This is a genomic window from Bacillus sp. RO2 (genome assembly GCF_012911845.1).
Taxonomy (GTDB): Bacteria; Bacillota; Bacilli; order Bacillales; family Bacillaceae_I; genus Sutcliffiella_A.
In genome coordinates, this window is record NZ_JAAXCU010000043.1 from 57,672 (window position 1) to 115,342 (window position 57,671).

The 57,671-nt window shown below is 45.0% G+C and carries 55 protein-coding genes (2 of these 55 cut by a window edge); 50 read left to right on the top strand and 5 right to left on the bottom strand.

Features of this window, described 5'->3' with window-relative positions; all coding sequences use genetic code 11:
- Positions 1-9, bottom strand: partial view of a transglycosylase domain-containing protein gene (locus HF078_RS12005; RefSeq protein ID WP_169291381.1) — the beginning only. The gene continues 2,061 nt to the left of window position 1, outside the view; 9 of the gene's 2,070 nt are visible here — the first part of the coding sequence; its start codon is at positions 7-9; its stop codon lies beyond the left edge, outside the window.
- 505 nt (positions 10-514) lie between these two features.
- Here HF078_RS12005 and speE point away from each other — a divergent pair.
- The 5 genes from speE to HF078_RS12030 all read left to right on the top strand — a co-directional run bounded on the left by speE (position 515) and on the right by HF078_RS12030 (position 5,639).
- The gene (gene speE / locus HF078_RS12010) at positions 515-1,342 is read left to right on the top strand and encodes a spermidine synthase (protein WP_010197498.1); all 828 of its coding nucleotides are present in this window, start codon (positions 515-517) and stop codon (positions 1,340-1,342) included.
- Positions 1,343-1,775: 433 nt separating this feature from the next.
- Complete coding sequence (speB, locus tag HF078_RS12015) at positions 1,776-2,648, top strand: agmatinase (RefSeq protein WP_060664663.1); 873 nt, start codon at positions 1,776-1,778, stop codon at positions 2,646-2,648.
- Between the two features lie 591 nt (positions 2,649-3,239).
- Positions 3,240-3,695: a YwiB family protein gene (locus HF078_RS12020; protein ID WP_168864800.1), complete on the top strand. Its 456-nt coding sequence runs from the start codon at positions 3,240-3,242 to the stop codon at positions 3,693-3,695.
- Complete coding sequence (argS, locus tag HF078_RS12025) at positions 3,692-5,362, top strand: arginine--tRNA ligase (RefSeq protein WP_169291382.1); 1,671 nt, start codon at positions 3,692-3,694, stop codon at positions 5,360-5,362. The genes HF078_RS12020 and argS overlap by 4 nt, the downstream gene beginning before the upstream one ends.
- 100 nt (positions 5,363-5,462) lie before the next feature.
- Positions 5,463-5,639, top strand: coding sequence for a XapX domain-containing protein (locus HF078_RS12030; RefSeq protein ID WP_148987182.1), 177 nt, complete (start codon positions 5,463-5,465; stop codon positions 5,637-5,639).
- A gap of 80 nt (positions 5,640-5,719) precedes the next feature.
- On the opposite strand, the gene uvsE is transcribed toward HF078_RS12030, so the two are convergent.
- Both uvsE and cls read right to left on the bottom strand, forming a co-directional pair.
- Positions 5,720-6,673 carry a UV DNA damage repair endonuclease UvsE gene (gene uvsE, locus HF078_RS12035; RefSeq protein WP_169291383.1) on the bottom strand — a complete coding sequence of 318 codons (954 nt, stop codon included), beginning with the start codon at positions 6,671-6,673 and terminating at the stop codon, positions 5,720-5,722.
- A 39-nt stretch (positions 6,674-6,712) separates the two neighbouring features.
- Positions 6,713-7,918, bottom strand: a complete 1,206-nt coding sequence (gene cls / locus HF078_RS12040; RefSeq protein WP_169291384.1) for a cardiolipin synthase — start codon at positions 7,916-7,918, stop codon at positions 6,713-6,715.
- 265 nt (positions 7,919-8,183) lie between these two features.
- Between cls and HF078_RS12045 the strand changes: the two genes are divergently transcribed.
- From HF078_RS12045 to HF078_RS12085, 9 genes are all read left to right on the top strand, one after another.
- Positions 8,184-10,301 carry a heterodisulfide reductase-related iron-sulfur binding cluster gene (locus HF078_RS12045; RefSeq protein ID WP_169291385.1) on the top strand — a complete coding sequence of 706 codons (2,118 nt, stop codon included), beginning with the start codon at positions 8,184-8,186 and terminating at the stop codon, positions 10,299-10,301.
- A gap of 471 nt (positions 10,302-10,772) precedes the next feature.
- Positions 10,773-11,951, top strand: coding sequence for an acetyl-CoA C-acetyltransferase (locus HF078_RS12050; RefSeq protein ID WP_169291386.1), 1,179 nt, complete (start codon positions 10,773-10,775; stop codon positions 11,949-11,951).
- 27 nt (positions 11,952-11,978) lie between these two features.
- Positions 11,979-12,833, top strand: a complete 855-nt coding sequence (locus HF078_RS12055) for a 3-hydroxybutyryl-CoA dehydrogenase (RefSeq protein ID WP_169291387.1) — start codon at positions 11,979-11,981, stop codon at positions 12,831-12,833.
- A 51-nt stretch (positions 12,834-12,884) separates the two neighbouring features.
- The gene (locus tag HF078_RS12060; RefSeq protein ID WP_169291388.1) at positions 12,885-14,021 is read left to right on the top strand and encodes an acyl-CoA dehydrogenase; all 1,137 of its coding nucleotides are present in this window, start codon (positions 12,885-12,887) and stop codon (positions 14,019-14,021) included.
- Positions 14,022-14,468: 447 nt separating this feature from the next.
- Complete coding sequence (locus tag HF078_RS12065) at positions 14,469-15,608, top strand: acyl-CoA dehydrogenase (protein ID WP_060664643.1); 1,140 nt, start codon at positions 14,469-14,471, stop codon at positions 15,606-15,608.
- Positions 15,609-15,627: 19 nt separating this feature from the next.
- Positions 15,628-16,284, top strand: a complete 657-nt coding sequence (locus HF078_RS12070) for a TetR/AcrR family transcriptional regulator (RefSeq protein WP_169291478.1) — start codon at positions 15,628-15,630, stop codon at positions 16,282-16,284.
- A complete protein-coding gene (icmF, locus tag HF078_RS12075; protein WP_169291389.1) occupies positions 16,262-19,525 on the top strand; it encodes a fused isobutyryl-CoA mutase/GTPase IcmF in 3,264 nt (1,087 codons plus the stop codon). Before HF078_RS12070 ends, icmF begins: the two co-directional genes overlap by 23 nt.
- 274 nt (positions 19,526-19,799) lie before the next feature.
- Positions 19,800-20,372, top strand: coding sequence for a DNA-directed RNA polymerase subunit delta (gene rpoE / locus HF078_RS12080; RefSeq protein WP_346775340.1), 573 nt, complete (start codon positions 19,800-19,802; stop codon positions 20,370-20,372).
- Between the two features lie 393 nt (positions 20,373-20,765).
- Entirely contained in the window at positions 20,766-22,379 is a 1,614-nt protein-coding gene (locus tag HF078_RS12085) for a CTP synthase (RefSeq protein ID WP_169291390.1), read from the top strand.
- A gap of 53 nt (positions 22,380-22,432) precedes the next feature.
- Here HF078_RS12085 and HF078_RS12090 read toward each other — a convergent pair whose 3' ends face one another.
- Complete coding sequence (locus HF078_RS12090) at positions 22,433-22,981, bottom strand: DUF2529 domain-containing protein (RefSeq protein WP_169291391.1); 549 nt, start codon at positions 22,979-22,981, stop codon at positions 22,433-22,435.
- A gap of 351 nt (positions 22,982-23,332) precedes the next feature.
- Between HF078_RS12090 and HF078_RS12095 the strand changes: the two genes are divergently transcribed.
- From HF078_RS12095 to prmC, 11 genes are all read left to right on the top strand, one after another.
- Entirely contained in the window at positions 23,333-23,704 is a 372-nt protein-coding gene (locus HF078_RS12095; protein WP_029326551.1) for a response regulator, read from the top strand.
- A 309-nt stretch (positions 23,705-24,013) separates the two neighbouring features.
- The gene (locus HF078_RS12100; RefSeq protein WP_169291392.1) at positions 24,014-24,871 is read left to right on the top strand and encodes a class II fructose-bisphosphate aldolase; all 858 of its coding nucleotides are present in this window, start codon (positions 24,014-24,016) and stop codon (positions 24,869-24,871) included.
- 142 nt (positions 24,872-25,013) lie between these two features.
- Positions 25,014-25,658: a fructose-6-phosphate aldolase gene (gene fsa / locus HF078_RS12105; RefSeq protein ID WP_169291393.1), complete on the top strand. Its 645-nt coding sequence runs from the start codon at positions 25,014-25,016 to the stop codon at positions 25,656-25,658.
- A gap of 401 nt (positions 25,659-26,059) precedes the next feature.
- Positions 26,060-27,352, top strand: a complete 1,293-nt coding sequence (locus HF078_RS12110; protein ID WP_169291394.1) for a UDP-N-acetylglucosamine 1-carboxyvinyltransferase — start codon at positions 26,060-26,062, stop codon at positions 27,350-27,352.
- A gap of 187 nt (positions 27,353-27,539) precedes the next feature.
- Entirely contained in the window at positions 27,540-28,508 is a 969-nt protein-coding gene (gene glpX, locus HF078_RS12115) for a class II fructose-bisphosphatase (RefSeq protein ID WP_169291395.1), read from the top strand.
- Positions 28,509-29,272: 764 nt separating this feature from the next.
- Positions 29,273-30,544 carry a transcription termination factor Rho gene (gene rho, locus HF078_RS12120; protein ID WP_060664634.1) on the top strand — a complete coding sequence of 424 codons (1,272 nt, stop codon included), beginning with the start codon at positions 29,273-29,275 and terminating at the stop codon, positions 30,542-30,544.
- Positions 30,545-30,939: 395 nt separating this feature from the next.
- Positions 30,940-31,185 (top strand): type B 50S ribosomal protein L31, encoded by a 246-nt coding sequence (locus HF078_RS12125; protein WP_010200435.1) that lies wholly within the window; start codon positions 30,940-30,942, stop codon positions 31,183-31,185.
- A 141-nt stretch (positions 31,186-31,326) separates the two neighbouring features.
- Positions 31,327-31,932: a thymidine kinase gene (locus HF078_RS12130; protein WP_060664633.1), complete on the top strand. Its 606-nt coding sequence runs from the start codon at positions 31,327-31,329 to the stop codon at positions 31,930-31,932.
- A gap of 68 nt (positions 31,933-32,000) precedes the next feature.
- Positions 32,001-32,438 (top strand): hypothetical protein, encoded by a 438-nt coding sequence (locus tag HF078_RS12135; protein ID WP_169291396.1) that lies wholly within the window; start codon positions 32,001-32,003, stop codon positions 32,436-32,438.
- A 156-nt stretch (positions 32,439-32,594) separates the two neighbouring features.
- Positions 32,595-33,665 (top strand): peptide chain release factor 1, encoded by a 1,071-nt coding sequence (gene prfA / locus HF078_RS12140; protein WP_169291397.1) that lies wholly within the window; start codon positions 32,595-32,597, stop codon positions 33,663-33,665.
- 8 nt (positions 33,666-33,673) lie between these two features.
- Complete coding sequence (gene prmC / locus HF078_RS12145; protein ID WP_169291480.1) at positions 33,674-34,543, top strand: peptide chain release factor N(5)-glutamine methyltransferase; 870 nt, start codon at positions 33,674-33,676, stop codon at positions 34,541-34,543.
- Positions 34,544-34,669: 126 nt separating this feature from the next.
- Here the strand turns inward: prmC and HF078_RS12150 are convergent, their stop codons facing one another.
- Positions 34,670-34,981: a hypothetical protein gene (locus tag HF078_RS12150; protein ID WP_148987205.1), complete on the bottom strand. Its 312-nt coding sequence runs from the start codon at positions 34,979-34,981 to the stop codon at positions 34,670-34,672.
- A 340-nt stretch (positions 34,982-35,321) separates the two neighbouring features.
- Here HF078_RS12150 and spoIIR point away from each other — a divergent pair, with 340 nt between their 5' ends.
- The 25 genes from spoIIR to HF078_RS12275 form a co-directional block, all read left to right on the top strand.
- Positions 35,322-36,026, top strand: a complete 705-nt coding sequence (gene spoIIR / locus HF078_RS12155; RefSeq protein WP_169291398.1) for a stage II sporulation protein R — start codon at positions 35,322-35,324, stop codon at positions 36,024-36,026.
- A 64-nt stretch (positions 36,027-36,090) separates the two neighbouring features.
- Entirely contained in the window at positions 36,091-36,546 is a 456-nt protein-coding gene (locus HF078_RS12160; RefSeq protein ID WP_169291399.1) for a GNAT family N-acetyltransferase, read from the top strand.
- 300 nt (positions 36,547-36,846) lie between these two features.
- Positions 36,847-37,899 (top strand): L-threonylcarbamoyladenylate synthase, encoded by a 1,053-nt coding sequence (locus HF078_RS12165; protein ID WP_169291400.1) that lies wholly within the window; start codon positions 36,847-36,849, stop codon positions 37,897-37,899.
- A gap of 108 nt (positions 37,900-38,007) precedes the next feature.
- Positions 38,008-38,562, top strand: coding sequence for a manganese efflux pump MntP (locus tag HF078_RS12170; protein WP_148987209.1), 555 nt, complete (start codon positions 38,008-38,010; stop codon positions 38,560-38,562).
- A gap of 144 nt (positions 38,563-38,706) precedes the next feature.
- Positions 38,707-39,135 carry a low molecular weight protein arginine phosphatase gene (locus HF078_RS12175; protein ID WP_169291401.1) on the top strand — a complete coding sequence of 143 codons (429 nt, stop codon included), beginning with the start codon at positions 38,707-38,709 and terminating at the stop codon, positions 39,133-39,135.
- A 66-nt stretch (positions 39,136-39,201) separates the two neighbouring features.
- Positions 39,202-40,491, top strand: coding sequence for a methyl-accepting chemotaxis protein (locus HF078_RS12180; RefSeq protein WP_169291402.1), 1,290 nt, complete (start codon positions 39,202-39,204; stop codon positions 40,489-40,491).
- Positions 40,492-40,626: 135 nt separating this feature from the next.
- Positions 40,627-41,064 carry a ribose 5-phosphate isomerase B gene (gene rpiB / locus HF078_RS12185; RefSeq protein WP_168864825.1) on the top strand — a complete coding sequence of 146 codons (438 nt, stop codon included), beginning with the start codon at positions 40,627-40,629 and terminating at the stop codon, positions 41,062-41,064.
- A 1-nt stretch (position 41,065) separates the two neighbouring features.
- A complete protein-coding gene (locus HF078_RS12190) occupies positions 41,066-41,629 on the top strand; it encodes a TIGR01440 family protein (protein WP_169291403.1) in 564 nt (187 codons plus the stop codon).
- 239 nt (positions 41,630-41,868) lie between these two features.
- Positions 41,869-43,110, top strand: a complete 1,242-nt coding sequence (locus tag HF078_RS12195) for a serine hydroxymethyltransferase (RefSeq protein WP_169291404.1) — start codon at positions 41,869-41,871, stop codon at positions 43,108-43,110.
- 163 nt (positions 43,111-43,273) lie between these two features.
- Positions 43,274-43,903: a uracil phosphoribosyltransferase gene (upp, locus tag HF078_RS12200; RefSeq protein ID WP_148987215.1), complete on the top strand. Its 630-nt coding sequence runs from the start codon at positions 43,274-43,276 to the stop codon at positions 43,901-43,903.
- Between the two features lie 275 nt (positions 43,904-44,178).
- A complete protein-coding gene (locus HF078_RS21065) occupies positions 44,179-46,491 on the top strand; it encodes a S8 family serine peptidase (protein ID WP_169291405.1) in 2,313 nt (770 codons plus the stop codon).
- Positions 46,492-46,921: 430 nt separating this feature from the next.
- The gene (locus tag HF078_RS12210; protein WP_060664618.1) at positions 46,922-47,143 is read left to right on the top strand and encodes an AtpZ/AtpI family protein; all 222 of its coding nucleotides are present in this window, start codon (positions 46,922-46,924) and stop codon (positions 47,141-47,143) included.
- 2 nt (positions 47,144-47,145) lie between these two features.
- Positions 47,146-47,532 (top strand): ATP synthase subunit I, encoded by a 387-nt coding sequence (locus HF078_RS12215; RefSeq protein WP_169291406.1) that lies wholly within the window; start codon positions 47,146-47,148, stop codon positions 47,530-47,532.
- Positions 47,533-47,534: 2 nt separating this feature from the next.
- Positions 47,535-48,287, top strand: coding sequence for a F0F1 ATP synthase subunit A (atpB, locus tag HF078_RS12220; protein WP_060664616.1), 753 nt, complete (start codon positions 47,535-47,537; stop codon positions 48,285-48,287).
- Between the two features lie 57 nt (positions 48,288-48,344).
- The gene (gene atpE / locus HF078_RS12225) at positions 48,345-48,557 is read left to right on the top strand and encodes a F0F1 ATP synthase subunit C (RefSeq protein ID WP_060664615.1); all 213 of its coding nucleotides are present in this window, start codon (positions 48,345-48,347) and stop codon (positions 48,555-48,557) included.
- 134 nt (positions 48,558-48,691) lie between these two features.
- Complete coding sequence (atpF, locus tag HF078_RS12230) at positions 48,692-49,237, top strand: F0F1 ATP synthase subunit B (protein WP_205831603.1); 546 nt, start codon at positions 48,692-48,694, stop codon at positions 49,235-49,237.
- Complete coding sequence (locus HF078_RS12235) at positions 49,234-49,776, top strand: F0F1 ATP synthase subunit delta (RefSeq protein ID WP_169291407.1); 543 nt, start codon at positions 49,234-49,236, stop codon at positions 49,774-49,776. The genes atpF and HF078_RS12235 overlap by 4 nt, the downstream gene beginning before the upstream one ends.
- An 18-nt stretch (positions 49,777-49,794) precedes the next feature.
- The gene (gene atpA / locus HF078_RS12240) at positions 49,795-51,306 is read left to right on the top strand and encodes a F0F1 ATP synthase subunit alpha (RefSeq protein WP_169291408.1); all 1,512 of its coding nucleotides are present in this window, start codon (positions 49,795-49,797) and stop codon (positions 51,304-51,306) included.
- Positions 51,307-51,419: 113 nt separating this feature from the next.
- Positions 51,420-52,280, top strand: a complete 861-nt coding sequence (locus HF078_RS12245; protein WP_060664611.1) for a F0F1 ATP synthase subunit gamma — start codon at positions 51,420-51,422, stop codon at positions 52,278-52,280.
- Between the two features lie 174 nt (positions 52,281-52,454).
- Positions 52,455-53,873: a F0F1 ATP synthase subunit beta gene (atpD, locus tag HF078_RS12250; RefSeq protein ID WP_060664610.1), complete on the top strand. Its 1,419-nt coding sequence runs from the start codon at positions 52,455-52,457 to the stop codon at positions 53,871-53,873.
- Between the two features lie 25 nt (positions 53,874-53,898).
- Positions 53,899-54,300 (top strand): F0F1 ATP synthase subunit epsilon, encoded by a 402-nt coding sequence (locus HF078_RS12255; protein WP_148987221.1) that lies wholly within the window; start codon positions 53,899-53,901, stop codon positions 54,298-54,300.
- Positions 54,301-55,109: 809 nt separating this feature from the next.
- Positions 55,110-55,484 (top strand): NADH-quinone oxidoreductase subunit A, encoded by a 375-nt coding sequence (locus HF078_RS12260; protein ID WP_010200369.1) that lies wholly within the window; start codon positions 55,110-55,112, stop codon positions 55,482-55,484.
- The gene (locus HF078_RS12265) at positions 55,475-55,987 is read left to right on the top strand and encodes a NuoB/complex I 20 kDa subunit family protein (protein WP_010200368.1); all 513 of its coding nucleotides are present in this window, start codon (positions 55,475-55,477) and stop codon (positions 55,985-55,987) included. Before HF078_RS12260 ends, HF078_RS12265 begins: the two co-directional genes overlap by 10 nt.
- Before the next feature lie 2 nt (positions 55,988-55,989).
- Positions 55,990-57,300, top strand: a complete 1,311-nt coding sequence (locus HF078_RS12270; protein ID WP_169291409.1) for an NADH-quinone oxidoreductase subunit C — start codon at positions 55,990-55,992, stop codon at positions 57,298-57,300.
- A gap of 3 nt (positions 57,301-57,303) precedes the next feature.
- Positions 57,304-57,671: the 5' portion of an NADH-quinone oxidoreductase subunit D gene (locus tag HF078_RS12275; protein ID WP_169291410.1), read on the top strand. 733 nt of this gene lie beyond the right edge of the window; the window shows 368 of its 1,101 coding nt (coding positions 1-368); the start codon lies at positions 57,304-57,306; its stop codon lies beyond the right edge, outside the window.

The window sequence follows — 57,671 nt, forward strand, 5'->3', positions numbered from 1 at the left end:
TAATTCCATCTTTCTCAAACCCCCTTTATCTATGACCTCTATCTAATGAAATTTTTATAGTGAAATACCTAAGTTGATTGCAGTGGAAGGCGCGTAGACTTCCGCGGGAGGAAGGGACAGGGGAGACCTCGCACGCTTGTCGAGGAGGCTCCCGGGCCGCCCGCAGAAAAGCGAAGCGCCTGGAATGGAAATCAGCTGTTTAAACGAACATATATCTTCATTCATAAAAAATAGTTTTATTTCCTAGTATGAAATTCTTTGAACCTTTTTAAACATTTGCAGAAAAATAAATTTTTTACTTGAATTTTTGCTAGATTCATCTATACTTTTTTCTTGGTGATTAGAAAAGTGGAGGCGGATGATTTTTGGCCGCAGAAGCAAGAAATCCCGAGAAATCAATGTTTCATTTTTTATCGATAGGGAACGATAAAAACGAGCATTTAACGATAGAAACGAACGCTTATGGCCGCAAGATAGATAGTACATTTAATGTTGGAAGGGAATGTTGTACAAAATGGAATTATGGTACACAGAATATCAAACAAAAAACTTCGGAATCACAGCCAAAATTAAACGCACTTTACATACAGAGCAGACGGAATTCCAAAAGCTTGATATGGTAGAAACAGAAGAGTTCGGCAACATGCTTATCTTGGATGGCATGGTTATGACAACACAAAAGGACGAGTTCGTTTATCACGAAATGGTGGCACACGTGCCATTGTTCACACACCCTAACCCTGAAAATGTGTTGGTAGTAGGCGGAGGAGACGGCGGCGTTATCCGTGAAGTCCTGAAGCACCCAAGCGTGAAAAAAGCGACACTTGTTGAAATCGACGGAAAAGTAATTGAGTACTCTAAAAAATACCTTCCTGAAATTGCAGGAGAGCTTGAAAACGAGCGTGTTGAAGTGAAAGTAGGCGACGGCTTCATGCATATCGCAGAAAGCGAAAACGTTTATGATGTAATCATGGTTGACTCCACGGAGCCTGTTGGACCAGCTGTAAACCTTTTCACAAAAGGCTTCTACGCGGGAATTTCTAAAGCATTAAAAGAAGATGGCGTATTCGTAGCCCAAACAGACAACCCATGGTTCACACCGGAATTGATCACAAACGTTCAACGCGACGTACGTGAAATCTTCCCGATTACACGCCTATACATCGCAAACATCCCAACATACCCAAGCGGCATGTGGACATTCACAATCGGTTCCAAAAAACACGACCCACTGGAAGTAAGCGAAGACCGCTTCCACGAAATCGACACAAAATACTACACAAAAGACCTGCACAAAGCAGCATTCGCCCTACCTAAATTCGTTGCTGATTTAGTGAAGTAATAAGGTAGAGAGATAAAGAAGTGAAGAGGGGTCTGACCCTCGCCACGGTACAGCTTTGAAGTTATAGAGAACTAAAGAGGGGTCTGACCCTCAGCGCGTTAAAGCGCTAAGGGTCAGACCCCTTAAAATAAATATAAATCACACAATGAGGGACGAAAGTGAGATACGTCATATTTTAACTGTTTCACCTGTTGATTGAAGTGCAGGGTGTGAGACTCCTCGAAAATGCTACGCATTTTCTTCGTGCGATACGTCGCTGTCGAAGCCTTCCATGTCCTACGGGAGGAAGGGACAGGGGAGACACCGCAACGAAGTGAGGAGGCTCCCGGACCGCCCGTGGAAAGCGAACACCAGGAACGAAAATCAACAGGAAGTTGACTAATTCACACCATTTTCTTGAAACTACCCCCTCACTCCAAGGAGGAAACCACCCATGCGTTTTGATGAAGCATATTCAGGCAACGTATTTATTAAAAGCCACCCAAGCTTTGAAGATAGCCAAGCAGTAATCTACGGCATGCCGATGGACTGGACAGTAAGCTACCGCCCAGGATCCCGCTTCGGCCCTTCCCGTATCCGCGAAGTATCCATCGGACTAGAAGAGTACAGCCCGTACCTGGACCGCGAATTAGAAGAAGTAAAATACTTTGATGCCGGCGACATCCCATTGCCATTCGGTAACCCGCAAAAAAGCATTGAAATGATAGAAGAATACATCGACAGCCTTTTAGAAAAAGATAAGTTCCCACTAGGTATGGGAGGAGAGCATCTTGTATCATGGCCTGTTATTAAGGCAATGTACAAAAAGTATCCGGACCTTGCTATCATCCACATGGACGCACACACTGATCTTCGTGACGACTATGAAGGTGAGCCGCTTTCCCACTCCACACCAATTAAGAAAGCAGCAAACCTAATCGGCCCGACGAATGTGTATTCATTCGGAATCCGTTCTGGTATGAAGGAAGAGTTCAAATGGGCGAAAGAAGTGGGCATGCACATCTCCAAGTTCGAGGTACTTGAGCCATTAAAAGAAATTCTTCCGACACTTGCTGGCCGTCCGGTTTATGTAACGATCGACATCGACGTTCTTGACCCTGCGCACGCACCAGGTACAGGAACGGTGGATTGTGGCGGCATTACATCCCGTGAGTTGCTTGCATCTATCCATGCGATTGCAGGTTCCGATGTGAACGTGGTTGGAGCGGATTTGGTTGAAGTTGCACCTATATATGACGCTTCCGAGCAAACTGCCAACACAGCAAGCAAGCTGATCCGTGAAATGATTTTAGGTTGGGTAAAATAAGCATTTTATATGTGGCTCTGTTTTTTAAGTACTTGCGAGAGTGCTTGGGGGACAGGGCTTTTTATGTGTTGGCAGGTTCTATATGACCGAAGAAGGTGGGATTATAGAGAACAGTCGGAGAGTACCTATTTGCCCGAAGCTTGAGGAGATTAAGGTGAACTGTCAAATAGAACGCTTCTATACGCCCGAAGCATAAGGAAATCAAAGGAAACTGTCTAATAGAACGCTTCTATACGCCCGAAGCATGAGAAAATCGAGGGAAACTGTCTAATAGAACGCTTCTATACGCCCGACGTCCAAGGAAATCAAGGGAAACTGTCCAATAGAATGCTCCTATAAGCCCGAAGTCCAAAGAAACTCAAGCAAACTGTCCAATAGAATACCTCTATTCACCCGAGTTGTGCTTAAAATCCACCCAAGTGTCCAATAGAAGTCTCAATCCCATCTCCACCCCACAAGAAAATCCTCCAATTTTTCACCCCCACCAACATCCTCTATTGAACTCCACACCCTACTTGTTTTATACTATGAAGGTTATAGAAAAATCGACGCGAACCAGTAAGCGTTAAAGATAAAAGGATGTGGGGCCAGATGGCAGACAATCAAAATCACTTAAAGATGCCGATAAAGGTGACGTTCCAATCGGAAATAATTAATGCGGATAATGACAGGGAATTTGTTGTGTTTGGAGCAGATGGTCAATACTACATAAAAGGTGAGTCAGAATACATCGTCTTCTCAGAAGAGCTTGAAGGCAAAGAGAAGGTCGATTGTTTTTATAAAATTACAGACAAAGAAGTACGTCTGAAGCGCTCAGGGGATATCAATATGTTGCAATCCTTCCGTGCCGGTGAAACGACTGACGGAAGTTACCAGGGTGCTGGCGCAAGGTTTCAGTTTGAAACGGAGACCGAAAAAGTGGTCATGATGAAAGATCCCGATAAGAAACGAGGCTGTTTGCAGCTTGACTATAAATTGAAGGTTCAAGATCAAATAACCGGTCAATACTTGATAACAATCAACTACGAGGAGGAACAGGCAAGATGAATATAGTAGAACAAGTACAAGAACGCCTGAAAGAAGAGATTAAGGCTTCCGTTCTTAAAGCAGGCTTGGCAACAGAGGAGCAAATTCCAGCTGTTGTGCTCGAAACACCGAAGGACAAAGCAAACGGAGATTACTCCACAAATATGGCGATGCAGCTTGCACGCGTAGCGAAAAAAGCACCTCGCATGATTGCGGAAGAAATCGTGAAAAATTTTGATCAATCAAAGGCATCTATTAAAAAAATAGATATCGCCGGCCCTGGATTCATCAACTTTTACATGGACAATACTTATCTTACGGACTTAATTCCGACAATCCTCAAAGCAGGCTCTGAGTATGGTCGCTCTAACGTCGGCAACGGCGAAAAAATCAATGTAGAGTTCGTATCAGCAAACCCTACAGGCGACCTTCACCTTGGACATGCCCGTGGTGCAGCAGTAGGGGATTCTCTATGTAATGTACTCGACAAGGCAGGCTACGATGTAACACGCGAATATTACATCAATGACGCTGGTAACCAAATCAACAACTTGGCACTTTCTGTTGAGGCACGCTATTTCCAAGCACTTGGCCAAGACAAAGAAATGCCGGAAGACGGCTATCATGGAAAAGACATCATTGGAATCGGCCAGGCAATCGCAGATGAGTTCGGCGACCGTTTTGTCCAAGAATCTGAAGAAGACCGCCGCAGCTTTTTCCGTGAGTACGGCTTAAAATACGAAATGAAAAAATTGCAACAGGACTTAGAAGAGTTCCGTGTCCGCTTTGACGTTTGGTACTCCGAGACTTCCCTTTATAATAACGGGAAAATCGACGATGCAATGGCAACCCTTCGTGAACAGGGTCACATCTACGAAGAAGAAGGAGCAACTTGGTTCCGTTCAACAGAATTCGGCGATGACAAAAACCGTGTACTAATTAAAAATGACGGATCTTACACGTATTTAACTCCCGACATCGCGTACCATCAAGATAAACTAAAACGCGGCCATGACAAGCTTATTAACATCTGGGGAGCAGACCACCACGGCTATATCCCTCGTATGAAGGCAGCCATTGAAGCGCTTGGTTACGGAAAAAACGCACTGGAAGTGGAAATCATCCAGCTTGTCCACCTTTTCCAAAACGGGGAAAAGATGAAAATGAGTAAGCGTACCGGTAAAGCTGTAACCATGCGCGACTTGATGGAAGAAGTGGGCTTGGATGCCGTACGTTATTTCTTTGCGATGCGTTCAGGCGATACGCATTTAGATTTTGATATGGACTTAGCAGTATCCCAGTCTAACGAAAACCCGGTGTTCTATGCTCAATACGCGCACGCTCGTATTTGCAGCATGCTTCGTCAAGGGGAAGAGCAAGGTCTAAGCCTAGAAGGGGACTTTGCGCTAGAACACATCTCTTCTGAGAAAGAGATTGACCTTTTGAAAAAGCTTGGGGAATACCCACTTGCAGTAGCGGAAGCGGCAGAAAAACGCATCCCTCACCGAATTACGAATTATACATTTGAACTTGCTTCCGCACTTCACAGTTTCTATAATGCGGAAAAAGTATTAGACCCTGACAACCAAGAAAAATCAAGAGCACGTCTAGGTTTGATGAAAGCTGTTCAAATCACGCTCCAAGATGCACTTAAGTTGATCGGAGTTTCAGCACCAGAGAAAATGTAAGACAAAGACCAAAAAGCTCTCTACTAGAAATTAGAGTAGAGAGCTTTCTTTTGGCCAAAATAACAACATAAGATAAAAACAACAAGGGAGTTTTTCAACAATGAAAGAAAGTTTATTAGCCCTAGCAACAGGCATGGTCGTAGGATTTCTCTTCGCCCTGTTTCGCCTGCCAATCCCAGCACCGCCCGTATTCTCCGGCATCGTAGGAATCGTCGGTATCTACCTCGGCTACCGCCTATTCACCTGGATAGCACCAATTTTTCAATCAAGCAACTAAAAAAGAGAGGGGTCTGACTCTTCACCGCTTTAGAGCGGTGAGGGTCAGACCCCTCTTTACCTCTTTACCTCTTTATCCCTTCACCACTCTACCGCGCCGCCACCCAGACGTTTGACGCCACGAATTTTCGCGATTTCTTCGCATAGTTGCAGTGCGGCTTCATCTTTCCGTTTTGCTTCTATCATAAAGTCCACATCCTGCCCCAAGTCGACTGCCACTTTCAAAAATTCCATGATAAATTGCAGATCCACAAAGTCCGCATGGTGTCTCAATTTCTTTTCCGAAATAGGGGAGGAGATATGTATCTTTGGAATGATGCCAATATCTTTCCACGTTCCATACACACGTGGCAACAATTCCTCCCATGACACAGAACTTGGATTGGCGTATTCATGATGGTAATCAAAAGCAAGCGGGAAACCAAGCTCCTCGCACAACACTAACGTTTCCTCCGTTGTGTAAGTCTTATCATCGTTCTCCAACGTCATGCGTGCCCGGACCTCATCTGGTAACGACAAAATATTCTCACGGAACCTCTCCACCGCAAGCTCCTTGTTCCCATAAGCACCACCAACATGGATATTGATCGTACCCTCATCCTCTAGCCCCATCGCTTTCAACATCTCATAATGGTACACCATATCAATCACTGCATTCTCAGTAATATGCGGTTTATCACTCGTAAACAACGTGAATTGGTTTGGGTGGAAACTTGACCGCATGCCATACCGTTTTACCAAATCGCCAATCTCCTTGAATTCATCACCAAACTCTCGAACAAAGTCCCACTTCACATCAGGGTGGGTGGCAAGCGGAACGATGGAGGAGGAGAAGCGGAAGACTTGAATTTCATGTGCGATGCAAAAATAGATCGTTCGCAAAGTGTTCCGTAAATTTTCACGTGTGACGGCCAATAATTTGTCCTTCTTTTCAGCATCACCCAGCTGCTTGTACCGAGTATAGGTCAACGCGCGGGCAGGGGATGCCTCCCACAACGTCCAAGATTGTGAAACAAATCCAAAGCGAATACGCATCTTACCAGACTCCTTTTCAACAGCTTACCATGCCTCATCTTACAACAATGGCGCAATAATCTTGGAAAGCTTTTCTTTTCCTTTATCCATCCAAGTTCTGTTTCGGATAAACGCAAGCGTCAACTTTTCCGAATTGTGAATGTCCTTATGGATTTCTTGAACAGTCTTGTGCACAAACTCTTTATCAAAAATTAAGCAATTGATTTCATTGTTCAAAAAGAGGCTGCGCTTATCAAAATTGGCAGTCCCAATATCACAAGTATGGTCGTCAATCACGACAACTTTCGCATGATAAAATCCAAGATAGAAACGATACACATCGGCACCTGCTTCTATCAGCGTTGCGAAATAAGGGAACGCTGCATCCATCACCAGCGCATGGTCCGCTTTGGCAGGAACAAGAATCGTCACCTTCACGCCGCGGCTGATAGCGTCTAATAATTCATCCAACAAGGATTCACTCGGAATAAAGTAAGGAGTACAAATGATGATGGAAGTTTCCGCTTTTTGAATTAATTTATAGAATGTTTCCGTCAAATGGCCGCCATTCGTTGGTACCAGTTTGTGCGTAATGGGTCCTTTCGGAAGTTCTGGATAATACCTTTCGCCCCACTCGCTGGTTGGAAAATCACCGGCTTGCTCCCAGTTTTGGATAAACTGTGACTGAAGGTCCTGAACACCTTCCCCCTCAAGTTTAAGATGGTAGTCGCGCCAAACGCCAAACTCCGGATCTTGACCCAAATATTCTTTTCCAATATTGAAGCCACCGACATATCCTATTTTTCCGTCAATCACCGTAATCTTTCGGTGATTTCGCTGATTAATACTGAAAAAAAAGAATGGGAATGCGGGCTTGTGATAAACCTCTACTTCGATACCGTGCTTTTCGAGGTCTTTAATGGTTTCTTTTTTTATATCAAAGGATCCAAAATAATCAAGAAGGAGACGAACCTCCAAACCCTGATCTGCCTTATCTTTTAAAATGGACAAAAATTCTTTGCTCGCATGATCGTTTCGTACCATGTAAAAGAGGGAATGAATGTGATTGGTGGCATGACGCATATCGTGAAATAAATCCTTATACAGCAAGTTGCCATCGGCATAGAGCAAAATCTCACTCTGCCTTTTCGGAAACTTCAACCTTTTGATTTCTTTTAAATGCTTTTTTCTCCCCAGATGTAAATCAAGTGCCAACCAAGCAAACACAAGTACAATCGCGCCGATAATGTAAAATGCAATTTCCATCCTTTTCCCTCCCGAAAACACGTCCATATAGTTTTTACTTATTCCAGCGTTCTTATCCTACAACTAATTACCCATACCCTAATTCGTCGAAAAATAAAGCCGATATTTAAGTTAAATGTGTTGACTGAATGCTCATTCAGTTATAAGATATAGGTAAATTACTAAAGTTCTGAAAATTATATTCTTTCCAAACATTGAGGCTCTTTCGTAGAAAAAAACACGTAAACGGCCGACAGTAAAAGGGGACACGAAAGGAGTGGGAGATGTGAGTAACGGTTTGTTAATTGCCAATTGGATTTTAACGATAATTGTAACCGCTTACGCATTATCGCTATTTGTTTACTTGATCAGAACAAGAATTCAATTCATCAAACTTGGGAAAAAAGTTGAATTCGACAACAAAGTGAAAGAACGATTAGACAAAGTTTGGGTCAATGTTTTTGGCCAGAAAAAATTATTGAAGGATAAGAAAAGTGGGATAATCCACGTCATGTTCTTCTATGGATTTCTTATGGTTCAGCTTGGGGCGCTGGACTTGATCATCAAAGGGCTTGTTCCAAACGCGCATTTGCCGCTTGGACCATTATATCCGGCCTTTACGTTTTTCCAAGAGCTAGTAACGCTAATGATTCTAGTTGCGGTTGTTTGGGCCTTCCACCGCCGCTATGTAGAAAAGTTAGTTCGTTTAAAAAGAGGCTTTAAATCAGGCCTAGTATTATTATTCATTGGCGGATTAATGCTTTCTGTTTTATTTTCAAACGGAATGGGACTTATCTGGCATGACCACGGCTTAACATGGAGTGAGCCGGTTGCATCCTTATTCGCACTCATGTTCAGCTGGATCAATGAAACGGCTGCCATTGCATTATTCTACGTCGGCTGGTGGATCCATCTTTTATTCTTATTAACATTCTTGGTGTACGTACCGCAATCCAAGCACGCGCATTTGATTGCAGGGCCTGCAAACGTATTTTTCCACCGTACAACGAACCCAGGAAAGCTTGAGAAAATTAATTTTGAAGACGAAACACAAGAAACATTTGGTGTTGGAAAAGTGGAAGATTTCACCCAATACCAATTAATCGATATGTACGCCTGTGTGGAATGTGGACGCTGTACCAACATGTGTCCGGCAACAGGCACAGGAAAAATGCTCTCACCGATGGATTTGATCGTGAAAATTCGTGATCACTTAACAGACAAGGGAGCGGCCATCACGTCTAAATCCCCTTGGGTACCAACATATGCGTTCAATAACACGCATGGAAACCAGCTTGCCATGATGTCGGCTGCCGGAAAAGGTGCACAAGAAAGTGCAGCAACAATCGAATACAGCCCGAGCCTGATTGGCGATGTCATCACAGAAGAAGAGATCTGGGCATGTACGACCTGTCGTAACTGTGAGGACCAATGTCCAGTAATGAACGAGCATGTAGATAAAATCATCGACCTTCGCCGTTACCTGGTTCTTACAGAAGGGAAAATGGATGCAGATGCACAGCGAGCTATGACCAACATCGAACGCCAAGGAAATCCTTGGGGTCTAAACCGTAAAGAACGTGAAAACTGGCGAGATGCAGCACCGGAAGTAAGCATTCCAACGGTAAAAGAAATGAAGAAAGCAGGCGAAGAGTTTGAGTATCTGTTCTGGGTAGGATCCATGGGATCTTTCGACAATCGTTCTCAGAAAATCGCCATCTCCTTTGCAAAATTAATGAACGAAGCTGGCGTGAAATTCGCGATTCTCGGCAACAAGGAGAAAAACTCCGGAGATACGCCGCGCCGCCTAGGAAACGAATTCCTATTCCAAGAGCTTGCAACAAGCAATATTGCGGAATTTGAGAAAAACGAAGTCAAGAAAATCGTCACAATCGACCCGCATGCTTATAACATTTTTAAAAACGAGTACCCTGATTTCGGTCTAGAAGCCGAAGTCTACCACCATACAGAAGTCTTAGCCGAACTTGTAAAAGAAGGTAAGCTGACACCAGTACACGAGGTAAAAGAAACCATCACGTATCACGATTCCTGCTACCTCGGAAGATACAACGAAGTCTACGAGCCGCCTCGTGACATCCTAAAAGCCATCCCAGGCGTCAAAGTGGTCGAAATGAACCGCAGCCGCGAAACGGGAATGTGCTGTGGAGCCGGTGGAGGACTCATGTGGATGGAAGAAGACACAGGCACGCGCGTCAACGTCGCCCGTACCGAACAAGCACTTGAAGTCGCACCAAGCGTCATCAGCTCCGGCTGTCCTTACTGCTTAACGATGCTATCTGACGGCACGAAAGCAAAAGAAGTAGAAGAAAACGTCGGCACATACGACGTAGCAGAACTACTAGAACGCTCCGTCATCGGTGAAAAACAAGAATTAGTATCCTAATAGAATAATAGAACCCAGCATACAAGGTGTACGTAGTTCTCTACGTGCACCATATGCTTTTCACCAAAACTGAGCGCTCGTTCAGTTTTAAAAGAATAATAATTGTAAGCGGTAACAAATTGTTTGTTGAATATCCCCTTATTGATTGTAGTGGAGGGGATGAGACTCCTACGGGAGGAAGGGACAGGGAAGACCCCGCAACGAAGTGAGGAGGCTTCCGGACCGCCCGTGGAAAGCGAACCCCCGCAACGGAAATCAATGAGGGTGTGAAAAGGTCATATAAGTTATTAAAAACTTACCCAGTTGCTTGGAGTGCAAGGTGTGAGACTCCAGCGGGGAGAAACGGTTGGTTGAGACCCCGCAACGAAGTGAGGAGGCTCAAACACCGTCCCGCGGAAAGCGAACACCTGGAACGCAAAGCAACTGGGAGTAAGTGCAAATTTTTTAAAAATAAAAAGGAGGAAATCAACCATGGGAAAAACAGTAATCGTTAGTGGAGTCCGTACACCAATCGGCCGTTTCGCAGGAGGATTAAGCGCACTATCAGCCTCAGACCTAGGAGCAGTTGCCATCAAAGAAGCACTAAACAGAGCAAACCTATCCGGCGACCAAGTAGGCGAAGTCATCATGGGCACCGTCCTTCAAGGTGGCCAAGGTCAACTTCCATCCCGCCAAGCCTCCCAAAAAGCAGGCCTGCCATGGGAAGTACGCACCGAAACCATCAACAAAGTATGCGCATCGGGCATGCGCAGCGTCACACTAGGCGATATCCTTATTCGTTCCGGTGAAGAAGAAGTCATCGTCGCAGGTGGAATGGAATCCATGAGCAACGCTCCATACATGCTTCCAAAAGCAAGATGGGGACTTCGCATGGGCGACAGCACCGTACAAGACATGATGGTGCATGACGGACTTACTTGTACCTTCACAGGCGTTCACATGGGTACCTACGGAAACAGTGTCGCAAACGAAATGGAGATCAGCCGTGAAGACCAAGATGCATGGGCATTCAGAAGTCACCAACGCGCCATTGAAGCAACGGAGAAGGGATATTTTACAGATGAAATCGTCCCAGTGTCTGTACCACAGCGAAAAGGTGATCCGATTGTTGTTAGCAAGGATGAGTCTCCTCGAAAAGATACATCCATTGAGAAACTTGCGTCATTAAGACCGGCGTTCGACCATGACGGAACAATTACAGCAGGAAACGCGCCCGGTGTGAATGACGGAGCCAGTGCACTTGTGTTAATGAGTGAGGATCGTGCGGCAAAAGAAGGGAAAGAAGTACTCGCCACTATCCTTGGGCATGCCTCCATTGCAGTGGAAGCAAAGGATTTCCCGAAAACTCCAGGACTTGTCATCACCGAACTATTAAAGAAAACAGGAACGAAGCTTGAAGAGATTGACCTCTTTGAAATAAACGAAGCATTCGCAGCGGTAGCACTAGCTTCTGCAAATCTAGCAGGACTGGATCTGGAAAAGGTGAATGTAAACGGCGGAGCGGTAGCACTTGGACATCCGATTGGGGCAAGTGGAGCACGCATCATCGTTTCATTGATCCATGAGCTGAAGCGCCGCGGCGGCGGTCTTGGAATTGCTTCTATCTGCTCAGGCGGCGGACAGGGCGATGCAATTTTGATTCAAGTATAAGCGAAAACTTTTAGGAGGAATCAGAACATGACAATTCAAAAAGTAATGGTAATTGGAGCAGGACAGATGGGCTCAGGCATCGCGCAGGTTTGTGCGATGGCCGGGTATGACGTATATATGAATGATTTGAAGCAGGAATTCTTGGAGCGCGGGATTGCGGGTATTACGAAAAATTTGAGCAGGTCTGTGGAAAAAGGGCGTATGACAGAGGATGAGAAAGCAGCTGTACTTGGTCGCCTGCAAACAACCACTACCCTTGAAGATGCCAAGCATGTCGACATCGTCATCGAAGCGGCAGTGGAAAATATGGACATCAAAAAGAAGATTTTCTCAGAGCTTGATCAGCACGCTTTGGCTCATACCATTTTAGCGACAAATACATCTTCGCTTCCAATCACGGAGATTGCTGCAGCGACTGGCAGACCGGAAAAGGTAATCGGGATGCACTTTATGAACCCTGTTCCTGTCATGAAACTGGTAGAAATTATTCGCGGCTTGCAGACAGCAGACGAAGTGTATGGCGCAATTGAAGATATGACGAAAAAGCTATCCAAGGTACCGGTGGAAGTGAACGATTTTCCTGGATTCGTTTCTAACCGTGTGTTGATGCCGATGATCAATGAGGCAATTTTCACAGTTTACGAGGGCGTGGCAACACCGGAAGCAATTGATGAAGTCATGAAACTTGGCATGAACCATCCGATGGGGCCGTTGACGCTTGCGGATTTTATCGGACTTGATACGTGCCTGTATATCATGGAAACGTTGCATGAAGGCTTTGGCGATGACAAATATCGTCCATGTCCGTTGTTAAGAAAATATGTGAAAGCTGGTTGGCTGGGCCGCAAGACTGGCCGTGGGTTTTATACGTACGAGACATAAGAGGGTAATGAGGGGTATTTTTACTAGACAGCAGGAGAGGGGACGAATAGCATGAATTTACGTTTTACAGAAGAGCAGGAAATGGTTCGGAAAATGGTACGCGATTTCGCGGAAACCGAAATTGCACCTTTCGTGGAAAAAATGGAAGAGGGCGAGTTCCCTCGTGAGATATTGCGGAAAATGGCGGACCTTGGCTTGATGGGAATGACCATTCCGGAAGAGTACGGCGGAGCGGGCATGGACTTTCCTTCCTACATCATCGCCATCAATGAGCTTTCCCGTGTGAGCGCAACGGTCGGGGTGATCCTGTCCGTACACACCTCCGTTGGCACGAACCCAATTCTTTATTTTGGCACAGAAGAGCAGAAGCAAAAATACGTGACAAAGCTTGCATCAGGCGAGTATCTCGGAGCATTCTGTTTAACCGAGCCGAGTGCAGGGTCGGATGCAGGGAGTTTGAAAACACGTGCCGTTAAGCAAGGGGACCACTATGTGTTGAATGGAGCGAAGGTGTTCATCACAAACGGCGGGGAAGCGGACACGTACATTGTGTTTGCTTCGACTAATCCGGAGCTTGGATCCAAAGGGGTTTCCGCATTCATCGTGGAAAAGGATACTCCAGGATTTGTGATTGGAAAAGATGAGCACAAAATGGGCTTACACGGCTCCAAAACGGTCCAACTGACGTTTGAAGACGCGAAGGTTCCTGTGGAAAACCTGCTAGGTGCAGAAGGGGAAGGCTTTAAAATAGCAATGGCAAACCTTGACGTCGGTCGAATCGGTATTGCGGCGCAGTCCCTTGGTATCGCAGAGGCGGCAGTACAGGCAGCAACGGCCTATGCGAAAGAGCGCGTCCAGTTCGGCAAGCCAATCGCGGCACAGCAGGGTGTTTCTTTTAAACTGGCAGACATGGCGACCGCTGTGGAAGGTGCGAGGTTGTTGACGTACCGCGCGGCCAACTTGCGTGCTTTGGGCAAACCTTGCGGCAAGGAAGCATCGATGGCGAAGCTTTTTGCGTCTCAGACAGCGATGAACGTGGCGATAGAGGCCGTTCAGGTATTCGGCGGATATGGCTATACGAAGGACTATCCAGTTGAGCGTTACTTCCGTGACGCGAAGGTTTGTGAGATTTACGAGGGAACAAGCGAGATTCAGAGATTGGTGATTGGGAAGCATTTGATGAACTGATGGGGGACAGCGTTGAAAGATCAGTGGGCTAACGAATGTTAGAGAGTGATTTTTGCTTATTCCCGAGCTGTTCGCGGCCAAATGTCCGAAGATTTTCGAAAGTTGTCCGAAGTTTTCAGGGAATTGACCGAAGATTTGGCAAAGTTGACCGAAGTTTCAACGAAAGTGTCCGAATCAATTTTTCAAATGGCTTAACCCCTCAACAAAGTTGTCCAAAGGTGCATGTAAAATGACCGAACCACCGGTAAAAAAGCACAAAAAGTGTCCGAAAGCCCTTTTTAAATGACCGAACGGTTTTTTAAGGCACTAAAAATAGCACAAAAACGATAAATATTCGTGAAATTTTCAATAAAACCAGACCACCGCGCCCCGCAACAAGCGGAGCAAGTATGGTGCCTAGAGTCTGGGACGGCGCTAAAAAAACTAACTCATCGGGGGATGAAAAATATGAACTTTTTACTATCTGAAGAACATGAAATGATTCGCAAAATGGTACGCGATTTTGCCAAGAACGAAGTGGAACCGACTGCAGCAGAGCGTGACGAGGAAGAACGCTTTGATATGGATATTTTCAAAAAGATGGCGGACCTTGGGTTAACGGGAATCCCGTTTCCGGAAGAGTACGGCGGGATCGGCAGTGACTACCTCGCTTATTGCATCGCGGTAGAGGAATTATCCCGTGTATGTGCGTCCACAGGGGTAACCTTATCCGCACACACGTCGCTTGCGAGCTGGCCTATCTACAAGTACGGAACAGAAGAGCAGAAGCAGAAATATTTGGTGCCACTAGCGCAAGGAACAAGCATCGGTGGATATGGTCTTACTGAGCCAGGATCCGGATCTGATGCAGGCGGCATGAGAACAACGGCGAAGTTAGACGGCGACCATTATGTCTTGAACGGATCGAAAATTTTCATCACAAACGGTGGAATTGCGGATATCTATGTGGTGTTTGCGGTGACAGATCCGTCCAGCAAACATAAAGGCACGAGCGCGTTCATCGTGGAAGCAGACTTCCCTGGATTCAGTGTTGGGAAAAAAGAACAAAAGCTTGGCATTCGTTCTTCACCAACGACGGAAATCATGTTTGAAGATTGCCGCGTGCCGGTAGAAAACATGCTTGGCGCAGAAGGGGAAGGCTTCAAAGTTGCGATGACAACGCTTGATGGCGGGCGTAACGGTATTGCTGCACAGGCTGTTGGGATTGCACAAGGTGCACTTGACGCGGCCGTTGCTTATGCAAAAGAGCGCGTTCAGTTCGGGAAGCCAATCGCGGCACAGCAAGGTGTTTCTTTTAAACTGGCAGACATGGCGACAACGGTGGAAGCTTCAAGACTATTAACGTACCAGGCGGCTTGGAGAGAGTCGGAGGGCTTAAGCTATGGTTTGGAGTCTGCGATGTCCAAACTATTCGCTGGTGACACGGCGATGAAGGTGACAACCGAAGCGGTTCAGGTGTTCGGCGGCTACGGCTACACGAAGGACTATCCGGTGGAGCGTTATATGAGGGATGCGAAAATTACTCAAATTTATGAAGGAACACAAGAAATCCAACGTCTCGTTATCTCAAGAATGCTTACTAAGTAAGTAGGTGACGGCCAGGATGATGAAAAAACGTCAAGTACATGCATCCGTAAAAGATGAGCGGCTGATCGAGAAGCGCCGCGACCAAATGATCAAAGGGGCGGTGAGCCTTTTCAAAGAGAAGGGCTTTCACCGCACGACAACAAGGGAAATTGCGAAAGAGGCCGGTTTCAGCATCGGCACGCTCTATGAATATATCAGAACGAAGGAAGATGTCCTCTACCTCGTCTGTGACCGGATTTATGACCAAGTAGGTGAGCGTTTGCAGGAGGAACTCGACATGAAGCGGGGGAACCTGGAGAGCTTGAAATCCGCAATTCGGTACTACTTCAGAGTGATGGATGAAATGCAGGATGAGGTCCTTGTTATGTATCAGGAGGCGAAGTCATTATCAAAAGATGCGCTTCCTTACGTGTTGAACAAGGAGCTTGCGATGGTGGCCATGTTTGAGCAGGTCATCCGTAACTGCATGACCGCAGAGGACATCTCGATGAAAGAACAGCAGATTCAATTGGTTGCCCATAATATATTCGTACAGGGTCAGATGTGGGGATTCCGGCGCTGGGTGCTGCACAGGCACTTTGAGCTGGATGCCTATATCGAGGGCCAAATTGAACTTTTAGTGCACGGACTTACAAAGGGGGAGAATGTGAAACATGGAAGTTTATCGTCCAATTAACCATATTCGTTTTGTAACAGCTTCAAGTCTTTTTGACGGGCATGACGCCTCGATTAACATCATGCGCCGCATCATTCAGGCGAGCGGTGCCGAGGTCATTCACCTTGGCCACAACCGCTCCGTTGAGGAAATTGTGAACGCGGCGATCCAGGAGGATGTGCAGGGGATTGCGATTTCCTCGTATCAGGGCGGACATGTTGAATATTTTAAATATATGTATGACTTGTTGAAGGAGAAGGGTGCGTCTCATATCCGCATTTACGGCGGTGGCGGCGGGGTCATCATTCCTTCTGAGATAAAAGAACTGCATGCATACGGGATTGCTCGTATCTTTTCGCCGGAAGACGGCAGGGAGCATGGACTGCAAGGAATGATCAACTCAATGCTGAAGGAATGTGACTTTGTGACGGTCAAATCCCTTGGCGATGAGGTGGAGCGTCTGGATGCCGATAACCATCAGGCGATTGCCAAACTTATTACGTTGTCCGAACTGCAGGTGACTTCTGATGAAGAGGTGGCGGCAACTGCTCAAACGGCCTTGGCTAAGGTAAAAGAAAAGCAGAAAACCGTGCCGGTCCTTGGGATAACAGGTACGGGTGGAGCGGGGAAAAGCTCGCTGACTGATGAGTTGATTCGCCGATTTATCAACGAAGTACCAGATAAAAAAGTGGCGATTTTGTCTATCGATCCGACGAAGCAGAAGACAGGTGGGGCATTGCTTGGGGACCGGATCCGCATGAATGCGATTTTCAACCCGCGTGTTTATATGCGTTCGCTTGCAACGCGTGGATCACGTTCTGAGCTTTCCTTGGCGATCCAAGATGCGATTGCTGTCACGAAGGCTGCCGGTTTTGACTTAATTATTGTTGAAACGAGCGGTATTGGGCAGGGAGATGCAGGAATTACAGAGATCTGTGATATCTCTATGTACGTGATGACGAGTGAATTCGGTGCGCCTTCTCAGTTGGAAAAAATCGATATGATTGATTACGCGGATCTGATTGTCATTAATAAATATGAGCGAAAAGGTTCGGAGGACGCGAAACGCCAGGTGCAAAAGCAGTACCAACGCAGCCGTCTTTTATGGGATCAAGAATTGGATGAAATGCCGGTGTACGGGACGATTGCGAGCCAGTTCAATGACTTAGGGACGAACACACTTTTTGCGGCGTTGCTTGAGTTAATGAATGAGAAGACTGGTTCCTCTTATTCTTCTAGTTTGCCGACGTCCAAAGATGTGGAAAAACAGAATGTGATCATTCCGAATGACCGCCGTTATTATTTGCGCGAGATCAGTGAGACGGTTCGCAATTATCATAAGATGGCGGCTGAGCAGGTCGAATTGGCGCGGAAGTTGTTCCAATTGGATGGGGCGATGGAGGCTGCTGGTACTTCTGCTGGAGGTTCTTCAAGCGAGGAGCTTGTGGCGGCACTTGCCGAGCTGCGCCGTGAATACGAGGAAAAACTGACAAGCGACTCCCGCAAAATTTTAGCTGGTTGGGAAGAGAAGAAAGAGAAATATTCCGGTGATCAGTTTGTTACAAAAATTCGCGACAAGGAAATCATCACGAAACTTACGACAAAAACATTATCCGGCTTGAAAATCCCAAAAGTGGTTCTGCCGAAATATGTGGATTATGGGGAGATTTTGAAGTGGGTGTACCGTGAGAACGTGCCTGGCGAATTCCCTTATACGGCAGGTGTGTTCCCTTTCAAACGTGAGGGTGAGGATCCGAAGCGTCAGTTCGCAGGGGAAGGGACACCTGAGCGTACAAACCGCCGCTTCCACTATTTAAGTAAGGATGACGATGCAAAGCGCTTAAGTACGGCATTTGACTCGGTTACGTTGTACGGGGAAGATCCGGCTGAGCGTCCGGACATCTACGGAAAAGTCGGGAACAGCGGCGTGAGCATTTGTACATTGGATGACATGAAAAAGTTATATGCAGGCTTTGACCTGTGTGCGCCAAGCACGTCCGTATCCATGACAATAAACGGTCCGGCGCCTGTTATTTTGGCGATGTTTATGAACACGGCGATCGATCAGCAAGTGCAGAAGCGTGAAGAAGAACTTGGTCGTGTGTTAACGGTAGAAGAGTTTGCGGAAGTTCGTGCAATTACGATGCAAACTGTTCGTGGAACGGTGCAGGCGGATATCTTAAAAGAAGATCAAGGACAGAATACGTGCATTTTCTCAACGGAGTTTGCTTTGAGAGTGATGGGGGATATCCAGCAATACTTTATTGATAAAAAGGTGCGCAATTATTATTCTGTTTCTATTTCTGGGTACCATATTGCCGAGGCGGGCGCGAACCCGATTACACAGTTGGCGTTTACGCTTGCAAATGGCTTCACATATGTGGAGTACTACTTGAGCCGCGGTATGAAAATTGATGACTTTGCACCGAACTTGTCGTTCTTCTTTAGTAACGGGTTGGATGCAGAGTACACGGTTATTGGTCGCGTGGCTCGTCGCATTTGGGCGACTGTAATGAAAAATAAATATGGTGCCAATGAGCGCAGTCAAAAGTTGAAGTATCATATTCAGACGTCCGGCCGTTCCTTGCACGCGCAGGAAATCGACTTTAATGATATTCGTACAACACTGCAAGCCTTGATGGCTCTGCAAGATAACTGTAACTCACTGCATACGAATGCCTATGATGAGGCGATTACAACGCCGACGGAAGAATCTGTGCGTCGAGCAATGGCTATTCAGATGATCATTACCAAAGAGCACGGCTTGGCGAAAAACGAGAATCCGTTGCAAGGAGCCTTTGTGGTGGAGGAGCTGACAGATCTTGTGGAGGAAATGGTGCTGCAGGAGTTTGAACGCTTAAATGATCGCGGTGGCGTCCTTGGTGCGATGGAGACTCAGTATCAGCGCGGGAAGATTCAGGATGAGTCCATGTATTATGAGATGAAAAAACATACAGGCGAGCTTCCGATCATCGGAGTGAACACGTATAAAAATCCGAATCCGCCTTCTGAGGACGATTTGAATGATATCGAGCTTGCTCGTTCGACAGAAGAAGAGAAGCAAACGCAGATCCAAAATCTTGCAGCGTTCCAGGAGCGTAATGCTACGGAAGTGGAAGAGGCGTTGGGCAGGCTGAAGCAAGTCGCAATCAGCGGCGGAAACATCTTTGAAGAACTCATGGAAACCGTTCGAGTGGCAAGCCTCGGCCAAATCACCACAGCCCTCTACGAAGTCGGCGGCCAATTCAGACGAAATATGTAAAAAAAGAAGCTGGGGAACCTCGAGGAAGCCGGGGGTTCTTCGCTAACTTTATAGAGTTCGACGTGGAGAGAGAAAAACCTTTGGGGGTCTGACCCCCTTTTTTTCTTTTTTCTCTTTTTTTTCGCTATTTTCGCTTTTTTATAGGTTTTTCATTTTTTTGAGGGAAAGATTTATTTTATGCTGGATTAAACATTGGTATTTTGTTTATAATGAGTGGTATGGATTTTTCTAGGAATTGCTATGAATATTGTCTTTTTACATATATAGAAAGGATGTGCAGACATTGGCATTAAACCATTTAACGGCAGAAGAAGTGCAAGAGATGTCATTGATCGAAATCGCTACTGCTTTATTTAACGAACAGAAGCAGTCTGTGACTTTTGGCGAATTAATTACGGAGATCAAGAAAATCACCGGTTTTACAGATGAAGACCTAAAGGGCAAGTTGTCTCAGTTCTATACGGACCTGAACATTGACGGCCGTTTCATTTGTATTGGAGAAAACCAATGGGGACTTCGTGCATGGTATCCTTATGATCAAATAGAAGAAGAAACAACTCCTCAGGTGAAGGCAAAGTCTAAGAAGAAGAAGAAGGCTGTAGATGAGGACGATATCGATGCTGACGAATTCGATGAGTTGGATGAAGAAGAATTAGAATTCGATGATCTGGATGATTATGAAGAGGATGAAGTGGAAGAAGAGGACTTTGACGACGCCGATGATGATGCAGACGAAGATGATGACGAAGAGTTTGAAGAAGACCTGATCGAAGACGAGGAATACGGGCTCGATGAAGATGAGGAAGAAGAAGAAGAATTGGAAGAAGACGAGGAAGAAGACCTCTAATCGCAACTAGTAAACACTCCCTGGGACGAAAAACGGGGAGTGTTTTTTCATAAGGCTAAATCGAAAAAAAGTGAAAATTCGCAAGTTTATTCAAACCTTGACTTTTCACCCCCAACTAGGTAGAATCTTTTTTGGGCTCCTTAAAAAAGGACACGTATAATTTGTTGAACATATACACGCTCCCCTTGCTGCTAATGCTGGCAAGTGGGGCGTTTTTTATTTTATTGGTGAATAAACATTCATATGCTGAACCTGATAATTTAGGGGCAGCTTCATTTTTTCGTAAATGAATTTTGTGTTTTTGACTAATGATAAAAATGTTAAATGCCTCTTAAAAGCATATCCGTTACTTATTATTATTTTCAAATAAAATTATTTCGAGGGGGAGACAGCATGACAAAGTATATTTTCGTAACAGGTGGCGTAGTGTCATCTCTAGGTAAAGGGATTACTGCTGCATCATTAGGGAGATTGTTAAAAAATCGCGGGTTGAATGTGACCATCCAAAAGTTTGATCCATATATTAATGTGGATCCGGGTACAATGAGTCCTTACCAGCACGGGGAAGTATTCGTGACAGGCGACGGAGCAGAAACGGATCTTGACTTAGGTCACTATGAGCGTTTCATCGATATCAACCTGAACAAATATTCCAACGTGACAACAGGGAAAATTTATTCTACGGTTCTGAAAAAAGAGCGCCGCGGCGACTACTTGGGTGGAACAGTGCAGGTTATCCCACACATTACAAACGAAATTAAAGAGCGCGTTTTCCGTGCTGGCCGTGAGACAAATGCAGACGTGGTCATCACTGAAATCGGTGGAACGGTAGGGGATATCGAGTCACTTCCATACCTTGAGGCAATCCGTCAAATCAAGAGTGACATCGGTCGCGACAATGTAATGTACATCCACTGTACACTTGTTCCTTACATCCGTGTGGCAGGTGAGTTAAAAACTAAGCCGACACAGCACAGTGTAAAAGAACTTCGCGGTCTTGGAATCCAGCCAAATATCATCGTATTGCGTTCTGAAATGCCGATCTCCCAAGATATGAAAGACAAGATTGCCTTGTTCTGTGATATCGACGAAAAGGCGGTTATCGAATCTATTGACGCTGAAACACTTTACGAAGTGCCACTAGCTTATCAAGCGCAAAACATGGACAACATTGTCGTAAATCACCTGAAGCTTGAGACAAAAGGCGAGGCGGACATGACAGAATGGACGGCACTTGTGAACAAAGTGAAAAACCTTTCCAAGAAAACGACAATCGCCCTTGTTGGAAAATATGTAGAGCTTCAAGATGCATACCTATCTGTTGCGGAAGCATTGCGTCATGCTGGGTATGAGTACGATGCAGATGTGAAAATCAACTGGATCAACTCTGAAGAAGTAACAGCTGAAAACGTAGACGAGCTCTTGAACAGTGCAGACGGAATTCTTGTACCAGGTGGTTTCGGCGACCGCGGTGTGGAAGGGAAAATTGAAGCGATTCGCTATGCACGTGAGAAGAAGGTACCATTCTTCGGTATCTGCCTTGGCATGCAGCTTGCTTCTGTTGAGTTTGCACGTAATGTCCTTGGATTTGAAGGTGCGCACTCTGCTGAGCTGAACCCGGAAACGCCATACCCAATCATCGACCTTTTACCAGAGCAAAAAGATATCGAGGACCTTGGCGGAACGTTGCGCCTTGGATTATACCCTTGTAAGTTGAACGACGATTCCTTGGCACAAAAAGCATACGCAGACGAAGTGGTCTACGAGCGCCACCGTCACCGTTATGAGTTCAACAACCAATATCGTCAACAAATGGAAGACCACGGATTCATCTTCTCCGGTACAAGCCCTGACGGCCGCCTGGTAGAAGTAATTGAGATCAAAGACCACCCATGGTTCCTTGCATCCCAATTCCACCCAGAATTCACTTCCAGACCTAACCGTCCACAACCGCTATTCCGCGACTTTGTGGCAGCATCTTTGAAAAATGCTGAGGTTATGGCTTAATTAAATTGATAAAAAGAAGGGAAGACCGCACGGATGACGGTCTTCCCTTTTTCTTACTCCTGCTCTTCCAAGATCTCTTTTAAGGTAAAAGCTAACCCATGATAAACATATAACGCCACCATGCTAGCAGGAAAGCCAAACCGTTCCCCGTCGTCTCCGGGAATCAATGGTTTTTTTAGCTTTAAATCAATATGTACATCGGACAAGGATTCAAGTGTCTCTACCCCCTCAGCTGATTCTATCGAAGGCTCCATCACAGTCGATATTCCCACAATCTCGATTCCTAGCTCTTTCAACGCTTTAGCCGTAATGATTGCCTCTTCATCTGAAGAAAAACGAGATACGATTAATGCGCGGTCCGTATCGGTCAGGTCATGATAACTTTCGAGGTCTGATAAAAGGGTAGCGCTCATAAGCGGTTCCGCTCCAGTAGTGGCCTCCGCCTCAACGGCTTTCATCTCCTTCACACCGTGCACATAAATACGTCCATCCCCGACAGCAGCCTGCGCCAAAAGTCTTGCCGCATCCTCAAATGCAAACTCCTCACTAGAACCAATTCTATTAAACACACCCTGCAACTGAGTAGTAAAAATCTTCAACATCTTTAAATCACACTCCTATAACATAAATTATAAAACAAAACCCCAACCCTCATTCCACCAAAACTCAAGTATAATAAAAGCAGTATGACAAAAGTAGCAAAAATCCTAGGGGGGTCTGTCCCCTTTTCGTTCGCGTTTTTCCTACATAATCCGACATCCACTGAGTTGGTGGGAGCCTTCTATATCAAGGGGGAAAGTCCTGCTGGGGTCTGACCCCTTAACAAAATTTTTTTAATGATCTCCCTTCCTCAAAAAATTTCCCGGTCGAAAAAGGAGGAAATAAGACTATTATAGTAGAATTAGGTGGGTGGATGGAAACGTATTGATTATTTTTAGAGATGGGGTGTAAAGGTGGGTCAAAAATTACTGATTGTGGATGACCAGTATGGGATACGGATTTTGTTGAATGAAGTATTCCAAAAAGAGGGCTATCAGACGTTTCAGGCAGCAAACGGGTACCAAGCATTAGATATCGTAGAAAAGCATTCACCGGACTTAGTATTGTTAGATATGAAGATCCCCGGTATGGACGGAATTGAGATCTTAAAGCGGCTAAAAGCAATTAATTCTGATATCCAGGTAATCATTATGACAGCTTACGGTGAATTGGATATGATCCAGGAGTCTAAAGACCTTGGAGCGATCACGCACTTTGCCAAACCATTCGATATTGATGAAATTAGAGATGCGGTCCGTAAAAACATGCCGCGCCAATCGGTGTAAAACACCAATTTTAAAACTGAATATTAAAACATTTTATGTGTTATCGCTTACATTGAAAAACGGCATACTTCAGTAGTTGCCGTTTTTCTACATAGTTGATATGCTAAGTACTGGATAAAAATCAACCGGTAAGTTTTTTCACTTTTTGACCTAATATACATAACTGGTTTCCCGATTGGTCATGCTAGTTTTGATATGGGTGAAATTTTTTTACAAAGGTATGCACGATGGACAAGCCCTTGTGTTTACTACTTTGTAAGAACGGGAAAAACTTTTCGGAGTGAATATAATACAAAGGAGGATGTTATCATGCCTTTAGTTTCCATGACAGAAATGCTGAAAAAAGCAAATGCAGAAGGCTATGCAGTAGGTCAGTTCAACTTGAACAACCTAGAGTTCACACAAGCAATTCTACAAGCAGCACAAGAGGAGAATTCACCAGTTATCCTTGGTGTTTCTGAAGGTGCGGCTCGTTATATGGGTGGCTTCAAAACAATCGTAGCATTAGTAAAAGCGTTAATGGAAGAGTACGGTGTTACTGTACCTGTAGCGATTCACTTAGACCACGGTTCAAGCTATGAGTCTTGTGCAAAAGCAATCCACGCTGGATTTACTTCTGTAATGATCGATGCTTCTCACCATCCATTTGAGGAGAACATTGAAACAACTTCTAAAGTTGTAGAATTAGCACACTTCCACGGAGTATCTGTTGAGGCAGAGCTTGGTGTAGTAGGCGGACAAGAAGACGACGTTATCGCTGATGGCGTAATCTATGCTGACCCTAACGAGTGTGAAGAGCTTGTAAAACGCACAGGAATTGATTGCCTAGCTCCAGCTTTAGGTTCCGTACACGGTCCTTACAAAGGCGAACCGAACCTTGGCTTCAAAGAGATGGAAGACATCAACAACCGTGCTGGCGTTCCTCTAGTACTACACGGCGGAACTGGAATCCCTACGCATGACATCCAAAAAGCAATCTCTTTTGGAACAGCGAAAATCAACGTTAACACAGAAAACCAAATTGCATCTGCAAAAGCAGTTCGTGAAACACTTGCTGCTAAAACAGAAGAGTACGATCCACGTAAATACCTAGGACCTGCTCGCGACGCAATCAAAGATACAGTAAAAGGCAAAATGCGCGAATTTGGATCTTCCAACAAAGCGTAAATAATACAATTTTTCAACAAAACAAGACAACAACTCAACCAACAACAAGGCAACGATATACAGAACCGCCATACCCGGCGGTTTTGTTTCTTTTAAATATGAAAGCGTAAACATATATTCTATATACAAAGGAGAGAATGACATGAAGTTTTTCATCGACACAGCAAACCTTGAAGAAATTAAAGAAGCTCATGCACTAGGACTACTGGCAGGAGTTACGACAAATCCTAGTCTAGTGGCAAAAGAGAACATCACATTCGAAGACCGCCTTCGCGAAATCACAGCATTTGTGGAAGGATCAGTCAGTGCGGAAGTTATTGCACTTGATGCAGAGGGCATGATTGAAGAGGGGAAAGCACTTGCGGCAATCGCACCAAACATTACGGTAAAAGTGCCGATGACTCCAGATGGCTTGAAAGCAGTAAAAGCGTTCAGCGACCTCAACATCAAAACGAATGTCACCCTTATTTTTAACGCCAACCAAGCCTTGATGGCAGCAAGAGCAGGAGCTACATATGTTTCACCTTTCCTTGGACGCTTGGATGACATCGGTCAAAATGGATTGGATTTAGTCTCCGATATCTCAGACATTTTCGCCATTCACGATATCCCGACGGAAATTATCGCAGCATCCATCCGCCACCCAATGCACATTACAGAAGCGGCACTAAAAGGAGCGCACATTGCCACGGTTCCTTACAAAGTATTGCTGCAACTTTTCCATCACCCACTAACAGACCAAGGAATTGAAAAATTCTTAGCTGATTGGAATAACCGAAAGCAATAACCTAGTTGTTCGTAGTGAAAGGCGTGCAGACTCCTGCGGGAGGAAGGGACAGGTGAGAACCCGCAGGCACAAGCCGAGGAGGCTCACGGACCGCCCGCGGAAAGCGAAGCGACTGGAACGGAGAACAACGGTGTAATCAAATATGCAAACATTTACCCTCTGCTAAAAAAATGGCAGGGGGTTTTTGTTAATTTAAGCTATTTTTCGACAAAAGTACTGTGTCGAATATAGGCGGATGGTATCAAATATTACGATTTGATAAAGTTTCATGCATTTTCATATATGAAAAGAAAGTTTTCGTGTAAACTAATGGTTAACGAAAATTTTTATGATTGGTAATAATTGTGTATAATAGACAATAGCACTTTTGGAAACCAACCTCGCCTTGAAGGGAGAACTATATGGAAAAGTTAAAAATTCTTGGTGGTAACAAGTTAAATGGAACCGTACGCGTAAGTGGAGCGAAAAATAGTGCAGTGGCCTTGATCCCTGCAACCATTCTAGCGGACACACCCGTCACAATCGAAGGGTTACCGCAAATATCAGATGTAGAGATCTTAAGCAGCTTGCTTGAGGAAATTGGCGGAAGCGTATCGCTAGAGGGAGAAGACCTAACGGTGGATCCTTCCAAAATGATCGCCATGCCTCTACCAAGCGGTAAAGTAAAAAAGCTTCGTGCATCCTATTATTTAATGGGAGCTATGCTTGGCCGTTTCAAAAAAGCAGTTGTAGGATTGCCTGGTGGCTGTCATTTGGGACCAAGACCTATTGATCAGCACATCAAAGGCTTTGAAGCGCTTGGAGCAGAAGTAACTAATGAGCAAGGTGCCATCTACCTGCGCGCAGAAGAGTTAAGAGGGGCACGCATTTACCTTGACGTGGTAAGTGTCGGCGCAACCATTAACATCATGCTTGCTGCAGTGAAAGCAAAAGGCAGAACGATCATCGAAAATGCGGCAAAAGAGCCGGAAATTATCGATGTAGCGACCCTTTTAAGCAGCATGGGAGCAAAAATTAAAGGTGCAGGGACAGATGTCATCCGTATCGATGGCGTGGAGAGCCTTCATGGGTGCAAACACACCATCATTCCTGACCGAATCGAAGCAGGTACATACATGATCATGGCTGCTGCAACAGGCGGAGAAATGATCATCGACAATGTCATCCCGACTCACTTGGAGCCCCTTATCGCAAAGCTCCGTGAAATGGGCGTGCGCATCGATATCAACAATGACCAAGATCAAGTACTTGTCGTTCCTGGCGAAAAACTGAAAGCTGTCGACGTAAAAACCCTTGTCCATCCCGGGTTCCCGACTGACCTACAGCAGCCAATGACAACCCTTTTAACAAAAGCAGAGGGTACGAGCATCGTAACAGATACCATCTATTCAGCCCGATTCAAGCACGTCGATGAACTTCGTCGCATGAACGGACAGATTAAAGTAGAAGGTCGCTCTGCTATTATCAACGGACCGGTTCAGCTCCAAGGTGCTAAAGTAAAAGCAAGCGACTTGCGTGCAGGAGCAGCGCTTGTCATCGCTGGCCTACTAGCTGACGGCTTGACAGAAGTTACAGGTCTTGAACACATCGACCGTGGCTACAGTCACCTTGAAGAAAAGCTAGAAGGACTAGGAGCCACAATCTGGCGCGAAAAATTAACAGAAGAAGAAATCGAACAGATGCAAAATTCATAAATAAAAAAAGAAGGAATTCGCTAAGAATACAGCGGGTTCCTTCTTTTTTGTAGATACCGCTTTCAAATACCGACAAATGTGATATACTATTAACGAAAAGTATAGCATAATGCCTTGGGTTGCACAGGCAACCTGTTGGCCTACCATAAAAAAACTAGATTCGTAGAATGCCAAAGGAGTGGAAGGTATGGAAAGAAGTTTATCCATGGAATTAATTCGAGTAACAGAAGCGGCGGCGTTATCTTCAGCGCGCTGGATGGGGCGCGGAGATAAAGACAGCGCGGACGGCGCGGCAACTTCCGCCATGCGCGATGTGTTTGATACAGTCCCGATGAAGGGGACAGTTGTTATCGGAGAAGGGGAAATGGACGAAGCGCCGATGCTCTATATCGGTGAAAAGCTAGGCACAGGCTACGGGCCGCGTGTGGACGTAGCGGTTGATCCACTTGAAGGGACAAGCATCGTAGCATCCGGCGGATGGAATGCGCTGGCGGTACTTGCCATCGCTGATCACGGAAATCTTCTACATGCTCCTGACATGTATATGGACAAAATAGCCGTCGGTCCAGCAGCCGTCGGAAAAATAGATATCAATGCATCTGTTACAGACAACCTGAGAGCGGTGGCAGAAGCCAAAAATAAAGATATCGAAGACGTAGTGGCGGTTATTCTTAATAGACCGCGTCATGAAAAAATTATCGCGGAACTACGCGAAGCTGGTGCCCGTATCAAGTTAATAGACGACGGAGATGTTGCCGCAGCCATCAACACGGCGTTTGACCACACGGGTGTAGATATCCTATTCGGTTCCGGTGGTGCACCAGAAGGAGTAATCGCAGCAGTCGCATTGAAATGCCTTGGAGGCGAAATACAAGGGAAGCTCCTTCCGCAAAATGAAGAAGAGATGATCCGCTGCCGTAAAATGGGCATTGAGGACATCAACGCCGTACTAAGAATGGAAGACCTTGTACGCGGTGATGACGCCATCTTCGCCGCAACAGGAGTAACCGACGGAGAGTTACTGCGAGGCGTGCAATTCAAAGGCACCAACGCCACCACCCACTCCGTTGTCATGCGTGCAAAATCCGGCACTGTCCGCTTCATCGACGGCCAACACAACATTAAGAAAAAACCAAATTTGGTATTCAAGCCTTAAAATAAGGGAAGTTAATTCAGATTCCCCCTGTTGATTGGAGTGCAAGGTGTGAGACTCCTGAGGGGGAGAAACGGTAGATTGAGATCCCACAACGAAGCGAGGCCATTGAAAAACTAATAACGTAAGTTTCTAATAATTCCTAGCTGTTGATTGGAGCAAAAGGCGAAGACTCCTGAGTGAGATAGCGCTAGGTGGAGACCCCGCAGGCTTGCCGAGGAGGCTCCAGCAGCGCCCCTAGGAAAGCGAACACCTGGAACGCAAATCAACAGGGAGTCAAAACTAAACCATAACCGTAAATGGAACCTTCCCATTTACGGTTTTCCTATATACCAACGTCAAAAAACCCGCACACCTTCCGAATATTGTAATAGACAACCAGTCCCATTCGACACAAATAGGGGAAATGCAAGAATATTCCCCAGAAAATAAAGCCAATACTCAAAGCTTGTCTACAGAAAATAGTTGCTTAAAAGACCATTTTGTGGGTAAAATAAACAATACTACGAGTATTTATGCAAAATCTACCTTATATCTTCCTAGCGATTCTTCTACAATTTCTTCATAAGGAGAGTTTATCCCACAAACACGAGGGAAACGTCCTCACTTCCATTTCATCATCCTAAAAAAAGTGCAGCGACTAGTAATATATTTCCCATCCTTCGAACTTAATTCGACTTGAATCAGTGTTGGAAGACAAACAAACATTTATCCTTGGATCATAAACGAACTAAACAATTAAACGAATAGAGTGGTGTTTTCTTTTTATGGATTTAACTATTTCTCACTTAGAAACTTTAAAATTAAAAGAACTGTATGAATTTGCCCGTCAGCATAAAGTGTCTTACTACAGCAAACTGACAAAAAAAGAACTTATTTTTGCTATTTTAAAAGCACAGGCCGAAAAAGACGGTCTATTGTTCATGGAAGGGGTACTGGAGGTCATCCAATCGGAAGGCTTTGGTTTCCTGCGTCCGATCAACTATTCTCCAAGCTCAGAGGATATCTATATTTCCGCTTCCCAAATCCGTCGTTTTGACTTAAGAAATGGAGACAAGGTTTCTGGTAAAGTGCGCCCTCCAAAAGAGAATGAGCGTTACTACGGGCTCCTACATGTAGAAGCGGTCAATGGTGACGACCCAGAATCTGCAAAAGAGCGTGTCCATTTCCCAGCATTGACGCCTTTATATCCAGATCGTCAAATTGTTCTTGAAACAAAGCCTAAAGGTCTTTCTACACGCATTATGGACTTAATTGCACCTGTAGGATTTGGACAGCGTGGCCTTATCGTTGCTCCACCTAAAGCGGGTAAAACGATGTTAATCAAGGAAATTGCCAACAGCATCACGACGAATCACCCAGAAGCTGAACTGATCGTCCTTCTGATTGACGAGCGTCCAGAGGAAGTAACCGATATTGAGCGTTCCGTTGCTGGAGACGTTGTAAGCTCCACATTTGATGAAGTACCTGAAAACCACATCAAAGTAGCAGAGCTAGTTCTAGAGCGTGCCTTGCGCCTTGTAGAGCACAAGCGTGACGTTATTATCCTAATGGATAGTATTACTCGTTTAGCGCGTGCATATAACCTGGTAATCCCGCCAAGTGGACGTACACTTTCCGGTGGTATTGACCCTGCGGCATTCCACCGTCCGAAGCGTTTCTTCGGTGCTGCGCGTAACATTGAAGAGGGTGGAAGCTTGACAATCCTAGCGACCGCTCTTGTTGACACGGGTTCCCGTATGGATGACGTCATCTATGAGGAATTCAAAGGTACAGGTAACATGGAGCTTCACCTTGACCGTCAACTTGCAGAACGCCGTATTTTCCCGGCCATCGACATCCGTCGCTCTGGTACGCGTAAAGAAGAGCTGCTTATCCCGAAAGACCATCTGGACAAGCTATGGGCTATCCGCAAAACGATGTCCGACTCTCCAGACTTTGCAGAAAAACTATTGCGTAGACTTCGCCAATCCAAAACAAACCAGGAATTCTTCGAAATGCTCGAAGAAGACCAAAAAGCGGGAACGGCAAAACGCTAACCATATAAAACACATGCGCACCTTGCTTCGTCAGGGTGCGTTTTTTGGATTTAAGACCTTTAGCTGTTGATTGGAGCACTGGGCGAAGACTCCGGCGGAAGGTAGCGGTAGACTTGAGATCCCGCAGCGCAGCGAGGAGGCTCAAGCACTGTCCCGCGGAAAGCGAAGCCCAGTGTGGAAATCCACAGCGGTGGTTATATAGGCCATTTCATACAAGGAAAACATTGGTTGCAATCCTTTGAATATATCTCCAAAAGTAATCTTGCAAAACGTGTCATTAGTTGATATAATTTCATCAGTGTGTTTTTAAGATAAGTGATGGCGGCCATGAGGCTGGTATCATTTGAATGATAACTCTGTTTCGAAAGACTCAGGGCGAAAAGGAGATGACAAGAATGAAAGCTGGAATTCATCCGGATTACCGTAAAGTTGTATTCATGGACATCAACACTAGTTTCAAATTCATCACAGGTTCTACGATGAAAACAAACGAAACTATTGAATGGGAAGACGGTACTACTTACCCTCTAATCAAAGTTGAGATCTCTTCTGATTCTCACCCATTCTACACTGGACGTCAGAAGCATGCTGCTGCTGATGGACGTGTTGAGCGTTTCAACAAAAAATACGGCCTTAAGTAATAAAGTAAAACAGGCAGGTTATCCTATATCTTGCCTGTTTTTTTACTTCTATTTACATAAACTAGTGCTTAGAAGTCGTTTTTTGGACGGTGCTGCTAAGCACTTTTTATACGTAAAATTATTAAAAAGGAGAGGCCGTATATGTATGTAATGAAGCATTCCGGTTGGGTGGAAGCGATTTGTGGCAGCATGTTTTCGGGTAAGTCCGAAGAGCTGATTCGCCGCATGAGACGTTCCCAATTTGCCAAACAGGAAATTCAAGTATTTAAGCCAGCCATCGATAATCGTTATAGTGATGAAGCGGTTGTTTCCCACAACGGAACCTCGATCATAGCGTTGCCTGTTCCGACTTCTCAATCGATTCTAGATAAGGTGCTACCTGAGACAGAAGTTGTCGGTATCGATGAAGTGCAATTTTTCGATGATCAAATCGTAGAAGTGGTGCAGGAGTTGGCAAACAGAGGCTATTGTGTGATTGTAGCTGGACTAGATCAGGACTTTCGCGGGGAGCCGTTCGGTAAAATGCCGGAGCTTTTGGCGATTGCTGAATCCGTAACAAAGCTGCAAGCGGTATGTGCTGTCTGTGGATCCCCTGCGAGCCGTACGCAACGTTTAATCAATGGAGAACCGGCTTGCTACGATGACCCAATAATTTTAGTGGGCGCTTCGGAATCATACGAACCTCGCTGTCGTCATCATCATGAAGTTCCTCACAAAGTGTCTGTGCTGCAAGAAATGAAAAAATAAATATTTCCTAAATTTAGTCGGTAGATAAAAGAAGAAAGAGGATACGCTAAGAAACAGGAGGTGTTTGCATGAAACATGCAGTCCTGTTATTGGTGATATGCTCTTTTTTTATTAGTGGATGCAGTGGCGAACAACGCTTCGGTGCGGACGAGGATTTTGACGGAGAAAGATTGATTGGTGTAAAAAATGATGAGCAAGACGGCTTCTATAAGCGAGACCTCGACACAGAAGACTACAACACCAACCAAAATCCAAACTTCCTCGATCTATCGGAAAATCGTCCTGACTACGGGGACGACGAAAATAAATTTGCCGAAGTGATTGAACTGAACAGTGACCTCAAACCTGGCCCAGTCTATATTACCGGTGACACGGCAAGAGTCACTGCCTATGCGCCAAGCGGCATTTCAAAAGAAGAAAAGAAACGTGTGCAAAGAAAACTCAAAGAGAAATTCTTAGAAGTCACTCCCCGCTACCACGTACATCTCACAATTAAAGAAAGATAAGCAGGGCTCGTTCTGATATTCAGGACGGGTTTTCTTTTTGATGGCAGCCAGGTTATGTTGATTTTGACGCACCACCTAACCTATACTATAATTAGAATGTTGTAGATATAAAATAATTGCAGATTTTTCTGTATACATTTATAGAGGTGAATGCACGTGTTTGATCGTTTGCAGGCAGTAGAAATGCGTTACGAGAAATTGACGGAGCTTTTGAGTGATCCGGAAGTCATCAGCGATACGAAAAAATTGCGCGAGTACTCGAAGGAGCAGTCTGATATTCAGGAGACTGTGGAAGCGTACCGTGAATACAAGGCTGTTAAAGAGCAATTGGATGATGCGAAAGCGATGCTTGAGGATAAATTGGATGCCGATATGCGCGAGATGGTAAAAGAAGAGATTTCTGAGTTGGAAGAGCAACAGGAAAACTTGGCGGACCGCCTACATATTCTTCTTTTACCGAAGGACCCGAACGACGACAAAAACGTTATCATGGAAATCCGCGGTGCAGCAGGTGGAGATGAGGCAGCGCTGTTTGCAGGCGATCTATACCGCATGTACAGCCGATATGCTGAGGCTCAAGGCTGGAAAACAGAAGTGATGGAAGCTGCGTCTACGGGCGTTGGCGGCTACAAGGAAATCATCTTTATGATTACAGGTAAGGGTGCATATTCCAAGCTTAAATTTGAAAATGGTGCCCACCGCGTGCAACGTGTTCCTGAGACGGAATCAGGCGGACGTATCCATACTTCAACAGCGACGGTAGCGGTGTTGCCTGAAGCGGAAGAGGTTGAAATTGAGATTCATGACAAGGATATCCGTGTAGATACATTTGCATCTAGCGGTCCAGGTGGACAATCAGTAAATACGACGATGTCCGCTGTTCGTTTAACGCATATCCCGACAAACACAGTTGTTTCCTGTCAGGACGAGAAGTCTCAGATCAAAAATAAAGAAAAAGCGATGAAAGTTCTTCGTGCCCGAGTGTACGATAAGTTCCAACGTGAAGTACAAGCTGAATATGACGCGAACCGTAAGCAGGCGGTAGGTACAGGTGACCGCTCTGAGCGCATTCGTACGTACAACTTCCCGCAAAATCGTGTTACCGACCACCGCATCGGCCTGACCATTCAAAAACTTGACCAGATCCTTCAAGGAAAGCTTCAAGAAGTCATTGATGCTTTGATCATGGAAGACCAAGCGCTAAGAATGGAACAGATGGAAAAATGATGAAGGCCATGAAGGTGTACGAAGCCCTGAACTGGGCTTCTTCTTTTTTAAAAAAGAACGATCGCGACGAAAATGCGGGAGAATTGTTGTTGCGACACCATATGAAATTGGATCGTGCCCAGCTTTTTAGTAGAATGCAAGAAATGATGCCGATGGACATGCAAAGCTCCTTCATTTTCAACGTGCATAAACATGTTGCTGGAATTCCAGTGCAGTACCTGATGGGAAAAGAAGAATTCTACGGCCGCAGCTTTTTTGTCAGTGAAGAGGTGTTGATTCCAAGACCTGAGACAGAAGAATTGGTGGTTGGCGTATTAGATCGTGTGAAAAAGCATTTTAGAGACAGTTCGGGTTCGACTGATAAAAAATGGAGCGTTGTAGACGTAGGAACAGGCAGCGGTGCGATTGCAATTACGCTTGCTTTGGAAAATAGCCATCTAAACGTGCATGCTACTGATATCGCCGGTGAATCACTGGAAGTGGCGATGGATAATGCAGAAGCATTGGGCGCGGATGTGGAGTTCCTCCAAGGTGACTTATTGCTTCCATTCATCGAGCAAGATATAAAAGTGGATGTGGTCGTCTCCAATCCTCCGTATATTCCGCAAAAGGAGTATGAAGGATTGTCCACGGTAGTAAAAGATTTTGAGCCGTATCGTGCATTGGTTGGCGGTATTTCCGGTTTGGAATTTTATGAGCGATTCATGGACGAGCTTCCGAAAGTGCTGAAGGAACGGGCCATTGTAGCGTTTGAAGTAGGCATGGGACAAGGAGAAGCCGTAAAAGAGTTGTTGGAAAAGACATTTCCTCAAGGTGCTGTGGAGGTAGTTTTGGACATCAATGGTAAAGATCGGATGGTTTTTGCTCTAATTGGATGATGTTTCGTTATGTTTCGTTATAAAAAGGAGGAGGGAGCTGCACCTTGCTTGCTTCAGTGGATTTGGGCAAGGTGTTACTGGTTTTCGGTTGATGGAAGGAGTGAAGGTTCTTTTAAGCGGCCTAAATCACGCTTCCATAATGGCTCCGTCTTCCTGTTGAGGTCTGGCGAGTGTCAGGCCTCTATTTGTTTTTTCTTCCACAAATTTCACAAACGCTTGGCGGATTTCTTCCTTCTTTTCCGCGGTGCACAGATTGATCAATTGGGACAGGTTCGAATCATAAGAAATGGTGCGATGATAATGATGGTAAAATGCTTTACCTGTCATCCAGCGCCCACCTACCAAAATTTCAAACACGATAGGAATACTGATGTGATTGAATGCACTCTTCATTTCTCCGATGCGGAATGCCTCAATATTACAAGTAAACGATCTCATAAAGCCTATCTCCCTTTCATTAAAAATACAAAACTTAAAGTAACCCGTCCTATTTACATACCCTTACCCCTCAAAGCTCAAACCCCAAAACTAGCAAACTACCAAAACGAAGGTTAGTGTGGGGTTCGACGTGGAGAAAGAAAAACCTTTAGGGGTCTGACCCCATATTTTTCGACAAACACACAAGACCCTCACTGCATGGCGCGTTCGACAGGAGGGGGGGATCTCCTGCAAGGGTCTGACCCCTTTTTTAATTTTTTTCTCTCTATTTTTTTGCATTTTAGTAGTTTAGGATTTTTGTTTTTTGCCTAGACTGTTTGCTAGAGGGGAGTTGGGGGAAATGTTGAAGAAAAATAAAATTACTTTATATATAGTGTTACTTTTCGTGGGGGCGTATCTTTCGCTTTTGGGAGAGCAGGCGACGGCTGGTGCGAATGTAAAGAATGGTGCGATGGTGATTCCGGATGAAGCGATTAGACTTCGCATTCTAGCAAATAGCGATAGTGAACAGGATCAAGAACTAAAAAGAAAAATTCGCGATCGAGTGAATGAGGAAATTACGGTTTGGGTGGAAGGATTGACTTCCATGGAAAATGCTCGAGAAGTGATTACTGGTAACATGGATCAAATCGAAAAAATCGTAGAAGAGGTAATGGCAGAAGAAGACGTTGTTCAAACTTATAATGTAGATTTTGGCAGAGTGGATTTTCCAACGAAAATGTACGGAAAGTTCATCTATCCTGCAGGAGATTATGAAGCAATTCTAATTACACTTGGGGAAGGTACCGGAGCGAATTGGTGGTGCGTGTTGTTCCCGCCACTGTGCTTCCTGGATTTTTCAAACGGAGAAGCAACGGCAAGTCCTTTTGAGGAAGAGGAAATGAAAGTGGCCGGCGAAACGGCAGAAGTCACTGCGACAACGGCAAAGGCGGACACTAAAACGAACACACAGGACTTTCTAGTAAATGAAGAACCGGAAGAAGTGGAAGTGGAATTCTTCCTAGTAGAGATTCTATCATCCCTATGGAATAAAATTACGGCTTAAGGTTCTACTTTTTCATCTCTCTCAATAGAGTAGTATTAGAAAACTACTAGATGAGGTGAAATTAATGAAAGTATTACGATCAGCCACGCAAGATGACCTTTGGGCTTTGCAAGTATTTTTAAGAAGAGCAAATATAACTATCGTGGATTTGGAAGATAAGATAGAGGATTTTATCATTCTTGAAGAGGAGAATGATGGGATTTGTGGGACCATTGGAATAGAAGAGTATGGAAATGCAGGGCTTTTGCGCTCACTTGTGATTGGTCCGGCTGTCAAGCAGTTTCAACTGTTGCAAATGTTTGAGCATACCCAGCAGCATGCCAGAAAAAAAGGACTGGAGCAGCTCTACTTAGTTACCAACAAAAATAACTTCATTCAATTTTTCGAACTGCTAAACTTTTATCCACAACCTATTCACACCGCACCGCAAACCATGCTCGCATCCGACTTCTTCCAAGAAATCACTCAACAAGAAGGATGCACACTTATGGTGTGTGAGTTAAGGGGTCAGACCCTTTAGCAGTGAGGTAACGCATTAACGCACGGAGGGTCAGACCCCTTAGCAGTGAGCTAACGCATTAACGCGGAGCGGGTCAGACCCCTTATCACTTAGCTAACGCATTAACGCACAGCGGGTCAGACCCCCTTTACCCCTTTATTGCTTTTCAATCCACATTACCCACAGAGTTATCCACGGTTTGGTGAGGCTTTATCCACAGTTTGTGGATAAGGCTTGTGTTATTTGTGAAAGTTCTTTATACTTTCAGGTGAAATGCTTACATATTAACATGTTAATAGATTGTAGAATGAGGGATAGTAAATGGAAACGAAATTATGGGCTGTGGATAAAGAAGAACCGTTAATAAACAGTTATCCACAGATTATGGAAGCGGCCAGCTTGTTGAAAGAAAATGAAGTGGTGGCTTTCCCGACGGAGACGGTATATGGTCTTGGAGCCAATGCCTTGTCAGATCAGGCTGTATTGAAGATTTTTGAAGCAAAGGGACGTCCTAGTGACAACCCGCTTATTGTGCATATATCGAAATTAGAACAACTAAAAAACCTTGTGGATAACGTACCAGAAGCTGCCCGAAATTTAATGGATGCTTTTTGGCCAGGACCGCTTACATTGGTTCTTCCAAAGAAGGAGGGAGTTTCACAATATGTGACGGCTGGACTTGAAACACTTGCTGTCCGTATGCCGGATCATGCGGTGGCGCGCGCGTTGATGGAAGTTTCGGAACTTCCGCTTGCAGCACCGAGCGCGAATTTATCTGGGAAACCCAGTCCTACTACTGCAAAGCATGTGGAGGAAGATTTAATCCACAGGATCGCCGGAATTGTGGATGGAGGGGCAACGGGTGTTGGGCTTGAGTCAACCGTTGTGGATTGCACGACGGAGGTCCCAGTAATCCTAAGGCCGGGTGGTGTCACGAAGGAAGACCTGGAGAAAGTGGTAGGTAAAGTGGACGTAGACCCTGCTTTATTTTCGCAAGAGGAGCAGCATAAACCTAAGTCGCCTGGGATGAAATACACGCACTATGCGCCTGTTGCGCCGGTGTATCTGGTCGAGGGAAGTGAAAGTTTCTTGCAGCAAACGATCACAGATGCTCAACGAAAAGGACAAAAGGTAGGGGTCCTCGCAACAGAAGAGACCATCGCACAAATAAAAACTAGAGAAATTACCGCCATTTCCTGCGGTACAAAAAAAGATCTTACCACCGTGGCGAGCCAATTGTACGATGGGCTTCGGGCGTTTAATGCAACAGAGGTGGACGTGATTTTTAGCGAGACTTTCCCAAGAACCGGAGTGGGCGCGGCAATTATGAACCGACTGGAAAAAGCCGCTGGACATAAGTTAATAAAAGAATAATCTAAAGGGCCTCTGTAACCACGGGGTCCTTTTTTGTTCCAATTTTCCTTCTATTCCCGAAGGCTTGTGCATATCTTGAAGTAGACAAGTCCTAAGGGGAGGCAGAGCATGGGGATTACGTTTGGGGAATTCATGACACTATTATTAATGGCGATTGCGCTCGGGATGGATGCTTTTTCCGTTGGGCTTGGGATGGGCATGATAAAGCTGAGATTGCGACAGATCTTTTACATAGGGGTTACCATTGGAATTTTTCATATTTTCATGCCGCTTGGAGGAATGGCGGTGGGCAAAGTGCTGTCAGAGGAATTTGGCTCAATTGCGACGCTTATTGGAGGACTACTCCTTGTGTTGCTTGGCCTGCAGATGATGTTTTCTTCTTTTAAAGAAGAGGACGGGCCTATGATTTCTCCGGTTGGAGCGGGTTTGTTCGTTTTTGCGCTGAGTGTGAGTTTGGATAGTTTTTCAGTGGGACTTAGCCTGGGGATTTACGGGGCGAGAACCTTGCTAACCATTTTGCTTTTTGGAGCGGTGAGCATGTTGTTGACGTGGATGGGGCTCATTTTCGGCAGAAAGTTGCAGGGGTGGCTTGGGTCCTACAGCGAAGCGCTTGGTGGCAGTATTTTACTGGGGTTTGGCATTAAGTTATTGTTTTTTGTGTGAAAAAAAAAAGGCCTGTAGTGGGTCTTTTTTTATTTTATCCTCTTTAAATGTCATTGGTTATGCCGACATAAATAGAGAGAGGGCCTTTATGACTATTTCTTCTTCCTTTTCGTTTATAATAAAAGGAAAAGGAGGAATCAGAAAATGAATGTCTTATTTGTGTGTACGGGAAATACGTGTCGTAGTCCGATGGCTGCTGCGATCTTGGCAGGTCGTGGCATAAAAGATGTCGAGGTTAAATCGGCTGGTGTATTTGCGATGCCAGGTAGTAAAGCTTCCAGTCAGGCGCAGGAAGTGTTAAAAGAAAAGGGATTGCCGGCTGAACATCAGTCTTCCCAGGTGTCGGATGAGTTGATTGAGTGGGCGGATTACATTTTCACCATGACAGCCCAGCATAAAATGTTGCTGGAAAACAGCTATCCAAACAGCTTGGGGAAAACATATACCTTAAAGGGATTTGCTGAGCAAAGTGGAGAAGTAATGGATCCATACGGTGGTTCGGTTGAGACGTATCGCGCGACATTCGAAGAGCTTCAAAACGTCATAGAGTCCATAGTAGAAAAAATAAAATAGCACTCATGCAGGCTACCATATGAGAGAGAGATCTCTGTGCGGACCATGCATGGAGGAGGAAGTACGATGGGGGAAAACGGGAAATATAAGTTTGGCTTACGCTACAAGCTCGTGTTGTTTACCACGATTTTAGCAGTCATCACGTATACGGTCAGTGGTTTTTTTATTTATTTTTTAGTAGATTATGTGGAAGGATTTATGGGGGCAAGCCTTTTCACTGTCCTAACATTGGTACTTGGAATTGTATGGTCTGGGATTCTCGCTTTTTTTGCGGCAAAATATATTACTAAACCTTTGCAGCAACTAGAAGAGGTTGCTCAAAAAGCAGCAAATGGAGATTTATCTGAGGATGTGCCGGTTTCTAACTCGCGAGATGAGATCAGTGCGGTCGGGGATGCGTTCAACCTCATGTTACATAACTTGCGGGACATGGTGAAAACCATTAACGAAACATTTGAAAAAACGAATGAAAAAGTGGAAGAAATAAGCAACGTATCTATGCAGGCTTCTGAGCAGGCAGAAAACATTTCTTATACAATTGAAGAGATTGCAAAAGGAGCAGAAAGTTCCGCTGCTTCGATTCAAGATACGGCAGAATCGGTGGAGGAAGTCATTAAAATTGCCGATGCAGTTCATGAAAAAGCAACGTCCTCCCAGCAGCTTTCTGAAGAAATGGTGAAGGACCTTGATGAAAGTAAGGAAGTTATTCATTCTCTTGTTTCTGGTATTCAGAAGCTTGCAGGTGAAAATCAGACGTCCTTAAAGACAGTGGAGCGCCTTGAAAAGAATGCAAAAGAAGTAGAAAATATCATCTCACTTGTTGGGGATATTGCTGGTCAGACAAACTTGTTAGCGTTAAATGCATCCATTGAAGCAGCGCGGGCTGGAGAGCATGGACGCGGCTTTGCGGTGGTTGCGGAAGAGGTCCGTTCCTTGGCGGATGAAAGTGCCAAAGCGGTGCAAGGGATCTCTGAACTGATCAAAAACATTCAAGAGGAAGTGAAAAACGTTGTAACGCAGATCACAGGGCAAGTGAAAGCGGCAAACTTGGAAGCAGAAAAAGGTACGGCAACGAATACGGTAATTGCGGAAATGACCAATTCTGTATTAGAGGTTGCGGCATCTGTCAAACAGATCGCAAGCCTTGTGGACCGCCAGATGGACAGCATCCAAACGACGGCACGTCAATCTCAAGAAGTGGCGGCCATTGCAGAAGAAACCTCTGCAGGAGCGGAAGAAGTAACGGCCACCACCCAAGAACAGGCAAGCATGATTGCGGATGTCGAGAAAATATCCCAAGAGCTTGCGGGCCAGGCCAGCAACTTGAAGCGGATGATATCAAGGTTTAAAGTGTAATGTGATTAGCTTGGGCACTTAGTTGCTCAGGCTTTTTTGTTGGCGGAAATCGGCCGCGAACATCCTTATGGATTTTTTCGCTTTAGACGGGTAAGATGTACTTATAAAAGAATCATTCGAATAGGGGATGAAAATATGAGAGTAGCAATTGCTTCAGATCACGGTGGCATTAACATCCGTGAGGAAATTAAAGGACTTTTAAAAGAATTGAACATAGAGTTTGAAGACTTCGGTTGTGAGTGTGAGACATCCGTTGATTATCCAGATTATGCCCAGCCAGTTGCGATGAAAGTGGCAGAAGGTGAGTTTGATCGAGGTATTTTGATTTGCGGAACAGGGATTGGGATGTCCATTGCCGCGAACAAAGTAAAAGGTATTCGTTGTGCGCTTGTGCACGATATGTTCAGTGCGAAAGCAACGCGTGAACACAATGACAGCAATATATTGGCGATGGGGGAGCGTGTCATCGGACCAGGGCTTGCCCGTGAAATCGCAAAGATCTGGCTGACAACGGAATTTGAAGGCGGCCGCCATGAAAACCGCGTGAATAAGATTCATCAGTTGGAGAAGTAACATGATGCATCTAGAGTGGAAAGATCAGTTACAGCAGCTGCTACATGACTTGCAGGATCAGGCAGGGTTGAAAAAGGGCCAGATTCTAGTGGTAGGTTGCAGCACAAGTGAAGTGATCGGGGAAAAAATAGGAACAGCCGGAACGGAAGGTGTCGCTGAAACACTTTTTGCTGTGTTGACTGAGTTTCGTGAAAAGACTGGTGTCGAGCTTGCTTTTCAATGTTGTGAACATTTGAATCGAGCGCTTGTAGTGGAACGAGAAACAGCTTTGAATCGCGGTCTTGATGAAGTAACAGTTATCCCGGTGAGGCATGCAGGTGGTGCTATGGCATCGTATGCCTATCACAAAATGAAGGATGCGGTGATGGTCGAACACATCAAAGCTGACGCCGGCATCGATATCGGGGACACGCTAATCGGCATGCACCTCAAACACGTCGCCGTCCCAGTGCGCAGCTCGATTAAATCCATCGGCAACGCCCACATCACCATGGCAAAAACCCGCCCCAAACTCATCGGCGGTGCCAGAGCAACCTACGAAATCCCCACAACAGAAACAAAATAAAAAAATGCGGGTCCGGCCTTCGACATGGATGACGAAATCCTTTGAGGGTCTGACCCCTTTTCATTATTTTTTTATTTTCACGAAAGTTTTTCTAAGTAAGCGCTATCAATCTTCCTTTTCTGTTTCTATCTATTGTCCATCGTGATAAAATGGAGGAGGTAAAGGTTGAAAAGCCGAATGTAGTTGTTTTTTTAAAACTTTTTAAATTTGATGTTCATACTTAAAGGGGGATTCCGAAAGTGAAATTAGCACAACAGGATCAGCAATTGTTTCAATCCATCCAGGATGAATTGGCAAGACAACGCACGAAAATCGAGTTGATTGCTTCTGAGAACTTTGTGAGTGAAGCAGTTATGGAGGCTCAAGGATCTGTACTGACCAATAAATACGCAGAAGGGTACCCAGGTCGTCGCTATTACGGTGGTTGTGAACACGTAGACGTAGCGGAGAACATTGCCCGTGACCGTGCGAAGGAAATTTTCGGAGCCGAGCATGCAAATGTTCAACCACACTCTGGTGCCCAAGCGAATATGGCGGTTTATTTTACCATTCTAGAACAGGGCGACACGGTCCTTGGGATGAATCTTTCCCACGGTGGCCATTTAACGCACGGAAGCCCGGTCAACTTTAGTGGTATTCAATATAATTTTGTAGAGTATGGAGTGGACAAAGACTCTCATACAATCAACTATGAAGATGTGGCAGAAAAAGCAAGACTGCACAAGCCGAAGCTAATCGTTGCTGGTGCAAGTGCTTACCCACGCGCGATTGATTTTGCGAAATTCCGTGAAATCGCAGACGAAGTGGGAGCATACCTAATGGTCGACATGGCTCATATTGCCGGTCTTGTTGCAGCTGGTCTTCACCAAAATCCTGTTCCTTATGCGGATTTCGTTACAACTACCACTCATAAAACGTTGCGTGGACCTCGTGGTGGGATGATCCTTTGTAAAGAAGAATGGGCGAAGAAAATTGATAAGTCCATTTTCCCTGGACTTCAGGGTGGTCCGCTAATGCATGTGATCGCGGCGAAAGCTGTTGCGTTTGGCGAAGCATTGCAACCGGCATTCAAGGACTATGCGCAAAAAATCATCGACAATGCTCACCGCCTGGCGGAAGCACTGAAAAATGAAGGTCTTTCTCTTGTTTCGAACGGAACGGACAACCATCTTTTACTTGTGGACGTACGCTCTCTTTCCATCACAGGGAAAATTGCGGAGAAAGTGTTAGATGAAGTGGGAATCACGGTCAACAAAAACACGATTCCTTTCGATCCGGAGAGCCCGTTTGTAACAAGTGGTATTCGTATTGGTACGGCAGCTGTAACAAGCCGTGGCTTCACACTGGAAGATATGGATGAAATTGCGTCCATCATTGCCTTCACATTGAAGAACCATGAAGATGAAACGAAACTAGAAGAAGCAAAAACTCGTGTAGAAGCAGTTTCTGGAAAATATGAATTGTATCCTACTTTAGGATAAAGGTGTTTGAGAGAGAGGTCTGAGGTTAGACCTCTCTTTTTTGTAGAAAAATAACTTGAATCAATCCTGCTTTTTCTGTAGAATCAATGGAAGTGTGATTTGAGAGTCGGAAAAGTTTCTTAAAATAACTGCCGGCTAGACATGATAAAAGGAGAGATTTCGAATGGCAAAAGTGTACGTATTTGATCACCCGTTAATTCAGCACAAACTTACATACATCCGCGACAAAAATACAGGTACGAAAGAGTTTCGTGAACTAGTTGATGAAGTGGCAAGTTTAATGGCATTCGAGATTACCCGCGACCTTCCGCTTGAGGAAGTAGACGTGGAAACACCAGTTTCTATTTCAAAATCAAACGTATTAGCAGGGAAAAAGCTAGGAATCGTTCCAATTCTTCGTGCTGGTCTTGGCATGGTAGAAGGGATGTTAAAGTTGATTCCAGCGGCAAAAGTTGGACATGTCGGCTTATACCGTGACCCAGAAACGCTTCAACCTGTTGAATATTATGTAAAATTACCATCTGATGTGGAAGAGCGCGACTTCATCGTGGTGGATCCAATGCTTGCAACAGGCGGATCTGCAATTGAAGCAATTCACTCTCTGAAAAAACGTGGCGCGAAAAACATCAAATTCATGTGCTTAATCGCTGCCCCTGAAGGTGTGGAATTACTTAAAGAAGCGCACCCTGACGTAGATATATACATCGCAGCGCTTGATGAAAAGCTGAACGAAAAAGGCTATATTGTCCCAGGTCTAGGAGATGCTGGCGACAGACTATACGGAACAAAATAAAAGACTGATGTAGGCTGTTTGGAGATCGAGGAAGATCTTTGAGCAGCCTTTTTTACTGTTTTGAGTGGAAATATATGGATTCTTAATAATTTGACTCGTTTATTTGTATACTTCTCCTGTTTATTTGACTAATTCTCTTGTCTTTTTGACTAATTCAGCCGTTTATTTGACTAATTCGCACACCTCTACAATTAACCTATCGAATTTCCCGCACAATTCCACCCCATGCATAATCCCTCTCCAATAACAAATGCTACATATCAGAGGTGAAGGACGTGAAATTAGGGAAAATTTTATTATGTATCGGACTTACCGTGCTGGTGGTAACTTCAACACTAATACAACCATTAAACAATACAACAGCAGCCACCATCACATCCATGAACGAACGCACAAGTGACTCATTACATACAACCAACATACCCAAATACCCAAAACGGCCGCCACTTCCGGTAAGCAAAGACAACGAACTGGAGGAACAGACGGTTATTTTAATCGTGGAGGAAAATAGCCAAGACTCCGTGAAAAATATAATACAACAAAAATATCCCAAACTGAAGATAAAGCGGACCTATACGGCAGTCTTCAAAGGTTTTGCCATCCACGGCCCGCTCAAAGATCTTGAAAAGCTTCAAAAGGAAAAAGGCATCTTGGAAGTCTCTCCTGTCACCAACTACACCCCCAATATCGATGAAAGTGTACCTTTTATTGGCGGAGAGAAGATGCACCGCCTCTTTGACAAGGATGGAAATCGTCTCACGGGAAAAGGTGTGAAGGTGGGAATCATTGATACAGGAATTGATTACACGCACCCTGACCTCAGGGACAATTATGCAGGCGGATATGATTTTGTTGACGAGGACAAAGATCCGATGGAGACGAAGCGGTCTCAAGGAATGCCAACTCTTCATGGTACCCATGTGGCGGGGATTGTCGGGGCAAACGGCCATCTTCATGGCGTGGCGCCGGAAGCGGAACTTATTGCCTACCGAGTCCTTGGTCCAGGAGGGCATGGTTCAAGTGAGCATGTAATCGCCGCCATCGAAATGGCCATCCATGACAAGGTAGACGTGTTAAATTTATCGCTCGGAAACACCATTAACGGCCCGGATTGGCCGACTAGCCTGGCTTTGAACAAAGCGGTAGAGCATGGGGTGGTGGCAGTCACTTCAAGTGGTAATTCCGGTCCGAACCTTTGGACGATCGGATCCCCCGGGACTTCGTCTGAGGCCATCTCTGTCGGAGCTTCCACACCGCCGCTTCATATCCCGCATCTGTCACCTATTTTTTCTAAAAGAGAGATAGAGATGCTTCCGCTGCAAGGCTCGCTCCCTTGGGATTTTCCGACCAAGCCGATGGGCATGGTGTATGTAGGACTTGGGGAAGAAGAAGATTGGGAAGGCAAAAAGATTGAGGGGAAAATAGTTTTGCTTGAACGAGGCAAAATTCCTTTTTCCGAAAAGGCACATCATGCTAAGAAGCGTGGAGCGGCTGGTGTAGTGATCTACAATAATCTTGAGGGTAATTTTACTGGTACATTAGAAGTGGAAATGGACATGCCCGTTGTTTCGATCTCGAAAGAAGACGGGTTATTTTTAAAAAAGCATTTGAAAAGAAGTTTCTCTATGGTGAAGACGACGTTCAAATGGCACAAAGATGACATTGCCAGTTTCAGTTCGCGCGGGCCAGTGACACATACTTGGGAGATTAAGCCGGATGTGGTCGCACCAGGTGTTGCAATTGACAGCACGATTCCAAACGGATACCTCGCGCTTCAAGGCACAAGCATGGCCGCACCTCATGTGGCTGGGGCGAGTGCACTCATCATCCAAGCCCATCCGGATTGGACACCAGCACAGGTGAAGGCGGCCTTGATGAATACGACAAAGCCTCTCGTAAAAGAAGACGGATCAAGTTATTCTGTTTTGGAGCAGGGAACCGGACGCATCCAGCTTGAGGAAGCTATCCAAACGAATAGTCTCGTGTATCCGGGCTCCCTTAACTTTGGGATGTTAGAGAAGAAAAAAACACGAACCCAAAAAGAAGTTCCGATTACAATAGAAAACGTCTCAAACAAAGAAGTTACCTATTCCATAGAAACACCAAGACAGCAAAAAGGAGTGCAGTGGAAGACGCCAATCACCTTCACTCTCCAACCAAAAGAAAAACGGGAAACAAAGGTCACGCTAGACATCACTCCAAACCAGCAGAAAGCAGGGATGCATGAGGGAGAGGTCGTCGTGAACGCAAACAGCCAAAAGATTCGCCTCCCTTTCCTCTATATAATAGAAGAACCAAATTATCCACGTATCATGGGCTTTCAGTTCGGCTATGGAGATAAAGAGGGAGAATATCAATACGAGGTGTATTTGCCAGAGGGAGCAGAGGAACTGGGAATAGCCCTTTACGAAGCAGATACGCTCCACTTCATCGACTATCTAGACTGGGAGCGGGATCTACCTCGTGGACTATATAAAAATCAGATTCCGGCAGACCGTGTGAAAGTGAAAGGCCTGGTGAAAGCAGTCGTCTTTGCCAAGAAGCTGGACAAGGAAGATACCGTGGAAGCGGATCTCTACTTCGAGTGAGGTGGGCCGCCGCCCGTGGCTGCCCCCTCCGACCAAAGAGACATTTTTGTCGAACTCTGTCAAGCAACTCCCCCTGAAACAACCTAATAGTCACATAATGTTCACAATCGACAAACTTAACCTATATGTCATATGTGATAAAATAATGTTATACAACAGCCGAATGAGGAAAACTGTTCATCATTTGGCTGTTTTTTTACTGGAAAAATACATAGCGGAAAAGCGGGTTGAAAGAGAAATCTTACCATTGAAAAGAATGTCGATTTTTCCTTAGAACACATTGACATTGACAAAGTGCTATTGTATGCTTACAAAGGGTATAAAATGATAGGGTTTTCATAGGTTTCCAAAAACCAATTTTATACATATTTAGCATCGATTTATCAGTAAGACCTCTAAACTTTACCGCATGTAAAACGGGGTGTTTTCTATGGAAGATAAACGCCGCCCATTCCAAGCAATGGCTTTGATGTCCGGAATCCTTTCCTACTTAGTTGGCCCCACCTTAGTCGGATTATTTGCAGGAAGATGGCTGGATGGAGAAATTGGTACCGAACCATTGTTCCTTATTATTGGACTTCTTTTAGGACTAGCAGCTGGTGTAATAGGAGTATTATACTTGGTCCAAAAATTCTTCTCAGGAGAGTCATAAATATGCCCGAATCAACCGAACAGTTTATGAGGCATATGAAGTATTTCTTATTTTTTCTTGCCTTTTTCGTATTAGGTTGGGGAGTTACCCCATACCAAGAATGGTTCCTGGGATTGATCCTTGGGACGGTGATAAGCATTTACAGCCACTGGTTGCTGCATAAGAAAGTGAAGAAATTCACGGAAGCGGTTGCCGAAGGTCGCAAAGCTGTCACATTAGGTTCTTTTTCAAGAATGGCCGCCGCCATACTCGGTGTGGTCATCGCTATGAGATATCCAGAAACTCTGAATCTCTACGGCGTCATCATAGGGATTATGACATCCTATATTGTCATTATCATAGATTCATTTGTAACACTCTTTAAAGCAGTGGGGAAGAGAGGTGAGTAGTGTTGGGTCATAGTGCTCCTATAGCGACACTTGATTTGTTTGGTTACGACCTTCATTTCAATTTGTCGAATATTATGATGACTATTATAACAGCCTTAATCGTGTTTCTTATCGCAATACTTTGCACAAGAACACTTGCTTTGAGACCTACCGGAGCCCAGAACTTTATGGAATGGTTGGTTGATTTTGCAAAAGGTATCATTAACAGTACCATGGATTGGCAGACAGGGGGCAGATTCCTTTCATTAGCTCTGACCATACTTATGTATGTGTTCGTAGCAAATATGCTAGGGTTGCCATTTGCGATTATTCTTGGAGATGAACACACTTTATGGTGGAAATCGCCGACAGCAGATCCTGTTATTACGCTTAGTCTCGCGGCAATGGTAGTAGCATTGACGCATTATTATGGGATTAAGATGAAAGGTTTCAAGGAATACGGGAAGGACTTCTTCAAACCGATGGCGTTCTTATTCCCACTTAAGATCATTGAAGAATTTGCTAACACATTAACGCTTGGTCTGCGTTTATACGGGAACATCTTTGCAGGGGAAATCTTGCTTGGATTACTTGCAGGACTTGCAGTTAACGGTTATCAAATGGGCTTCATGTCCGGAATTATTGGAACAGTAGTTGCAATCATTCCTATGTTAGCTTGGCAAGCCTTCAGTATTTTCGTTGGTACCATCCAGGCATTTATCTTCACCATGTTAACAATGGTTTATATGGCACACAAAGTGAGTCATGACCATTAATTTATAAATTTTTATTAACCAAAAAAACTTTTCTTAATCATAAGGAGGAAATTATCAATGGGTCTTTTAGCAGCAGCGATTGCAATTGGTTTAGCAGCACTTGGAGCAGGTATTGGTAACGGATTAATCGTAAGTCGTACAGTAGAAGGTATCGCTCGTCAACCTGAGCTTAAATCTACTCTTCAAACTACAATGTTCATCGGGGTAGCACTAGTTGAGGCTGTTCCAATCATCGCAGTAGTTATCGCGTTCATGGTTATCGGTGGTTAATTAACTGCCCGAATAATTCTTAGCATCAATAATGGCGAAGTCCGTCTCACACGAGAACCTTCGCCTTTCCTTTAGTATGAACTATTTTTTTGAAAATCTAGCCAAGGTGCCCTTTAGGTGCTTGTGCTTTTCTTATGTATTCCTCGAAGGGAGTGAAAGCATTGTATAGCTTAGATCACTTAGTGCTTGGTGCAGGATCCCTAACTTTAGGAGATGCACTATTCCAGTTAATCACATTTTTAATCTTACTATATTTCCTTAGAAAATTTGCTTGGGATAAGCTTGTTGGAATGATGAAGCAACGTGAAGATCACATTGCAAACGAAATTACAGCAGCTGAACAAAGTAATGTAGAAGCAAAAGGTCTTGTAGAAGAGCAAAAAGCTCTTTTAAAAGAAGCTCGCACGGAAGCTCAGGCTTTAGTGGAAAGCGCGAAAAAGATCGCAGAAGATCAAAAAGCAGATATCGTAAGAGCTGCTCAAGAGGAATCTGCACGTCTTAAAGAAGCGGCAAGAAAAGAAATCGTTCAGGAAAAAGAGCAAGCAGTTGTTGCTTTGCGTGAACAGGTTGCATCCTTGTCCGTATTAATCGCTTCTAAAGTGATTGAAAAAGAACTAAACGAAAAAGATCAGCAGAAGCTTATCGATGATTACGTGAAACAGGTAGGCGAAGTGCGATGAGCAAAAACGGAGTAGCAAAGCGTTATGCATTGGCTCTTTTCGACCTGGCAAAAGAAAACAATCTTTATGCACAGTTTGATGCAGAGCTTGCAGAAGTAAAAAAGGTGTTCTTAAACAACAAGGAACTTGATGTTGTCCTGAGCAACCCGAAAGTACGCAAAGACTCTAAAAAGCAAATCGTCCGTGAGGCATTTGCTTCCGCATCACCATTTATCGTAAACACGTTACAGCTTTTAATAGACCGTCACCGTCAAGGTATCGTAGTGGATATGATTGACGAGTACAAAGCACTTTCTAACGAAGCCCTTAATGTGGCTGAAGCGAAAGTGTACTCTGTTCGTGCCTTAACGGATGCAGAGCAGGCTCAACTTTCCGCTGTATTTGCAGCAAAAGTTGGGAAAGCTTCTTTAAACATCAGTAATATTGTAGATCCATCCTTAATCGGCGGCTTGAAGATTCGCATCGGCAACCGTATTTTCGATGGAAGTGTCAGTGGAAAATTAGAACGTCTTGGACGTCAACTTACAACGAATAGATAGTAGATAGGGGTGAAATTCATGAGCATCAAAGCTGAAGAAATTAGTGCGCTGATAAAAAAGCAAATCGAAAACTATCAGTCTGAAATCGAAGTTAGCGATGTTGGTACTGTTATCCAAGTTGGGGATGGTATCGCTCGTGCTCATGGTCTCGACAACGTCATGGCTGGAGAGCTAGTTGAATTTTCTAACGGAGTTATGGGTCTTGCCCAAAACTTAGAGGAAAACAACGTCGGTATAGTAATCTTAGGACCTTATACTGAAATCCGCGAAGGCGATGCAGTTCGTCGTACAGGCCGTATCATGGAGGTACCGGTAGGTGAACAACTTATCGGCCGTGTAGTAAACGCATTAGGACAACCAGTTGATGGATTAGGTCCAATCGAAACAAACAAAACTCGTCCAATTGAAGCACAAGCTCCTGGTGTTATGGATCGTAAATCCGTTCATGAGCCACTTCAAACAGGTATCAAAGCGATCGACGCTCTTGTACCAATCGGACGTGGACAACGTGAGTTAATTATCGGAGACCGTCAAACAGGTAAAACATCTGTTGCGATCGATACGATTCTTAACCAAAAAGACCAAGACATGGTGTGTATCTACGTTGCCATCGGTCAAAAAGAATCTACAGTTCGTGGAGTAGTAGAAACTCTACGTAAGCACGGTGCACTTGATTACACAATCGTTGTAACTGCATCTGCATCTGCACCAGCTCCAATGCTATTCTTAGCACCTTACACTGGAGTAACAATGGGTGAAGAATTCATGTACAACGGCAAGCACGTTCTAGTTATCTATGATGACTTAACGAAGCAAGCTGCTGCATACCGTGAACTTTCCCTACTTTTAAAACGTCCTCCAGGGCGTGAAGCATATCCTGGTGACGTATTCTACCTTCACTCTCGTTTACTCGAGCGTGCAGCGAAACTTAGTGATGCAAAAGGCGCTGGATCTTTAACAGCTTTACCGTTCATTGAAACACAAGCTGGTGACGTATCTGCCTACATCCCGACAAACGTTATCTCCATCACTGATGGACAAATTTTCTTACAATCAGACCTATTCTTCTCCGGTGTTCGTCCTGCGATCAACGCTGGTCTTTCCGTATCTCGTGTAGGAGGATCCGCTCAAATCAAAGCGATGAAGAAGGTATCAGGTACATTACGTCTTGACCTTGCATCTTACCGTGAGCTAGAAGCGTTCGCGCAATTCGGTTCTGACTTAGATAAAGCAACTCAAGCAAAACTTAACCGTGGTGCTCGTACGGTTGAAGTACTTAAGCAAGGCTTGAACAAGCCACTTAAAGTAGAAAAGCAAGTTGCGATCCTTTACGCTCTTACAAAAGGTTTCATCGATGATGTTCCTGTACAAGATGTTACTCGTTTCGAAGACGAAATGCTTACTTGGTTAGAGCACAACCGTAAAGAACTTTTAGAAGAAATCCGTACAACTAAAGGATTACCAAGCGACGAAGCGATGGCTGAAGCAATCAATGCATTCAAAAAGACTTTCGTAGCTACTGAAAAGTAATAGATCGACATAGTGAGTTACACCATGCGATGGAGGAACCCGAACCAACCTTCGATTCCTCCTTTCCATGTGTCTAACCACTCTGAATAGGGTTAAAAAGGTGGTGAAATCCTTTGGCATCATTACGCGACATAAAAACGAGAATTACCTCGACGAAGAAGACTAGTCAAATCACAAAAGCCATGCAGATGGTTTCCGCATCGAAACTAAATCGTGCTGAAACAAATGCAAAAGCTTTCAATCCTTATATGGATAAAATCCAAGAGGTTGTGGCAAGTATCGCACTAGGAAGTACCGATGTATCGCATCCAATGCTAGAAAGCCGTCCGGTAAAACGTACTGGCTACATCGTAATCTCCTCTGACCGTGGTCTTGCAGGTGCCTATAACAGTAACATCTTACGTACGGTTCATCAGACGGTTCAAAAACGTCATAAGTCTCAAGATGAATACGCAGTAATTGCCATCGGACGAATCGGCCGCGACTTTTTCAGAAAGCGTAATGTCCCTGTATTCTCCGAAATTACTGGTCTAGGCGACCAAGTATCCTTCTCAGACATCAAGGATATTGCGAATCGTGCAGTCAGCATGTACGCGGATGGAACGTTTGATGAGTTATACGTGTATTACAACCACTTTGTAAGTGCAATCTCCCAAGAAGTAACAGAGAAGAAGCTTCTTCCTCTTACTGACATTGCACCTACATCCAACAAGATTACATCCTATGAGTTCGAACCTTCCCAAGAAGGTATCCTTGAAGTATTGCTACCGCAATATGCGGAAAGCCTGATCTACGGTGCATTACTAGATGCAAAAGCAAGTGAGCACGCTGCTCGTATGACAGCGATGCAAAGTGCGACAGATAACGCGAAAGAGCTTATCCAAGGCCTTACACTTTCTTACAACCGTGCCCGTCAAGCAGCCATCACTCAAGAGATCACCGAGATTACTGCGGGAGCTTCGGCTTTGGAATAGATGGAAAAGCATAGGTGGCTCGTTCAGCCCCGACAAGCATAAGACGTGTTTACGGAGGAGGTTGTTTTTACCTCCGCAGTAAAAACGGCTTATGACCTCGAGGGGCTAGCCGCCGGAGCTAGACAGACCGTACTTGAACTAAAATTTTGCAAAAGTAAGTTAGGAGGGAATACGATGAAAGGTCGCGTTACTCAAATCATGGGTCCAGTTGTCGACGTAAAATTCGATAGCGGACATCTTCCTGAAATATACAACGCTCTTCATATTAATCATAAAGCTCGTAGCGGAAATGAAGTAGACATTACTTTAACGCTTGAGGTTGCTCTTCACCTTGGAGACAACACAGTGCGTACAATCGCTATGGCTTCTACAGACGGTGTCGTTCGCGGCATGGAAGTAGAAGATGCTGGTCACCCTATCTCTGTACCAGTAGGTGACGTAACACTTGGTCGTGTTTTCAACGTACTAGGGGAAAACATTGACTTAGATGCTCCAATCCCAGCAGGTTCTCGTCGTGATCCAATTCACAGACAAGCTCCTACGTTCGAACAGCTTTCAACAGACGTTGAAATCCTTGAAACTGGTATCAAAGTAGTAGACTTACTTGCTCCTTACATCAAGGGTGGTAAGATCGGTCTATTCGGTGGTGCCGGTGTAGGTAAAACGGTTCTTATCCAAGAATTAATCAACAACATCGCACAAGAGCACGGTGGTATCTCCGTATTCGCAGGTGTTGGTGAGCGTACTCGTGAAGGAAACGACCTTTATCACGAGATGACGGATTCTGGCGTTATCAAGAAAACTGCCATGGTATTCGGACAAATGAACGAGCCGCCTGGAGCACGTATGCGTGTTGCTCTAACAGGTCTTACAATGGCAGAATTCTTCCGTGATGACCAAGGACAAGACGTTCTATTCTTCATGGACAACATCTTCCGTTTCACACAAGCAGGTTCTGAGGTATCCGCCCTACTAGGCCGTATGCCATCTGCCGTTGGTTACCAACCGACACTTGCTACTGAAATGGGTCAATTACAAGAGCGTATCACGTCTACATCTGTAGGTTCTGTAACGTCTATCCAAGCGATTTACGTTCCTGCCGATGACTACACGGATCCGGCTCCAGCAACAACTTTCGCTCACTTGGATGCAACAACTAACCTTGAGCGTAAACTTTCCGAGATGGGTATCTACCCAGCGGTTGACCCTCTAGCTTCCACTTCCCGTGCATTGGCACCAGAAGTAGTTGGAGACGACCACTATGCAGTAGCGCGTGAAGTGCAATCCACTTTACAACGTTACAAAGAACTACAAGATATCATTGCTATCTTAGGTATGGATGAGTTAACGGATGAGGATAAATTAACCGTTCACCGTGCTCGTCGTATCCAGTTCTTCTTATCTCAAAACTTCCACGTAGCCGAGCAGTTCACTGGACAAAAAGGTTCTTACGTTCCTGTTCAGGAAACAGTGAAAGGATTCAGAGAAATCCTTGACGGCAAATACGACCACCTTCCTGAAGATGCATTCCGTCTAGTTGGACGCATCGAAGAAGTAGTGGAAAAAGCGAAGCAAATGGGTGTAGAAGTTTAATTAAAGGGACCTAGGAGGGAATGAAATGAAGACATTAAAAGTCAGCGTAGTTACTCCCGATGGCCCGGTTTATGAATCAGACGTAGAAATGGTAGTAGCCCGTGCTCAAAGCGGTGAGCTGGGAGTTCTACCAGGACATATCCCGATGGTTGCTCCACTACAAATCGGCGGCGTTCGCATGAAAAAAGGCGACAAAACCGAACAAGTGGCAGTAAACGGAGGCTTCCTAGAAGTGCGTCCTGATAAAGTAACGATCCTTGCCCAAACTGCAGAAGCAGCAGAGCAAATCGATCTTACACGTGCAGAAGAAGCAAAAAAACGCGCCGAGCAACGACTACAGTCCAAAAAAGACGACGTCGACTACCGCCGTGCAGAACTTGCCCTTCAACGCGCAATCAACCGCATCAACGTAGCCAAAAGAGGGTAACAATACCCTGTAAACATACTGTGTCAAAACCCCCTCTTTCCGGAGCAGACGTGCTTTGGAGGGAGGGGGTTTTTGTTGTTGTCGAAAAGACGAAGGTTCTGTCGATTTCTTGATATATGCTATTTTTTCTTGATATATTTTAAAATTTATTGAAATACACTCCTAATTTCTCGATATATCCGAGTTTTTCTTGATATATCCTGATTTTTCTTGATATCCGCAAATCTATAAAGAGGGGTCTGACCCGCTGTGCGGTGATGTGCTAAAGTATTTATGCTGTGAAACGCTTATAATGGATATATTGGTTTTACAATGGATATAAGTCTGTTAACGATGGATAAACTGGATTTACAATGGATATAAATTTTTTACAATGGATAAAACCACTTTAACAATGGATAAGTGGTTTTACGAAATTGATTTCCGCCGAAATGCCCGCTTGTTAATCCAATTATAAACGCTTATATGTACCACGCCCCCAAAAACTAACCCACAATTACCTACTTTCAACTAAAACCCCCTACAAGTAACCTCATAATTCATTGGTTCCACCACTCACCAAGCACGCTCTTTTCAAAACAAGGTAATTATCCCTTCAACGTTAAGTAAAACGTCTCGCATTGGCAGCGGAAATAACAAAACTCCACCCTCCACCAAAAACAATTCCCTTCGCCTCCCTAAAAACAATAGCCATAATAAGGATATCTCCTGTCGACACCGATATGGGTATTTGATATAATTGTTATCGGTTACAATTTTAAATATTGTGAGCAGTCTGAAAATGAAGAGAGACTTCGGAGGGGGCGGGCATGAATCTACTTAACTTATATCAAAATAACTATTTGATAGTGGTTGTATTCTTGGCTCTAGGGGTATTACTTCCGGTCGTGGCGCTTGCTATTGGACGTGTTTTGCGTCCGAATAAGCCATCAGCAGCCAAGCAGACGACCTATGAAAGTGGAATTGATCCCTTTCATGATTCACGTGTTCAGTTTAATGTTCGTTATTACATATTTGCCCTATTATTTGTCATTTTCGATGTGGAGACAGTTTTCCTGTATCCATGGGCGGTGGCTTATGAAAAGTTAGGGATATTTGCATTGATTGAAATGCTTATTTTCGTAGTTTTATTACTGATCGGATTAATATACGCATGGAAGAAGAAGGTGTTGAAATGGATCTAAATCTAGAGAGTATCTCACCAGAGGAAATGGAAGAGCTGAAACAGACGGTCTTCCTGACAACATTGGAGGAGCTGAAAGCATGGGCACGCAGCAATTCTATGTGGCCGATGACATTCGGTCTTGCTTGCTGTGCAATCGAGATGATGGGTGTTGGCTCGTCCCATTATGACCTCGACCGCTTTGGGTCCTTTTTTCGTACATCACCGCGTCAATCCGACTGTATGATTGTATCTGGTACTGTGACGAAAAAAATGGCACCCGTGTTGAAACGCTTGTATGATCAAATGCCTGAGCCGAAATGGGTCATTGCGATGGGGTCCTGTGCGACCGCGGGCGGTCCATATATCAAATCCTATGCCGTTGTAAAAGGTGTGGACCAAATTGTACCTGTAGACGTGTACATACCGGGATGCCCACCAAATCCAGCGGCTCTTATTTATGGAATCAACAAGCTCCGCGAAAAAATTCGTTATGAAGCCAAGACAGGGAAGCAGGTGATCTAGCAGTGAGCGATGAGAAAAGCCTGGAAGAAAAAAAGAAAGAAGCCGCAGCAAAAGCAAAAGCTGCTGCACTCGCAAAACTAGAAGCGAAAAAGAAGATGGAAGCAAATGCTTCTGAAAATAAAGAAGAAGCACCACCTGCTGAAACACCAACTGGTGACGACGCAAAAGAACTAGCGAAAAAGAAAGCAGCAGCTGCAGCCAAAGCAAAGGCCGCTGCACTGGCTAAACAAAAAGCGAAAGAACAAGCGTCCACAGAAGGCGAATCAACAGATACCACAGACGACGCAAAAGAACTAGCGAAAAAGAAAGCCGCAGCCGCAGCTAAAGCAAAAGCCGCAGCCGCAGCTAAAGCAAAAGCTGCTGCACTGGCCAAACAAAAAGCGAAAGAACAAGCGTCCACCGAAGCCGAAACTACAGAAACAACAGACGACGCGAAAGAACTAGCAAAGAAGAAAGCAGCAGCTGCGGCAAAAGCAAAGGCCGCTGCACTTGCCAAACTAAAACGCGATACTGGCGAAACACCTGCACCAGCAACCGATGGCGACGATGCCAAGGCCAAAGCCATCGCAGCAGCAAAAGCAAAAGCAGCAGCTGCAGCCAAGGCCAAAGCCGCTGCCCTAGCCAAACAACAACGAGACGGAGGGGCTTCAGGCGATACAGACCCTGCCTCCCCAGACCTCCAAGACGAAAAAGCCAAATCCATCGCAGCAGCGAAAGCAAAAGCAAAGGCAGCCGCAGCAGCAAAAGCGAAAGCCGCAACCGCCGCAAAAGCCAAAGGAGCTGCGTCCGGCACAACCGCCGACGCAACAACATCAGATACACCAGCAACACCATCACCAAACCAGAAATACTTGGACAAATACGTAAAAGTAATCAACGACAACCTCGGGGAAAACACCTTGGAAGAAGCGTACATCAACGCGCTGTCCAAAGATGTTCCGACGCTTGTCGCGAAACCTGAGAACTATTTTAAAGTGGCATCATTCCTGCGCTACAATGAGCAGCTGACGTTTGAATATTTGTCGGAGATGCACGGGACAGACTTTGAGTCGCATATGGAGATCTACAACCATTTGTATTCTTATAAGAACAAGCAGTCCGTGGCATTGAAAGTGAAAATAGATCGGGAGAATCCTGTCATCCCGTCCATCCAGCCAATTTGGGAAGGGGCAAACTGGCCGGAGAGGGAGACATACGATCTTCTTGGCATTCAGTTTACAGGGCATCCGAATTTGACGCGCATCATGATGCCGGATGATTGGGTCGGTTATCCGCTGCGCAAAGATTATGAGCCGTACGATGTGGAGGTGTAGCAGATGATTCGCACAGAGGAGATGCTACTGAATGTCGGACCACAGCATCCGAGTACCCACGGGGTGTTCCGACTTGTCATAAAAATCGATGGAGAAATCATCAAGGAAGCGACACCGGTCATTGGATACCTTCACCGCGGTACCGAAAAGCTTGCGGAGAACCTCCAATACACGCAAATCATCCCATACACCGACCGGATGGATTACTTATCCGCCATGACCAACAACTATGTTATCTGTCACGCGGTGGAAACGATGATGGAGCTAGAGATTCCAGAACGCGCAGAATACCTTCGCGTGCTTGCGATGGAGCTTGGGCGTGTTGCTAGTCACTTAGTTTGGTATGGTACATATTTACTTGATATTGGAGC

Excerpts from the sequence above, each read along its gene's own strand:
- speE (WP_010197498.1), top strand. The coding sequence starts at position 515 with ATGGAATTATGGTACACAGAATATCAAACAAAAAACTTCGGAATCACA.
- speB (WP_060664663.1), top strand. The coding sequence starts at position 1,776 with ATGCGTTTTGATGAAGCATATTCAGGCAACGTATTTATTAAAAGCCAC.
- HF078_RS12020 (WP_168864800.1), top strand. The coding sequence starts at position 3,240 with ATGGCAGACAATCAAAATCACTTAAAGATGCCGATAAAGGTGACGTTC.
- argS (WP_169291382.1), top strand. The coding sequence starts at position 3,692 with ATGAATATAGTAGAACAAGTACAAGAACGCCTGAAAGAAGAGATTAAG.
- HF078_RS12030 (WP_148987182.1), top strand. The coding sequence starts at position 5,463 with ATGAAAGAAAGTTTATTAGCCCTAGCAACAGGCATGGTCGTAGGATTT.
- uvsE (WP_169291383.1), bottom strand. The coding sequence starts at position 6,673 with ATGCGTATTCGCTTTGGATTTGTTTCACAATCTTGGACGTTGTGGGAG.
- cls (WP_169291384.1), bottom strand. The coding sequence starts at position 7,918 with ATGGAAATTGCATTTTACATTATCGGCGCGATTGTACTTGTGTTTGCT.
- HF078_RS12050 (WP_169291386.1), top strand. The coding sequence starts at position 10,773 with ATGGGAAAAACAGTAATCGTTAGTGGAGTCCGTACACCAATCGGCCGT.
- HF078_RS12055 (WP_169291387.1), top strand. The coding sequence starts at position 11,979 with ATGACAATTCAAAAAGTAATGGTAATTGGAGCAGGACAGATGGGCTCA.
- HF078_RS12060 (WP_169291388.1), top strand. The coding sequence starts at position 12,885 with ATGAATTTACGTTTTACAGAAGAGCAGGAAATGGTTCGGAAAATGGTA.
- HF078_RS12065 (WP_060664643.1), top strand. The coding sequence starts at position 14,469 with ATGAACTTTTTACTATCTGAAGAACATGAAATGATTCGCAAAATGGTA.
- HF078_RS12070 (WP_169291478.1), top strand. The coding sequence starts at position 15,628 with ATGAAAAAACGTCAAGTACATGCATCCGTAAAAGATGAGCGGCTGATC.
- icmF (WP_169291389.1), top strand. The coding sequence starts at position 16,262 with ATGGAAGTTTATCGTCCAATTAACCATATTCGTTTTGTAACAGCTTCA.
- HF078_RS12085 (WP_169291390.1), top strand. The coding sequence starts at position 20,766 with ATGACAAAGTATATTTTCGTAACAGGTGGCGTAGTGTCATCTCTAGGT.
- HF078_RS12090 (WP_169291391.1), bottom strand. The coding sequence starts at position 22,981 with ATGTTGAAGATTTTTACTACTCAGTTGCAGGGTGTGTTTAATAGAATT.
- HF078_RS12100 (WP_169291392.1), top strand. The coding sequence starts at position 24,014 with ATGCCTTTAGTTTCCATGACAGAAATGCTGAAAAAAGCAAATGCAGAA.
- fsa (WP_169291393.1), top strand. The coding sequence starts at position 25,014 with ATGAAGTTTTTCATCGACACAGCAAACCTTGAAGAAATTAAAGAAGCT.
- HF078_RS12110 (WP_169291394.1), top strand. The coding sequence starts at position 26,060 with ATGGAAAAGTTAAAAATTCTTGGTGGTAACAAGTTAAATGGAACCGTA.
- glpX (WP_169291395.1), top strand. The coding sequence starts at position 27,540 with ATGGAAAGAAGTTTATCCATGGAATTAATTCGAGTAACAGAAGCGGCG.
- rho (WP_060664634.1), top strand. The coding sequence starts at position 29,273 with ATGGATTTAACTATTTCTCACTTAGAAACTTTAAAATTAAAAGAACTG.
- HF078_RS12125 (WP_010200435.1), top strand. The coding sequence starts at position 30,940 with ATGAAAGCTGGAATTCATCCGGATTACCGTAAAGTTGTATTCATGGAC.
- HF078_RS12130 (WP_060664633.1), top strand. The coding sequence starts at position 31,327 with ATGTATGTAATGAAGCATTCCGGTTGGGTGGAAGCGATTTGTGGCAGC.
- HF078_RS12135 (WP_169291396.1), top strand. The coding sequence starts at position 32,001 with ATGAAACATGCAGTCCTGTTATTGGTGATATGCTCTTTTTTTATTAGT.
- prmC (WP_169291480.1), top strand. The coding sequence starts at position 33,674 with ATGAAGGTGTACGAAGCCCTGAACTGGGCTTCTTCTTTTTTAAAAAAG.
- HF078_RS12150 (WP_148987205.1), bottom strand. The coding sequence starts at position 34,981 with ATGAGATCGTTTACTTGTAATATTGAGGCATTCCGCATCGGAGAAATG.
- spoIIR (WP_169291398.1), top strand. The coding sequence starts at position 35,322 with ATGTTGAAGAAAAATAAAATTACTTTATATATAGTGTTACTTTTCGTG.
- HF078_RS12160 (WP_169291399.1), top strand. The coding sequence starts at position 36,091 with ATGAAAGTATTACGATCAGCCACGCAAGATGACCTTTGGGCTTTGCAA.
- HF078_RS12165 (WP_169291400.1), top strand. The coding sequence starts at position 36,847 with ATGGAAACGAAATTATGGGCTGTGGATAAAGAAGAACCGTTAATAAAC.
- HF078_RS12170 (WP_148987209.1), top strand. The coding sequence starts at position 38,008 with ATGGGGATTACGTTTGGGGAATTCATGACACTATTATTAATGGCGATT.
- HF078_RS12175 (WP_169291401.1), top strand. The coding sequence starts at position 38,707 with ATGAATGTCTTATTTGTGTGTACGGGAAATACGTGTCGTAGTCCGATG.
- HF078_RS12180 (WP_169291402.1), top strand. The coding sequence starts at position 39,202 with ATGGGGGAAAACGGGAAATATAAGTTTGGCTTACGCTACAAGCTCGTG.
- rpiB (WP_168864825.1), top strand. The coding sequence starts at position 40,627 with ATGAGAGTAGCAATTGCTTCAGATCACGGTGGCATTAACATCCGTGAG.
- HF078_RS12190 (WP_169291403.1), top strand. The coding sequence starts at position 41,066 with ATGATGCATCTAGAGTGGAAAGATCAGTTACAGCAGCTGCTACATGAC.
- upp (WP_148987215.1), top strand. The coding sequence starts at position 43,274 with ATGGCAAAAGTGTACGTATTTGATCACCCGTTAATTCAGCACAAACTT.
- HF078_RS12210 (WP_060664618.1), top strand. The coding sequence starts at position 46,922 with ATGGAAGATAAACGCCGCCCATTCCAAGCAATGGCTTTGATGTCCGGA.
- HF078_RS12215 (WP_169291406.1), top strand. The coding sequence starts at position 47,146 with ATGCCCGAATCAACCGAACAGTTTATGAGGCATATGAAGTATTTCTTA.
- atpE (WP_060664615.1), top strand. The coding sequence starts at position 48,345 with ATGGGTCTTTTAGCAGCAGCGATTGCAATTGGTTTAGCAGCACTTGGA.
- atpF (WP_205831603.1), top strand. The coding sequence starts at position 48,692 with ATGTATTCCTCGAAGGGAGTGAAAGCATTGTATAGCTTAGATCACTTA.
- HF078_RS12235 (WP_169291407.1), top strand. The coding sequence starts at position 49,234 with ATGAGCAAAAACGGAGTAGCAAAGCGTTATGCATTGGCTCTTTTCGAC.
- atpA (WP_169291408.1), top strand. The coding sequence starts at position 49,795 with ATGAGCATCAAAGCTGAAGAAATTAGTGCGCTGATAAAAAAGCAAATC.
- atpD (WP_060664610.1), top strand. The coding sequence starts at position 52,455 with ATGAAAGGTCGCGTTACTCAAATCATGGGTCCAGTTGTCGACGTAAAA.
- HF078_RS12255 (WP_148987221.1), top strand. The coding sequence starts at position 53,899 with ATGAAGACATTAAAAGTCAGCGTAGTTACTCCCGATGGCCCGGTTTAT.
- HF078_RS12260 (WP_010200369.1), top strand. The coding sequence starts at position 55,110 with ATGAATCTACTTAACTTATATCAAAATAACTATTTGATAGTGGTTGTA.
- HF078_RS12265 (WP_010200368.1), top strand. The coding sequence starts at position 55,475 with ATGGATCTAAATCTAGAGAGTATCTCACCAGAGGAAATGGAAGAGCTG.